This is a genomic window from Streptomyces sp. NPDC059861 (genome assembly GCF_042731435.1).
Taxonomy (GTDB): Bacteria; Actinomycetota; Actinomycetes; order Streptomycetales; family Streptomycetaceae; genus Streptomyces.
Genome location: NZ_JBHWJQ010000004.1, coordinates 1 through 55,727, shown reverse-complemented (window position 1 = coordinate 55,727; position 55,727 = coordinate 1). Strand labels below are relative to the sequence as shown.

Sequence of the window (55,727 nt, the reverse complement as noted above, 5' to 3'; positions counted from 1 at the left end):
CCCGACCCAGCAGCGGGAGCGCGGCGACGCCATCCAGACGTACGGCTGGGTGCCCACCCCGGACGGCACCGTGGTCTGCGCGCAGCCCAACGGCGCCAAGATGATCTTCCCGGTGAACGACCACCCCAGCCTGCGGGCGCCGGTCACCTTCCGCATCACCACCCCGCCGGGCCTCAGCGCGGTGGCGAACGGCCGGCTCGTCCAGCGCGTCCGGCGTCCCGACGGCCGGGTCCGGTGGACGTACGACTCCGAGCATCCGGTCGCGGCCCAGCTGATCCAGCTGGCGATCGGGAAGTTCTCGTTCGTCGACAGCACCGGCCCGCGCGGGTTGCCCGTGCGGGACGTGGTCCCCGAGGGGCTGGTCTCGGACACCGAGGACCATCGCGCGCTCACGTCCGACCATCTGACCTGGCTGGAGGGGCGGCTCGGCCCGTATCCGTTCCGCCGCTACGGCGTACTGGTGGGGGACACCGATCTCCCGGTGGCGCTGGAGACGCAGTCGCTGTCCGTGGTGCCCAAGGGCGAACTGTTGGGTGACCGGGTCGACGCCGAACGTGATCTCGTGCATGAGCTGGCCCATCAGTGGACCGGCAACAGCGTAGCCATCCGGCGATGGTCCGACCTGTGGCTGAGCGAGGGACACGCGCGTTTCTACGAGCGGCTCTACTCCGACACGCACGGCGGCGTCGGCATCGAGGACGCGATGCGGTCGGCGTACGCACAGCACGACCAGTGGCGGCACGACGACGGGGCCCCCGCCGAACCCACGGAGCCGACCCTGTTCAAGGTGATGCGGTACGACGGCTCGGCGCTGGTGCTGTACGCCCTGCGGGAGAAGGTCGGCGAAGAGACGTTCGACGAGATCGAGCGGGCCTGGGTGACGAAGTACCGCGGCCGGGTCGCCGGCACCCGGGACTTCGTCGCGCTCGCCTCCGAGACGGCCGGCGAGGATCTGACGCCGTTTCTGACGTCGTGGCTGTACGGGGAGCGGACCCCGCCCATGCCGGGGCATCCCGACTGGGAGGTGGACCCGGTTCAGGACTGAGCGGGGGTGCGGTGGGCACCGGCCCGTACCGATCGGTAAGGGAGCTGAGGGCTGCCGCCGCCCGGACGGGCGGACTGCCGCTGACCGGGTGGCCTGTGGCGGGCGGCTGGTCCAGCTCGGTGACGCTTGGCGCGACGTGGCGCTTCGGGCACGGAAGCGTACGAGGGGTGACGTGGAGAGCTACTCCGCTGTCGTGGTAGCGCCGAGCATCGCCGGAGGCCCTTGCAATGACAGATCCCGCCACCCCCCGTGTCCCCGACGCAGTACGGCGGCGCCGCCGACGGGTCGTCTGCGTGACCGCGTCGGTGGCGCTCCAGGTTCCGCTGCTGGTCACCCTGCTGAGCCTGCCCCATTCCGACAGTGGCCCGGAGGTCGAGAACAGCGCGACGGAGGACCGGCGTCTGCAGGACGTCTTCACGGCAGCCGCGGCCGAGTACGGCGTGCCGCCCAGCGTACTGATGGGCGTGTCCTACCAGCAGTCGCGGTGGGACTCCCACCGGGGCGCGCCCAGCGTCGCCGGCGGCTACGGCCCGATGCACCTGGTGGACCGGCCGCACGTCCAGGGCGCGCTGCCGGGAGTCGGCGGCCGCGCGCTCGCGGGTCCGCAGTCCGGGCCGGACAAGCAGAACACTCGGGGCAGCCGTGCCGTGCAGCCCGCCGACCTGCAACGCGCCGCCCGTCTCATCGGGGTGCCGGTGGAGCAGCTGCGGACGGACCCGGCCGCCAACGTGCGCGGCGGCGCGGCACTGCTGGCGGCGACGCAGCGCGAGCTGGGCAAGCCGCTCAGCGCCGACCCGTCGGACTGGTGGGAGGCGGTGGCGCGCTTCCCGGGCATGGGCGACTCCGTGTCGGCGAACACGTTCGCGAGCGACGTCTTCACCGTGATCCGGCGCGGCGCGCGCCGCACCACCGACGCGGGGCAGCGGATCACCCTCCCCGCCAGTCCCGGGGTGAAGGCCCCGCCGCACGACCCGAACCGGCCGAAGGACATCGAGTGCCCGACGGAACTCTCCTGCTCCTGGGTCCGGGCGCCGCACGTCGAGGTCGGTGACGGCGAGTACGGCAACTTCGACCCGGCCGACCGGCCCAACGACCAGAAGGTCGAGTACATCGTCATCCACGACACCGAGGGCCCCCTGCCGGCCATGCTCAAGACGGTCCAGGACCCGAACGAGGTGTCGTGGCACTACTCCGTCCGCTCCAGCGACGGCCATGTCGTCCAGCACGTGAAGACCAAGGACGCGGCCCGGCACTCCGGCAGCCAGTACATCAACGCCCGCTCGATCGGCATCGAGCACGAAGGGATCCTCGCCCAGCCGGACACCTGGTACACCGAGCAGATGTACCAGGCCTCGGCCCGCCTGGTGCGCTACCTGGCCAAGAAGTACGACGTCCCGCTCGACCGGCAGCACATCTTCGGCCACGACAACGTGCCGTCCCCGGTGGGCGTGACCATCCCCGACATGCACGACGACCCGGGCCCCTACTGGGACTGGGAGCACTACTTCGACCTGCTCGGCGCCCCGCTGCGCGGCAGGGCCGGACGGGACAGCGACATGGTGGTCATGCTGCCCGACTACGACACGCACAAGCCGCTGTTCACGGGGTGCAAGACCAGCGGTGTGCCGTGCGCGCCGCACGGCTCCAGCGCGGTCCGGCTGCACACAGAACCGCGCGACGGCGCCCCGCTGATCCAGGACCCGGGCCGCCGCCCGGAGGGCGACCCCTCGACGGAGGACGTCAACGACCTGGGGTCGCGGGTCTCCGCGGGCCAGGTCTTCGCGGTCGCCGGACGCAAGGGTGACTGGACGGCGATCTGGTACCAGGGCAACCGGGCCTGGTTCAAGAACCCCAGGACCCGCCCGACGGCCATCGGGACGACCGGCCGGATGGTGACCCCGAAGGACGGACTGAGCGAGATCCCGGTGTACGGGCGCGCCTACCCGGAGCCGGACGCCTATCCCGACGACGTGCCGGTGTCGGACGACTCGCCGCTCCCGTACAGCCTCCTCGCGGGTCAGCGCTATGTGACGCAGGACCGCGTCGCCGGCACCTATGTCGACAAGTCGGGCTCCGGCAGCGCCTTCCGGGTGGTGAAGGGCGACGAGGAGTACTACGAGATCCAGTTCGGTCACCGGCTCGCCTACGTCCGCGCGAGCGACGTGGACGTGGTGAACGGGTCCGCCACGGCGGGAGCGCCGTCGGGGTCACGCAAGTGACCCCTGCCCACCCCGGCGCTCCCCGTCCGTCAGGGCTCTAGGCGTCCGTGTCGAAGGTGTAGTGGGCGGTGTGGTCCAGCAGGTCCGCCGGGGTGACGTCGTTCCACGGCTTCATCGGCTCGTTCAGGTCGACCACGTTCGGTGTCCCGGCCGCCGGGACGTAACCGGAGCCCGGGTGCCGGCGCTGCCACTCGGCCCACAGCTTGTCGACGAAGGCGTGGTGCAGCCAGAACACCGGGTCGTTGGGGGAGGCCCCGGTGCCCATCTGACCACCGACCCAGACGTGCACCCGGTTGTGCAGATTGACCCCGCGCCAGCCCTCCAAGTGGTTGCGGAACCCGTCCGAGGCGCTGTTCCACGGCGCCATGTCGTACGTCGCCATGGCGAGGACCGAGTCCACCTCGGCCCGGGTCGGCAGCTCCCGCACCGCGCTGCCCAGTGACCGGCGCAGGAACGTCCGCCCGTCGACCCGCACGTTGATCGGCCAGTTGCCGCCCGCTTCGGAGAACGGCCCGTCCGACACCCGCCCGTCCCGGGCCCGACCCGTGCCGCCGAGGAAGTCCGGGCCCCACAGCGAGGAGCGCACGGAGCGGTCGGCGGTCCAGTCCCAGTACGGCAGCGCCACCGACGCGTCCACCGACTGCAACGCCCGCTCGAATTCGAGCAGGTATCTGCGATGCCAGGGCAGGAAGGACGGTGAACGGTGGCCGGTGCGCTCGCCGTTGTCGGTGTCACCGAGGATGAAGGCGTTGTGCGTCGTGACGAACTCGTCGTAGCGGCCGCTGCGCTTGAGCTCCACGAGCGCGGCGACGAAGCGCCGCTTCTCGTCGCTGGACAGGCTCGCCTGGTTCTTGCGGACGGTCATGTGCAATGACTCCAGATGTGATGCGGTGAGGGTCAGTTGGCGGGGAACGGGACGAGCCGGGCGCCCTGCAGCTCGTCCACCGCGGCGCGCGCGGCGGCACGCGGGGTGGGCACCGGGTCGTAGTGACTGACCACGCTGATCCAGGTGCCGTCGGCGTTCGGCATCACATGCAGTTCCGCGCCGTCGACGAACACGGCGTAGCCGCCGCCGTGATGCTCGTGACCGCCCCCGGCGGCCGGGTGGCCCTGTATCCGACGGCCCTTGTAGACCTCGTCGAAGGGTGCGGGGGAGTGGTGGCCGTGCTCGTGCCCCGCCGCTTGCGGCGTGCCGGGCGTGCCCTGCGTGTCGGGGGCGGCGGCCGCGTCGGAGGCGACCACGGCGGCGCCGGCGGTCGTGGCGAGGGCCGCCGCGGCGGTGAGCGCACGGCGACGGCTGAGTTCCGGCATGCGGACCTCCAGGATTCGTTGGACGCTGCTTTCGGCAGGTCGTTCGATTGACGACCTCGCATGCCTATCGGTCCGGCCGAGAGCGGCAGAAATCGCCCGTGCACGGTTGGCCCTGATCCGGACAACTGCCCATATCTCGTACAAGGTTGAATCAAGTTGATCTTGCCGACGTGGCTGCCCGGACAGCCCGGAAGAGGGAATTCCTTCCCCTTGCCGCGATCTTTGCGGCGATCCGTCGCCGGCGGCCGCGCCCCGCGTGGCCTGGCTCACTCCGCGAAGATGACGCGATTTCGAGCGGCCGGTCGCGGCGCCTTTCGCCTGCTACCCTGCGTCGCGAAATGATCGCTATGAGTAATTCCTAGGGGTGTGCGTGAAGGTCGCCTGCGTCGGCGCCGGGCCCGCCGGCCTGTATCTGTCGATCCTGCTCAAACGGCAGGACCCGTCCCATGACATCACCGTGTACGAACGTGACCCGGAGGGTTCGACCTACGGCTGGGGCGTCACGTACTGGCGCGGACTGCTCGACACACTCCACGAGCACGACCCCGAGTCGGCCCGCGTCCTCGACGCGCATTCGGTCCGCTGGAACGAGGGCGTCGCACACGTACGGGACCTGACCACCCGGCACCCCGGCGACCAGGGCTTCGGCATCGGCCGCCACCGGTTCCTGGAGATCCTCGCCGCCCGTGCCCGCACCCTGGGCGTCCGCGTGGAGTACGAGCACGAGACCGCCCCCGACCGACTGCCCGACGCCGACCTGGTCGTGGCCGCCGACGGCGTCCGCAGCACCCTGCGCACCCGCCACGCCGGCCATTTCGGCACGGAGGTCACCGCGGGCCGGAACTCCTACATCTGGCTCGGCACCACCAAGGTCTTCGACTCCTTCACCTTCGCCTTCGTCGAGACCGCGCACGGTTGGATCTGGTGCTACGGCTACCCCTTCGACGACCGGCGCAGCACCTGCGTCGTCGAGTGCGCCCCAGAGACCTTCACCGGCCTCGGTCTCGACGGCGCGGGCGAGGCCGACGGGCTCGCCCTGCTGGAGAAGCTCTTCGCCGTCGTCCTCGACGGCCACCGGCTGATCGCACGCTCCGGCGCGCGCGGCAGCGCCCAGTGGCTGAACTTCCGCACCCTCACCAACCGCACCTGGTACCGCGACAACCTCGTCCTCGTCGGCGACGCCGCCCACACCACGCACTACTCCATCGGCGCCGGCACGACGCTGGCCCTTCAGGACGCCATCGCGCTGGCGGCGGCCCTCCGCGAGCACGCCCACCTCCCGCAGGCCCTCGCCCGCTACGAGCGCGAACGCAAGGCGGCCCTGCTGCCCACGCAGAGCGCCGCCCGCTACAGCGCCCAGTGGTACGAGAACCTGCCGCGCTACATCCATCTGCCGCCCGAGCGCATGTTCGCCCTGCTGGGCCAGCGCCACTCGCCCCTGCTGCCGTACGTCCCGCCGCAGCTGTACTACCGGCTCGACCGCGCGGCCGGGCAACTGGAGGCCCTGCGCCGGCTCAAGCGCTGGCTGGGCCCGAAGCTCGCCCGCACGGCCCACGGCCGCACGCTGAGGTAGCCCGGCTCAGCCCAGCAGCCGCCGCAGGAAGGCGTTGCTGAACACGTGGTGCGGGTCGAGCCGGTCCAGCACGCCGGCCGCCCGCCCCCACACGCCCTCCCCGAACGAGGCGGGCACCGTCGTGCCGATGACGTCCTCGTCCCGCCACGCGTCCGAGTCGGTGTACGCCCAGCCCTTGGACCACTCGACCCGGGCGAGCGCGTACCCACCGCCGGTGCGGCCGTCGTAGCGGCCGAGCAGGAACCGCTCCAACTCGCGCAGGAACGCCTCCGCGTGCGGCGTCCCCGGCAGGGTGAGCACGTCCAGCCAGACCGCGCAGTCCCACTCGGGACGGCTCTCGGCCGGTCGCACCGCCGACAGCAACGGGGCGTGGGCGCCCGCCAGTTCGGCGTCGGCGGGATCGTCGAGGCCGGTCACGCGGATCTCCACCGAGCCGTTGACCGGGAAGCGGCCCCGGGCGGCGTGGGCCGCGAGCCGCTCCCGGTAGAAGCCCGTGAACTCGTGGATCACCCGCTGCACCTGCCCCCGCGAGGTGAGCACCGCGTAGCCGTCGGCGTGCACCCGGAGGGTGGTCGGCCGCAGATACAGCAGTGTGTTCTTCGACGGCCCCCAGATGTCCCCGGACAGCGTCGCCGCCAGCCCGAGCGCGGCCACGTCGTACTGCAGATTGCCCAGCACCGGCGCCAGCGACCAGGCGCCCTCCGCCACGATCCGCCCGACCAGATCCGCGACCGGTTCCGGAACGCTGTCGGAGAACGGGTAGTTGTACGGCCCCGAGACCCGCCGCGAGGCCGGCGGCCGCGTCGGGGCCACGCTCCACACCTTCAGCCACGGGAGCTCCGTGAAGGCGAACCAGATCGCCTCCACCCGCCCCGACGCGTCGAGGAAGCTCTCGAAGGTCCGCCCGCCCGACCCGGGCGCCGCGAACAACTCGCCCGCCGGGATGTCGACGCGGCTGACACACCGCAGGTGGGTGTCGGCCCCCACCCGCAGGACCACCTCCGTCACCAGCGCCCGCCCGAGGTGGGTGAGCAACGCCGCGCAGTCGGCCTCGTCCCGACGGAAGGTGCGCAGGACGTAGGCGTCGCTGCCCTCGTCCCACACCACGGCGGTGAGCGACAGCACCAGATTGCTCAGCGAGCCGTACGTGTGCCCCGGCAGCCGCCGCTCGCCCCGCGCCGGTACGGCCGTGCCGTGTCCGTCGACGGCCAGGGCGCCGCCCAGCGTGAGGTCGCCGGGTGCCGGCACGGCGGTGAGGCCGAGTCCGTGCCCTTCCAGATACGTCAGCAGCGCCTCCATCGTCACACCGGTGCCGGCACGCACGGCGGACCTGCCGTCGAGGGCGAGGCCGGTGAGATGCCGGGTGGTGTCGACCAGGAGGACGGAGGCGGCCGGTTGCGTCCCCTCCGGGATCGTCAGCGGGGACCAGCCGTGCGAGGCGCCGCGGGCACGGACCGTCCAGCCCTGGCGCCGGGCCCAGTTCACGACCGCGACCATCTGCTGCGGCCCGTCCGGGGCACAGGCCCACAGGCCGGTGGCCGTGATCTCGCCGGTCCAGTTCCGGTACGCCGTCCGGTACAGGCCGACGTCGGCGGGGAAGCCGGGCAGCTCCCGCGCGGCGGACGCCGGATCCGGCACCAGCACGGCCGGTACGGCGGACAGGGCGGCGGCGGTGCGCAGGAAACCGCGGCGCGTGCAGAAAGGGGGCTCTTCGGTCAAACCATCGGTCACGCGTTCACGCTAGGGCGGTTCGGGCGCGATCCGTCCGCCTGCCGCGTTCCCTCACTCGTGTGAGTGAGGAATGCACAGGTGGCGGGCCATGGCGACCGCCTCCGTGCACGCCGGTGGCGGATGACAGACTGACGCCCATGGAAGAACGTGAATTCGGCAGGTCGGGTCAGCATGCGTCGGTCGTCGGTCTCGGCACCTGGCAACTGGGCGCCGACTGGGGGGACGTCGACGACAAGGAAGCCCTCACGGTGCTGGAGGCGGCGGCCGAGTCGGGGGTGACGTTCTTCGACACCGCCGACGTCTACGGCGACGGGCGCAGCGAGCAGACCATCGCCACGTTCCTGAGCAGCCGGCCGGACCTGCACGTGCTGGTCGCGACCAAGATGGGCCGCCGGGTCGAGCAGATCCCCGAGAACTACGTCCTGGACAACTTCCGCGCCTGGAACGACCGGTCCCGCCGCAACCTCGGCGTCGACCGTGTCGACCTGGTGCAGCTGCACTGCCCGCCCACGCCCGTCTACTCCTCCGACGAGGTCTTCGACGCCCTCGACACCCTGGTCGAGGAGGAGCGCATCGCCGCGTACGGGGTGAGCGTGGAGACCTGTGCCGAGGCCCTCACCGCGATCACCCGGCCGAACGTGGCGAGCGTGCAGATCATCCTCAACCCGTTCCGGATGAAGCCCCTGCGTGAGGTGCTGCCCGCCGCCCGGGAGGCCGGCGTCGGCATCATCGCCCGGGTGCCGCTCGCCTCGGGCCTGCTGTCCGGCAAGTACACGAAGGACACCGTCTTCCCGGAGAACGACCACCGCACGTACAACCGGCACGGCGAGTCCTTCGACCAGGGCGAGACCTTCTCCGGCGTCGACTACGCCACCGGCGTCGAGGCCGCGGCCGAGTTCGCCGCCCTCGCCCCCGAGGGCTGCACCCCGGCCCAGCTCGCTCTGCGCTGGATCGTCCAGCAGCCCGGCGTCACCACGGTGATCCCCGGCGCCCGTTCCGCCGAACAGGCCCGCGCCAACGCGGCCGCCGCCCACCTGCCGGCCCTGCCCGACGCCACGCTCGGCGCGGTCCAGGACCTGTACACCACGCGGATCAAGGACCAGGTCGAAGCTCGCTGGTAGCAGCGCTGTTCACGGGGAACCCGGTGGGGAAGAGTTTTCGGACTTTCTCAACCGGGAGGAACCGTGACGACCGCGGAAGGCAGTACGCACCGGCCCAGAGGGCGCGACGAGACCGAGGAGGAGCGGGCCGACCGCATGTGGGGTGACCTCATCCAGGAGGTCCGGGTCGCGCAGATGGGCGTCCAGATCCTGTTCGGCTTCCTGCTGACCGTGGTCTTCACCCCGACCTTCGCGGACCTCTCGGACACGGACCGCAGGATCTACATCGTGACGGTGGTGGTCGGCGCCGCTGCGACCGGCGCGCTGATCGGGCCGGTGTCGCTGCACCGCCTGGTCTCCGGGCGCCGGGTGAAGCCGCAGGCGGTCACCTGGGCCTCTCGGCTGACCTTCGTCGGCCTGATCCTGCTGCTCCTCACCATGGCCTGCGCACTGCTGCTGATACTGCGGGTGGCGACCCACGACCCCTTCGTGCCGTGGATCGTGACGGGCGTCGTCGTCTGGTACGTGCTGTGCTGGTTCGCGCTGCCGCTGTGGACCCGGCGCCGCCACACGAGCGGCACCGGTCACTGACGGGTCAGTGCGCTCAGCTGACGGTCATGGAACCGGCTGAGCAGGAGAAGCGAGGCGGTGGCGCCGACCAGGGCGCAGAACATGTCCCACTGCGTGTCCCACACGTCGCCCTGTGTGGCCAGGAACGCGTCCGCCGCCTCGCCTCCGATCACGGCCGCCGCCCACTCGAGCATCTCGAAGACCGCGCTGAAGGCGAGGCACGCGCACACGGCGAGCGGCGCCAGCCAGCGGCTGCCGCGCAACGGTGAGGTACGCACGAGCAACTCCCGTACCAGGACGGCCGGTACGAAGCCCTGCATGAGGTGGCCGAAGCGGTCGTAGGGGTTGCGGTCCAGGCCGAAGGTGTCGCGCACCCAGTCGCCGAGCGGGACCTGCGCGTAGGTGTAGTGGCCGCCCAGCACCAGGACCAGCGCGTGCGCGGCGAGCAGACAGCACAGAAGGCCCGTCATCGGGAACCGCCGCCAGGTCAGGAACAGCAGCGGCAGTCCGACGATCACCCACACCGTCTCCAGGAACCAGGTCGCCCGGTCGTGCGGCTCCCAGGCGGACACCGCCAGCGCCACGACCACCAGCCCGGCGAGCAGCGGGGGCAGGCGCCGGCCGGAGCGGGCGGCGGACAGCGGGGAGACCCGGCGTGGGTCCGGACTGACAGCGGACATGGGCGCACTCCTCTTCGTGGGAGCCCCATCGTGTCGGCGCCGCGCGACGCGGGCATGAGTACGGCTACTCAACTCCCGCCGCGTGAGGTATCCGTACGGCTGCGCAACTCCCGCCGCACGCAATGGAGATGGGCAAGGCTACTCAGCCCTCGGCGATGACCTCGGCCAGGAAGTCGTCCACCTCGATCTGCTCCTGCCCGGGCGCGACGATCTCGTGGGTCCGGCGCAGGAACGACTCGACGGCGGCGGCCCAGGCGAACACCACCGCGTGATGGCGTTCGCCGTCCGACCGGGCGTCGCCGAAGAACTCCATGCGTAGCTCCTCCCACACGCCCGTCGACACCGGGCGGAACCGCACGTCGCCCATGCCGACGGGCCGCCGCAGCCCGTCGAGGACCATCTCGCGGTCCAGCCGCCACCGGGCCAGTACATGGCCGTCATGGCTGAACACCATGGTGACCGCGAACGGGTCGTCGGCGTCGTAGCCGAGATGGGCGAGCACGGGGAAGCGGTCCGTGGCGCCCGCCTGGAGCTGCATGACCAGGGTCTTGTGCACATTGGGGTTCACCAGAGGGCCTCCGGGGAGAACGGTCGTAGAGACCTCTAGTACCCCCGTCGTGCACGTGATGCTCAGTCCTGAGGGTGATTCTCCGGTGCCCGGCGCAACGCCGAGAGGCAGGTGGTGATCGCCTGCTGGAGTTTCTCCAGGCGCTGCACCATGTCGTCCTCGTAGAAGTCACGGGCGTCGTCGAAGGTCAGTTCCTCGAACGCCTTGGTCGCCTTGTGCAGGCTGCTGTAGAACTTCGTCCGCCGTTCCTGCACGCGCAGTTCGGGATCGGCCTCGACGGCCTCGGCGACCCGGGACCGCATGGTGCCGTAGGCCTCGGTGGCCCACTCGCCGGCGTCCTCGCCCTCGTCCAGTTCGTCGAGGAGCGACAGATGCCGCTCAGCCTCCTGCCGCAGGTCGGCGGGCGCGTCGACGGTCTGCCCGGCGGGCGTGCGGATCTGGCCCGACTCGGCGATCTGGCGGACGTAGCCGATCCGGTCGGCCGAGCGGTTCTCGCTGGCCACGGCTTTCTTGAGGTCCTCGGTACGGACGACATCCCGGGCCAGCTCGGTCTGGAGCTCCGGGTCCTCGCGGACGCGGTCGAGGAGGGCACGGCGGGCCGCCTGGGCGGTGGCGGTGTCGGCGAGGATCGCGGCACGCAGCGCGGTGGGGTTCTCCGCGACCTCCAGGGCCTTGGTCGGCCGGATGCCCTCCGCCGCGGCGGACTCGGCGATGGCGGTGCCGCGCTCGGAGGTGGCACCGGAGCGGGCGACGTAGTACGTCAGCCACACGTCGGCGTCCGGCAGCTCCACCTCCTGACCGGGCGTCAGCGTCTCGAAGTGCGGGACCACGCCGTCGTCCGCGGCACGGTCCCAGGCCTTGTAGTAGCGCATGACCCGCTCCGGCGAGCACCCCGCCAGCCCGGCGAACTCCTTCGCGGACACCTTCGGCGTCTCGTCCGCGCCCTGGCCGCCCGGACGCACACTGCGCGCCACCATCAGGGCGAAGGCCCAGCCGCCGGTGCGCGCGTAGGTGCCGAACTCGCGCGCGTCCCGTGCCACCAGGTCGGACAGGGGGGCGGGGGACGACTCGGGCGGGACGAACGCTAGGGTCACGGGTGACTCTCCTGGAGGCTGTGCGGACGGCGCCCGCGAGGCGACGCGCGCGCAGACGCAGCCTATATGCACCCCTTGGCGATGCTTTGCGGCGCGGTCGCCGGGAGGTGGGAGGCCCGCTCAGTCGAGGGCGTCGTGCAGCGCCGGCAGCAGGGTCTTCGCCGACCAGTCCAGGTACTCCGGCTGCGAGTCGCCGCCGATCTGCACCAGCGCGATCTCCGTGAACCCGGCCTCGGCGTAAGGGCGGACCGCCGCCACGAAGTCCTCCGGGTCGTCGCCGCACGGGATCGACGCGGCGACGTCGTCCTGGGTGACGAACTGGGTGGCCGACTCGAAGGAGTCCGGGTGCGGCAGCTCGGAGTTGACCTTCCAGCCGCTGCCGAACCAGCGGAACTGCGCGTGCGCCCGCTTCACCGCCGTGTCGCGGTCGGTGTCGTAGCAGACCGGCAGCTGGCCCACCCGCGGCTTGCCGGTGCCGCCGTGCCGGTCGAAGGCCTCCAGCAGGCCCTGTTCCGGTTCGGTGGCGATGACGAGGTCGGCGAGCCGCCCCGCCAGCGCGCAGGACTGCTCGCCGGAGACGGCGATGCCGATCTGCGGCGGGTCCTCGGGCAGGTCCCACAGTCGGGCCGACTCCACGTCGAAGTGCGTGCCGTGATGGTTCACATGACCGCCCGCGAACAGCGCCCGGATGATCTCGACCGCTTCCTCCAGCATCTCGTGCCGTACGTCGGCGGACGGCCAGCCGCCGCCCACGACGTGCTCGTTGAGGTTCTCGCCCGACCCGAGCCCCAGCCGGAAGCGGCCCTGCGACAGCAACTGCATGGTCGCCGCCTTCTGCGCCACCACCGCCGGGTGGTAGCGGACGGTCGGGCACGTCACGTAGGTCATGAGCGGGATGCGCTCCGTCGCCTGCGCGGCCGCGCCGAGCACACTCCACGCGTACGGTGAGTGACCCTGCGAGCGCAGCCACGGAAAGTAGTGGTCCGAGGTCACGGAGAAGTCGAACCCCGCTTCCTCGGCCCGCACCACGTGGTCCACGAGATCGCGGGGGCCGGCCTGTTCGGTCATCATCGTGTATCCGATTTGCACCATAGGGGCCGAGTTTCCGCGCGAGACGAGAGGAAACGGCGCAGTGGCGCACGGATCAGGGGCGGTCCCGCTCAGGCCCCGGCCGGCCGGAACGTGCGGAAGAAGGCCTCCAGGGCCTGGCGGTTGCCCGCGTCGTCCCACACCTCGGCCGGGGTCGTCCAGCGCAGTGAGTAACCGCGCCCGCCGCCGATGAGAAAGCCGCGGCCCAGCGTGCGCACCCGGCTGCCGTCGACGTCGGCGAGCCACTCCATGTCGGCGGCCGCCTGCCCCTGGTAGGTCGTCGCGCGGATGCCCCCGAGCCGCCGGTAGTCCTCGGCGGTCTGCCTCAGCCCCGGCTCGACGTCGTCGCGCCAGACCGCGACCGGCTCCGGACCGACGCGCGCGCTGTACGTCACCGCCAGCGTGCGCGCGTCACCGGGTGCGCCGAGCACCACGCGGTAGGCGAGATCGGACGCGCGCGTCGTGCTCAGCGGCTTCCAGCCCTGGGGTAGGGCTACGGAGAAGCCCTCGGGGGAGCGGTAGGTGCGGAAGCCCGGCGGCAGGGTGGGTACCGAGGGCGACGGGGAGACGCCGGGGGGCGGCTCGGCCGGGGTGCTCGGGGCCGGTGCGGTGGGCGTCGGCGCGGGGGTGGACGGGCGGTTCGGGTCCGGTGCGCCGGCGGAGGAGGGCGGGCGGCGTTCACCGCCGGACGCGGAGGTGTCCGTGCCTGGCAGGTCACGGGTCACCGCGAGTACCGCGACCGTCACCGTGACGACGGCCAGCGCCGTCCCGGCGATCATGGTCCGTCTGCTCCACCCCGGGTCGGTGACGTGCAGGGCGGTGGCGTACGCGCGGCGCAGCCGGGGGACCGGCGCGGGGGGCAGGGTCGCGTCGGCGTCCTCGTTCACGACCCGGGTGAGCGCCTGACGCACCACGGGCCGGGTGAGCCGTTCCCGGCCGTTCTTGCGCAGCAGGCCCTGCACGACCTGGGTGAGCGGTCCGGCGCGCAGCGGCGTGCGCAGCGGAAGCCGGTCCACGCTCTTCAGCGTGGCCTCGGGCCGGTCCCGCTCCCGGAACGGCGGGCGCCCCTCGACCATCGTGTAGAGGATCGCGCCCAGCGCCCACAGGTCGGCCGCGGGGCCGATCCGCTCGTCGCGGGCCTGCTCCGGAGAGGCGTACGACAGAGCCGTCAGCCGGGGGGCCAGCGTCGCGCCCGCCAGCCCGAAGCCCGCGACGACGACCGGGCCCTCCTCGCGGACGAGGATCTGGCCGGGGCTCAGCTCGCCGTGCGTGATGCCCTCGCCGTGCGCGGCCTCCAGCAGGTCGAGCAGCTCCAGCCCGATGCGGGCCGCCCGCACGTAGTTCAACGAGCCGTGCTCGGCGAGGAGTTCCCCGAGCGGCGTACCGCCGAGCCACTCGGTGACCGTCCACAGCGCGCCCTCCTCCGCGACCGCGTCGACCACGGTCGCGACCCGGCCGGGGCACAGCCGTCCCATCGTCTCCGACGTGCGCATGATGCGGCCGACGGTCCGGCGCGCGGCGTCCCCGTCGGGTTCGCCCGGCAACCCCACCTGGGTCAGCAGGCAGGGGCGCCCGGCCTCGACGTCCTCCCCGTACCAGCAGACGCGGTTCGACTCGCGATGGACGGTCTCCAGGAGCCGGTACCTCCCGGCGACCAACTGGTGTGCGGAGACGTACGCCTTGCTCATGGTCATCCCTCTGAACGCCTGGCTCTCACCTTTCCCAGAGGTACGCGGGGCGCCACGGAGTGTGTTCAACGACCGGGAGGCGTATTAGGGCGAGGTCACAATTTTGACGTTCGGTCAGTGTGCCGTGGCGCCGATCGCCCGGCTCGTCGAGCACTGCGCGGCGGCCGTCACAGCTTCCGGCGCACCAGGAAACCCGCCACCGACCGCAGCTCGGCGGCCGCCCCCGCGTCGAGCGAGGCGTCCGTGAGCGCGGCCTCTCCGGCGTCGATGTGCCGGCGCGCCTCGGCCAGGGCCGCCGTCCGCCCTCCCGCCGCCGCGATCAGCTCCGCGGCCTCGGCCGGGTCCCCCGCGGACTCCATGAGCGCGGCGAGGCGCCGGGCCGCCGGGTCGGGGGAGTCCAGCGCGCACAGGACCGGGAGCGTCTTCTTCCGCTCCCGCAGGTCGGCGAGCACGGGCTTGCCGGTGACGGCGGGCTCGCCCCAGATCCCGAGGACGTCGTCGACGACCTGGAAGGCGACTCCGAGATGGCGTCCGGCGCGGTCGAGGGCGCTGACGGTGGCCGGGGGCGCGCCGCCGAGCAGGGCTCCCAGGGCGAGCGCGGCGCCCAGCAGCGAGCCCGTCTTGTGCTCGGCCATCGCCCGGTACTCCGCGGGCCGCACACGCTCGGGGCCGCTCCAGGGCCGGGCCGCGAACAGCAGGTCGTCGGCCTGCCCGCGCACCAGGTCGCCCAGCGCCACGGACAGCAGTCGTACGGCGTCCGGTCCGGCCCCGGCGAGGGTGGTGACGGCCAGCGCGAACAGCGCGTCGCCCGCGAGGACCGCCGGACCCGTGCCGTAGGCCTTCCACACGGCGGGGCGGCGGCGCCGGGTCGTGTCCCCGTCCATGATGTCGTCGTGCAGGAGGGAGAAGGCGTGCACCAGCTCCACCGCGACCGCCGCCGGCACGCCGCTCTCCCCGGGCGCCCCGGCCGACTCCGCGCCGAGCACGGCCAGCGCCTGCCGGAGCCCCTTGCCGCCCGGCGCGACGGCAGGCACGCCGCCGACCTCGCACCAGCCGAAGGAGTACGCCGCCATCTCACCGGTCCACGGGTGCATCCGTTCGACCGCCTCCCGCAGCGCCGGCCCCACCAACTCCCGGCAGCGGTCCAGGACTTCGGTGGCCGATGCCGGGTCCCGGACGGCAGAGTCGAGCGCCGTCACCGTACGACCTCCAGGGCCCGCTCCGCGTCGAGGCCGAATTCCCACTGTGCCCGCGCCACCATCTCCCGTGCGTGCCGCAGCCCGATGCGGTCCAGCTCCGCTGCCAGGGACGCCAGTTCCGTGGCCGTCTCGTCCCGGTCGCGGCCCAGCTGCGCGAGCGCTTTGGCCAGGCCGAGCCGGGCGAGCGCCTCGCCGCGCGGCTCGCTCATGTCGCGGAACTCCGCCAGCGCCTGCTCGTAGAGGTCGCGTGCCTCGGCGTACCGCCCCGCGCGGTAGAGGACGTTGCCGCGCATCTTGTGGTTGTAGGCCAGCGCGCTCGTCAGGTTCATCGCCCGGCACGTGGTCTCCGCTTCGCTCAGCAGGGCGAGTGCCCGTTCGGTGTCGCCGTCCCGCACGGAGACGACGTCGGCGAGGCCGCGCAGCGCCCAGGCGTGCCCGCGCCGGTCGTCGGCGCGCGCGGCGATCTGGGCCGCCTCCTCGAACAGGACGTGGGCCCGGTCGTAGGACCCGGTGTTGCGGTGCATCTGCGCGATGCCTTCCAGCGCCCACACCGTGTGCCGTGCCTCGCCGCGCCGGCGGGCCTCGGCCAGCAGCTGCTCGTGCAGCCTACCGACGGCCTCGTAGTCGCCCTGGATGCGGCCGGTCTCGGCCAGGCCCGCCAGCGAGTAGCCGCGGACCACGATGTCGCCGCCGCGCTCGCCGAGCTCGGCCGCGAGCCCCAGCAGTCGCCGGGCCAGGGCGAACGCGCCGCGCTGCCGGGCCAGCGTGCCGCCGCTCCACAGGGCCCACGCCCTCGCGGCCGTGTCCCCGGCGTCCCGGGCGGCGCGGTAGCTCGCCTTCCAGGCCTGCTCCGCCTCCCGTACCTGCCCGAGCCGCCGGTGCGCCTCGGCGACGGCGAGCCCGCAGCGGGCCATCTCGCCGGGCCGGCCGGCACGCTCGGCGGCCCTCAACTGCTCGGTTCCGGTGGCCAGTACCTCGACCAGCGAGGAGTTCACGGACAGCGTGGTGAGGGCGCCCTGGTACTCCGGGGCGACTGCCTTGCGATACATGTATGCCCTTCATGTATACATGGTGCGTATACATGGTGTGTATAGCACCCGGAAAAACCGCCCTGGCCTCAGAGAGGCCAGGGCGTCACTGTTGTCGATCAAGACGTCAGTACGGTCAGGAGGGTTGCTCGCGAGGCAGGATCACTTCGGGCCCGTCAGGGGTTTCGGTCCGCTCAGTGCTGCTGGGGCTTGTGGGGCGATGCCTCGCTGGGCCGCACGACGACGTACCCCTCGCCCTGCAGCATGAGCTGGACGGCCTCACCCGAACCGCCGCGCAGCATCGAGCCGATGGACTGCGAGCGGTGCAGGGAGGTCTGCAGGCCGGCGGTCCAGCCGACCACCGCGTCCGTGTCGACGTAGACCGGGTACTGCCCCGAGACGGGGATCACCAGGGGGCTGCCGTCACACACCAGACCGAGTCTGCCCTGACCGCTGAAGACACTGTTGAACAGGCCGCCGCCGGTGATGCCCGCGCCCTTCACGGTGGCGATCCGGTACGACAACGTCGCGTCGAAACACAGGACGTTACGGCCGTTGACCGTGAACTCGTCGCCCGGCTCGACGTCGACGACGAAGCAGTTCTGCGCCTCGTTCGCGAACCATGCCTCGCCCTGGCCGCGCACCGCCATGAGGGGCAGCCCCTCACCGGTGACCGCGCGCTTGAGCATGCCGCCCACGCCCTGGCCCTTGCGCTCGAAGGCGAGGTTGCCGCGGTAGGCGATCATCGCGCCCTGCCGGGCCAGCATCTCACCGTTGACGGCGTACCTGATGCACTTGGTGTTCTCGACGGTCATACCCGGCGCCTGCGCGGGCTGGACCATGTGCTCACTGGAAAAGAGGTCACCCTTCATGCGGGCATCCTGTCCGGTGTATGCCGTTCTGCCAACATCGGCCGCGGAACTGCGGGTGCGGGGCGGGCCGGTCGGCCAGACCCGCCGACCACCGGGGGAGGCCCGTCGCATCCCGGGGGCCTGCCTGTCCTCGTCGTCAGCCGCCGAACAGTTGGGTCCAGTACGTGCCCGACCGGCCGCCGCCCGCGAAACCGATGCCGATGTGTGTGAAGTCCGGCTTGAGGATGTTGGCGCGGTGGCCGGGGCTGTTCATCCAGCCGGTCACCACCTCGGTGGGGGAGCGCTGGCCGCAGGCGATGTTCTCGCCGATCGAGCGGCGGGTGGAGCCCGCGGCGGCGGCCCGGTCCCAGGGGCGGCTGCCGTCCGGCGCGGTGTGGGAGTAGAAGTCGCGGGCCACCATGTCGTCGCTGTGCGCCTGGGCGGCCCTGGTCAGCGCCGGGCCCTGGGCCAGCGACGGCAGACCGGCCCGGGTGCGCGCGTGGTTGGTGAGATCGATGACGTCGGCCGTCGCGCGGGCGAGGCCGGCCGGGGTGAGGGGCGTGGCCCACAGCGCGGTCCAGAAGGTGTCCCCGGACCGGCCGCCGTCGGCATGAGCGAGTCCGGCGTGGGTGAAGGCCGGGTCGTGGAGGGTGCGGCGGAGGCCGTGGGTGCGCAGGCAGTGGTCGACGAACTCGGCGGGCGTGCGCGGGCCGGAGACCAGGTGCTCGCCGATGGTGAGGTATGCGAATCCGGCGGCGGTCACCCGCTGGTGGACCGCGACACCGTCCCCGCCCTCGACGCCGAGCCGGCCGGCGGCCGCCATGGCGCGGGCGTGCTGCCGGGCGGCGTCGGTGAGGCGCGCGTCGAGGGCCACGGGCGGCGAACCGGCCCGGGCACGCGCTAAGTTGACGAGGGGAAGGAAGCCGAGCGGATCCGGGGCCGACGGTGGGCCGGGCGGGGCGGCGGGACGCGCGGCGTTCGGCGGCCCGGTCGGGACGGGGGGCGAAGGGGCGGACGGTGTGCCGTCGTCCAGGACGTCCACGCCGAAGTCGCGCGCCAGGCCCGCCAGTCCGTCGGCGTACCCCTGCCCGAGAGCGCGCACCTTCCAGCCCGCGCCGCGCCGGTACAGCTCGGCGAGCAGCAGGACCGTCTCCTGCCCGGGGCGCGGAGGAGTGAACCGGGCGAGGTGGCGGCCGTGCGCATCGGTGACGAACAGCGTGGGGACGGGGAGGCGGCCCAGCGGCACCGTGGGGTCGGTGGGGCTGACGACGACCGTCACGCGGGTGGCCCCCGCGCGCAGCCGCGGCGGGTCGACCGTGAGGGTGTGGCCCCGCAGGACGGCCCCCGGGGCGGCGGGCTGGTTGTAGAACACGAAGTCGCCGTCGCCACGCACCCTGCCGCCGTCGTCGGTGACGAGCGCGGCCAGGTCGAAGGGGCCGGGCACCCGCACGGTCAGGGCGCCGTCCGGGAGCGGCACGTTGCCTCCGGGGACCAACTCGCTCATGCTGCCGCCCTGCTGGTGTCCGTCGTGGTCAGAGGTCCGGGGGTGTCGTTGCGGACAACGCACGCCGAGGGTCGGCGGTTCCCGGCGGCGTCGCCGCCGCCGCGGGGAGGCAACGCCCTTCGAGGGGCGGTGGATCCGGGGACACCGACCGGGCCGCCTTCGATCAGTGCACAACAGTCCATATGTATCTTGCAATTGAAAGCCTGACGGCGGCTCAACTCAACCTTGTGTTGATTCCTGCTTCTTTCATTGACAGCGGAAAATAAGCCGCCTAGGTTCCCGCCATGCCCTCGACCTCCCCTGTCGAGGTGTTCCCGGTCCCTACGCCGGCCGCCTCGCAGATCTTCACCACCGTCCTGTCCCACGGCCCGCTCACCCGCTCCGAGATGGCCGAGCGGACCGGGCTGTCCGCCGCCGCGGTGACCAAGGCGGTCCGGCCCCTGATCGAGGCCGGCTATCTGGTGGAGGACGCGGACGAGGAGGCCCGCCGCGCGCTGGGCAGGCCGGCGAACCCGGTGCGCGTCGACGGCGGCCGGGCGCTGTTCATCGGGGTCAAGGTGACCGGCGACGAACTCATCGGCGTCCTCACCGACCTGTGCTGCCGCATCCGCGTCGCGCGCCACGTGCCGCTGCCCGACCGCGACCCCAAGCCGGTCCTGGCGCAGATCACGGAACTGGTACGCGAGTTGCTCACCGAGGCGGACGGCTTCGGCGTCCGGGTGCGGGGCATCGGACTCGCGGTCTCCGGCGACGTCGACCGCGCGGCGGGAGCCGTTCGCTACTCGCCGTTCCTGGAGTGGCGCGACGTACCGCTCGCCGAACTCGCCGCCATGGCGACCGGATTGCCGGTCACCGTCGACAACGACGTACGCGCCCTGACGGTCGCCGAGCAGTGGTTCGGCGCCGGGGTGGGCCTGTCCGACTTCGCCGTGGTCACCGTCGGCGCGGGCATCGGCTGCGGCCTCGTCGTGCACGGGCGGGTCGTCGCCGGGGCGCACGGTGTGGCCGGCGAGATCGGCCACGTGGCGATCGACCCGGCCGGCCCGCCGTGCCACTGCGGCAACCGGGGCTGCGTCGAGGCCATCGCCGGCGAAGAGGCGATTCTCGCCCGGGTCAGGGAGGTGACGGGCGTCCAGGTCGCCGACGCCGCCGCGGCCCTGGCCCTCGCGCACGGGGGCGACGCCGGGGCCCGCGCGGTGTACGCGCGCGCGGGTGAGGCGATCGGCCGGGGCATCGCCACGGTGGCCAACCTCTTCGGGCCCGAACTGGTGACCATCTCCGGCGAGGGACTGGCCGCCTACGACCTGTTCGCCGAGCAGATCCGCGACGCCTTCGCGGCGGCCGCCTTCGGCTCGGCCGCCCAGTGTGCCGTACGGACCCGACCGCTGCCCTTCGAGGAATGGGCACGCGGCGCCGCCGCGACCGCGATCCAGAGCTTCATCACCACGGACCAGAACTAGCCCGACCCACCCTTAGCTGTACCGAGCCCAGGAGGTACGACCCATGCGGTCACCCTCGTACTCCGTCCTGCCCGCACGCGGCCTGAGGGCCGTCGTCGTCCTCGCCCTCACGGCGGGCCTCGCCACCGCCGTCCCGGCGGCCCAGGCCCAGGCCCCGGCCGGCACCGCCGCCCCCGACCGGCCCGCGTCCGGCACCGCCGCCCCGGCGCTCGCCGCCAAGCCCTACATGGGCTGGTCGAGCTGGAGCATGCAGTCGTCGAAGTACCCCGGCCTCAACCCGGACGGCGACTACAGCTATCTCACCGAGGCGAACGTCCTGAAGCAGACCGACGCCATGGCCGCGAAGCTGAAGCGGTACGGCTACGAGTACGTCAACATCGACGCCGGCTGGTGGCGTGACAAGGCGTGGAAGCCCTGGTTCGACGACCACGGCCGGCAGAAGGCCGACCCGGACCGCTTCCCCCGGGGCATGAAGGCCGTCGCCGACCACATCCACGCCAAGGGACTCAAGGCGGGGATCTACCTGCCCGTCGGCCTGGAGAAGGAGGCGTACGGCGAGGGCAAGGTGCCGATCTGGAACGCCGAGGGCTGCACCACCGCCGACATCGTCCACGACGACCTGCGCACCACCAACGGCTGGGACAGCGCCTACAAGATCGACTTCGCGGACCCCTGCGCGCAGAAGTACATCGACTCCCAGGCCCGGCTCTTCGCCGACTGGGGCTACGACTTCCTCAAGCTCGACGGCGTGGGCCCCGGCTCCTTCAAGAGCGGCGACAACTACGACAACGTCGCCGACGTGGCCGCCTGGCAGAAGGCCATCGCCACCGCAGGTCGGCCGATCCACCTCGAACTGTCCTGGTCCCTGGACATCGGGCACGCCGAGGACTGGAAGAAGTACTCCAACGGCTGGCGCATCGACACCGATGTCGAGTGCTACTGCAACACCCTCGCCACCTGGGAGAACAGCGTCGTCGACCGCTGGGACGACACCCCCGCCTGGACCCGGCACGCGGGCCCGGGCGGCTGGAACGACCTCGACGCGCTCCTCGTCGGCAACGGCGAGATGGACGGCCTGACGAAGGCCGAACGGCAGAGCCACGCCACCCTGTGGGCCATCGCCAAGTCCCCGCTGTTCAGCGGCGACGACCTGACCCGGCTCGACTCCTACGGTCTCTCCCTGCTGACCAACCGTGAGGTCATCGCCGTCAACCAGGCCGCCGCGCCGCCCGCGAAGCCGGTCACGCCGTCCGACCCGCAGCAGGTGTGGGCGGCGAAGAACCCCGACGGCACCTACACCGTGGCCCTGTTCAACCTCGGTGACGCGCCGGCCGCCGTCACCGCCGACTGGGGCATGCTCGGCTTCACCGGCAAGGCGGACGTGCGCGACCTGTGGAACCGCGAGAACCTGGGCTCCCACCGAGGCGGCATCACCCAGGCCCTGCCCGCCCACGGCTCCCGTCTCTTCACCGTCACCCCGCGCGGCACCGCCGTCACCACGACCGGCTACGAGGCCGAGTCCCCGGCCAACACCCTCGGCGGCCAGGCCTCCGTCGCCGACTGCTCCGCCTGCTCCGGCGAGCGCAAGGTCGGCAACCTCTACCTCGGCGGCAAGGTCACCTTCAACGACGTGGTCGTCGCCAAGGCCGGCACCTACCAGGTCAAGGTCGCCTACGTCAGCGGTGACCCGCGCACGCTCGACGTCTCGGCCAACGGAGGCGGCGCGGTGCGCCACAAGTTCGCCTCCACCGGCGACTGGGGGACCGCCGCCACCGTCAGCGTGCCCGTGAAGCTGAAGGCGGGCGCCAACACGATCACGCTCGACAGCGGTTCCGGCTACGCGCCGGACGTCGACCGGATCGACGTACCGAAGTCGCTCTGAACCCCGAGGGACCCGGCGCCGGCCGGGTCCCGCTCCTCCTCGTACCGGGAGCCGCCCGTATGTCCGAACCCAGCAGAAGAACCCTGCTCTCCGCCGCCACGACGGCCGGCCTCGCCACCGCCCTCGCGGGTCTGCCCGCCTTCACCGCCTCCGCCGCACCCCGGCGCCCCGCCGCCGACGCCCCGCTCCCCACCGGCACCGCACGCGACACCCTGTGGTGGCGGGCCCCGGGCGACGCCCACTCGATGATCGAACAGGGCCTGCCCGTCGGCAACGGCCGCCTCGGCGCCCTCGCGAGCAACGACCCCGGCCGCGAACTGCTGCTGCTCACCGACGCCACGATGTGGACCGGCGGCCTCAACGACACCCTCGACGCCGACGGTCAGTTCCCTTACGGCCGCGCGGATTTCGGCTCCTTCACGCTGCTGGCCCGGCTCACCGTCGACATCCCCGACCACGACCTGTCGGCCGTCACCGGCTACCGCCGCACCCTCGACCTGGTCCAGGGCGTCGTGGCCTCCTCCTACGTCCGTTCCGAGGTCACCTACCGGCGGCAGGTCTTCGCCAGCCGGCCCGACGACGTGATCGTCCTGCACTTCACCCAGAGCGGCGGCGGCCGATACACCGGCACCATCACCCTGGACGGCACCCACGGCGAGAAGGCGGGCGCGGAGTCCTTCGGGGCCGCCCTGCCGAACGGGCTGCGCTACGGCGCCGCCGTGACGGCCCGCGGCAGCGGCGGGGGCGTCGCGGTGAGCGGCTCCCGGATCGACTTCACCGGGTGCAAGGAGCTCACGGTGGTGGTCAGCGGCGGCACCGACTACGCGCCCGACGCCGCCACCCACTACCGCGATCCTTCCCTCGACCCGGAGCGGCTGGCCCGTACGAAGGTGCGCGCCGCCGCCGCCCACCCGGCCGGCACCCTGCTGCGCACCCATGTCGCCGACTACCGCGACCTGTACGGCCGACTGGACCTCTCCCTCGGCGAGTCGACCGCCGAGCAGCGCGCGCTGGACACCTGGGAGCGGCTGAAGGCACGCGCCCGGGACGAGGTCCCCGACCCCGAACTGGAGGCGGCGTACCTCCAGTACGGCCGCTACCTGATGATCTCCGGCTCCCGCGGCAGCCTGCCCCTGAACCTCCAGGGGCTGTGGCTCGACGGCAACGATCCGGACTGGATGGGCGATTACCACACCGACATCAACATCCAGATGAACTACTGGATGGCCGACCGCACCGGTCTGTCCCCGTGCTTCGACGCGCTGACCGACTACTGCCTCGCCCAGCTCCCGTCCTGGACCGAGCTCACGCACAAGCTCTTCAACGACCCGCGCAACCGCTACCGCAACTCCAGCGGCAGGATCGCCGGCTGGACGGTGGCCATCTCCACCAACCCGCACGGCGGCAACGGCTGGTGGTGGCACCCCGCGGGCAACGCCTGGCTCTGCAACAGCCTGTTCGAGCACTACGAGTACACCCAGTCCCGCGACCACCTGGCGAAGATCTACCCGCTGCTGAAGGGCGCCTGCGAGTTCTGGGAGGCGCGGCTGCTGACCACGACCCTCCCCGGCACCTCCCGTGAGGTGCTGATCGCGGACAGCGACTGGTCGCCCGAGCACGGCCCGCTCGACGCCAAGGGCATCACCTACGCCCAGGAACTGGTGTGGGCGCTCTTCGGCAACTTCTGCGCCGCGTCCGCCCGGCTGAACAAGGACGCAGGCTACGCGGGCACGATCGCGGGACTGCGCAGGAAGCTGTACCTGCCCGAGGTGAGCCCGAAGACGGGCTGGCTCCAGGAGTGGATGTCGCCGGACAACCTGGGCGAGACGACGCACCGGCACCTGTCCGGGCTGGTCGGGCTGTTCCCGGGCGACCGCATCCGCCCCGACGACTCCACCCCGAAGGACGTCGTCGACGGCGCCACCGCGCAGCTCACCGCGCGCGGTATGAACAGCTTCGGCTGGGCGAACGCCTGGCGCGCGCTGTGCTGGGCCCGTTTGAAGAACGCCGAGAAGGCCTACCAGCTCATTGTGAACAATCTGCGTCCGTCCACCGGCGGCGCCAACGGCACCGCCTTCAACCTGTTCGACATCTACGAGGTCGAGCAGGGCCGTGGCATCTTCCAGATCGACGCGAACTTCGGCACGCCGGCCGCCCTGAGCGAGATGCTCCTGTACTCCCGCCCCGGCCACCTGGAACTCCTCCCGGCCCTCCCCGACGCCTGGGCCGCCTCCGGCCACGTCAAGGGCGTCGCCGCGCGTGGCGGCTTCGTCGTGGACCTCCACTGGCGGGACGGGAAGCCGATCTCGGTCCGGCTCCGCAGCGTCGGCGGCCGGACCACGGCCGTGGCGTACGGGGGCGCCTCCCGGACGGTCACACTCAAGCCGGGTCAGTCCGTCACGCTGAAGGACCTCGGCCGGTGAGCGGCCGTCGCGTACGGCTCGGGCGGATGATCGGCGTCCTGCTGGTGGCCGCGGTGTCGCAGGTCCCGCTGGCGGCGCAGGCGGCGCCGGCCAAGCACGACGTCATCACCTGGGGCGCCAGTGCCGACCGCGTGGGTGAGGCGGTCGCCGACCGCAGCTACCGGCTGGTCGTGCGCACCAGCGTCGGGGGCGACGATCTGCGGATCCGGCTCTCCAACGCCTTCGGGGACCGGCCGGTGACCTTCGACAGCGTCCACGCCGGCATCCAGCGGGCGGGCGCCGCGCTGGTCCCCGGCAGCAACCGCCGGCTCACCTTCGCCGGCGGGCGGTCCGTCACCGTCCCCGCGGGCGCCACCGTCCTCAGCGACCCGCTGCCCGGCAAGGCCGCCGCCGGCCTGAACCTGGTGATCAGCCTGCACAGCCCCGACGCGGCCGGTCCCGCGACCGGCCACGGCATGGCCATGCAGACCTCGTACGCGGCGCAGGGCGACCACGCGGCCGAGGAGGGCGCCGGCCACTTCACCGACACCGTCGGCTCCTGGTTCTACCTCGACGCCGTCACCGTCCGGACGAGCGCCACGACAGGCGCCGTGGCCGCCCTCGGCGATTCCATCACCGACGGCTGGGAGTCCAGCACCGACCTGAACCGCCGCTGGCCCGACTACCTCGCCCGCAGGCTCGCGGCGGCGCCCGGGGCGACCGTGCGGGGCGTGGCCAACGAGGGGATCTCGGGCAACAAGGTCCTGGCCGACGGGGCCGGGCGCAGCGCCCTGAACCGGTTGGAGCGCGACGTGCTGTCCCACCCGGGCGTCCGCACGGTCCTCGTGTTCGAGGGCGTCAACGACATCAAGGCCCACACCGGCGTCACGGCCGGGGACCTCGTCGCCGGCTACCGGGAGATCGCCGCGCGGGCGCACGCGGCGGGCAAGTGCGTCGTCGGCGCCACCGTGGGGCCCTTCAAGGGCTGGTCGGAGTGGGATCCGGCCGCCGAGGCCGTACGGCAGGAGGTCAACGCGTTCATCCGGGACAGCGGCACGTTCGACGCCGTGGCCGACTTCGACCGCATCCTGCGCAGCCCCTACGACCCCGAGCGGATCATGCCGTTCTTCGACAACGGCGACCACCTGCACCCCAACGACAAGGGGATGCAGGCGCTCGCCGATTCCGTCGACCTCACGAGCCTCGAGTGCGCCGCCGGGCCCCGGGCGGGCGCGCCGACGGCCACCGACTGACCGGGCGGACGGGCTCTCACTGCCGCAACGTGCGGGCCCAGTCGGCGGGCACCCGCCCGGCGGGGCCCGGCGTCGGCTGGTCCGCGGGATGGCATACCGGAGGCGCCAGCTCGGGCCCGGCGTCGTACGCCTCCTTCGTCGCGAAGTTCCAGAACCACCCCTCGCCCGGTTCGAAGCTGCGCATCACCGGATGCCCGGTCGCCTCGTAGTGCGCCGTGGCGTGCTGGGCGGGCGAGGAGTCGCAGCAGCCGATGTGCCCGCACTGGGCGCAGCGCCGCAGGTGGAACCACCACCCCCCGGCCTCGTCGCACTCCGTGCATCCCGTCCCGCTGGGCGGGACGCTCGGGTCGATGCCGCTGGTGTCACTGGTCATGCCGACTCCTCGGGGGCCGTCTCGTCCTCTGTCGCGGTGAGCGGAAGCAGTACCTGGAACCGGGTGTCGCCCGGTGCGGACTCCACCTGGAGAGTGCCGTGGTGCTTGTTGACCACGATCCGCCAGGAGATGTCCAGGCCGAGCCCGGTGCCCTCGCCCACGGGCTTGGTGGTGAAGAAGGGGTCGAAGATACGGTCCCGGATCTCGGGCGGCACCCCGGGGCCGGTGTCGCGGAACTCCACCAGCAGGCACTCGCGGTCCCGCGCCGTCCGTACCGTCAACGCCCCCTCGCCGCCGTCGCTGTTGATCGCGGAGACCGCGTTGTCGATCAGGTTGGTCCACACCTGGTTGAGCTCCGCCGGATAGGCGGGGACCTTCGGGAGCGTACGGTCGTAGTCCTTGACGACCTTGATCTGCGGGCCGATCTTGCCCGACAGCATCAGGAGGGTGCTGTCGAGGAGTTCGTGCACGTCGGCCATCCGGTAGGGGGCGCGGTCGAGCTGCGAGTACTGCTTCGCCGCGTCCACCAGGTGCGAGATCCGGGTCGTGGAGTCCAGGATCTCGTCCATCAGCAGCTCGGTCTCGACCGTGTAGTTGAGCCACCCGATCGCGCCCGGCAGGATCTCCTCGTCCACGGCCGCCGCGATCTGGTCCAGCCAGTCCAGGTCCAGGCCGGCCTGCACGAAGGTGGGCGCGATCCGCCAGCCGTCGGGGATGCCGTGGTCGTCGAGCCAGTCGCCGACCGCGTCCTCACGGTCCGAGGCCTCCAGCGGGCTCAGCGTGGGCGCCTTGGCGACGCGTTCCGCCGTGCGGTCCTGGATCTCGATGAGGTTCGCCAGTGCCTCGCGCGGATACGGTCCCGCCGAGATGACGCTCAGTTTGTGGCGCATCTTCGCCACCCGTTCCCGCAGCGAGGACGTCGCCCGGACGGCCGCCGCGGCGGGGTTGTTCAGCTCGTGCGTGAGCCCGGCCGACAACGAGCCGAGCGCCAGCAGCCGTTCCCGCTGCCCGATCATCCGCTGGGTGGTCTTCGAGCCGAAGAACAGGCCCTCCAGGAGGTGGACCGCCATCGGGAACCACTCCCGCATGATGCTCGCGAAGGTGTCCGCGGGCACCACGAAGAACCGCGTCGGCTCGGTCACGCGCATCGAGTTGTTGTAGACCTGCCGCACCCGGTCGCCGAGGTAGGCCTGCATGGCACCCGCGTACACCCCGGTCTGCGAGGTCCGGGTGACCTCGACGTCGTCCGCGCCGACCCTCCGGGACAGCACGACCGTGCCCTCGATCATCACGTAGAAGCAGGTGGCGGGGTCACCCTCGGTGTAGACGGGCCCGGCCTCGAACTGCTCCACCCGGCCCTCGGTGCACAGCCGTTCGAGCTGCTCGGGCGAGAGCCTCTCGAACAGGAACAGGGCGCCGATCTCCTGCGGGTTGCACGGCATCCGGTGACCGCTCATGACTGCTCCAGATAACGGTGGACGAGCATGACGGCCATGGCTCCCTCCCCGACGGCGGACGCGACCCGCTTGGCGGACTCGGCGCGCGCGTCCCCCGCCACGAACACACCCGGGACATTGGTCTCCAGGTGGTACGGCGGCCGGTCCAGCTCCCAGCCCGACGGCGGCCGCCCGTCCGCCGTGAGGTCGGGTCCGGCCAGGATGAACCCGCGCCGGTCGCGCAGCACCGTGGCGCCCAGCCAGTCGGTCAGCGGCGCCGCGCCGATGAAGACGAACAGCCACTGCGCGTCGACGAGTTCGGTGTGCCCCGTCGCCGTGTCGCGCAGCGTCAGCTGCTCCAGGTGGTCGGAGCCGTGCGCCGACTCGACGACCGTGCCGCAGCGCACCGAGATGTTCGGCTCCTGCTCGATCTGCTGGATCAGGTAGTACGACATCGACGCCGCCAGCGACTGCCCGCGCACCAGCAGCGTCACCGACTTGGCGCCCCGGGCGAGGTACATCGCCGCCTGCCCCGCGGAGTTGGCGCCACCCACGATGTAGACGTCCTGGCCCTGGCACGAGGCCGCCTCGGTCAGCGAGGAGCCGTAGTACACCCCGCAGCCGTTCAGCTCGTCGCAGCCCTGGGCGGCCAGCTGGCGGTACTGCACACCGGTCGCCAGGATCACGCTGTGCGCGGCGATCTCCGAGCCGTCCGAGAACCGCACGACCCGCGCGGCCCCGTTGACCTCCAGCGCCGTCACCTCACGCGCGGTGAGGATCTCCGCGCCGAACCTCGACGCCTGCCGGCGGGCCCGGTCGGTGAGCTGCGCGCCGGACACGCCGTCCGGGAAGCCCAGGTAGTTCTCGATGCGTGAGCTCTGCCCGGCCTGCCCGCCCGTCGCCGACCGCTCCACGAGCACCGTCCGCAGCCCCTCCGACGCCCCGTACACCGCCGCGCCGAGACCGGCCGGGCCGCCGCCGATGACGACCAGGTCGTAGAAGTCGGCGTTCGGGGTCGTGGCCAGCCCCACGTGTGCGGCGAGTTCGGGAGTCTCCGGCTCGACCAGGGGCGTGCCGTCCGGGGTGATCACCAGCGGCAGCCGCTGCCCGTCCGCCCCGGCGGCGTCCAGCAGCCGCCGGCCCTCGGGCTCCTCGGCCGAGTACCAGCGGTACGGCACCTGGTTGCGGGCCAGGAACTCGCGGACGTCCGTGGAACGCGCCGACCAGCGGTGCCCGACGACCTTGGTGCTGGGCACGGGCCGGTAGTCGCTGCGCCGCCAGGCGTCCAGCAGGTCGTCGAGGACGGGGTAGAGCTTCTCCTCGGGCGGGTCCCACGGCTTGAGGAGGTAGTGGTCGAGGTCGACGACGTTGATCGCGTCGATCGCCGCGTTGGTGTCGGCGTACGCGGTCAGCAGCACCCGGCGCGCACCCGGGTACACGTCCAGGGCCTGCTCCAGGAACTCGATGCCGTTCATCTGCGGCATGCGGTAATCCGCCAGGATGACGGCCACCAGGTCGCCGCGCAGCTTCAGCTCGCGCAGCGCCTGCAGCGCGGACTCGCCGGACTCCGCGCGCACGATCCGGTACGACTCGCCGTAGCGCCGCCTGAGGTCCCGTGCCACGGCACGGGAGACTCCCGGATCGTCGTCCACGGTCAAGATGACGGTCCGCGCTGCGTCGGCGGCCTGTGCCATTCGTCTCCCACCCCGAGCGGTCGGTATCAGGACGCGGCGTCCTCCTCGTCACCGCACCCGGCTTCGGCCATCGTATGTTCGATCGCGCCGCTTCGCTCAGGCATGCCGCCCCCGGCCGGCCGGCGGCTCGCCCTCCCCCGAGCGGCTCGTGCCGGCGGCGTGGGGAAGACTGAGCGTGACGTACGGGAAAGCCACACGAGGAGGCAGCCGGGATGACGCGCCCGATCACCGCAGGGTTCGACGGCACGGAGGAGAGCCTCGCCGCACTGGCCTGGGCGGCCCGCGAGGCCGTCCGGCGCGGGCGGGCGCTGCGAGTGGTGCACGCGTGGCGGTACGAGCCGCACGAGGCCGTCCAGGGCGACCGTGAGACGCAGGCGCGATGGGTGCGGGACGCGGTGGACGCGGGCGTGCGCACCGTCGGCGGGCGGTACGCCGGCCTGGAGGTGAGCACCGACGTCGTCGAGGGCGACGCCGCCGACGCGCTGGCCGCCGCGGGGGACCGGTCGGAGATGCTGGTGCTGGGGTCGCGCGGGCACGGCCGGGTCGTCGGCTTCCTGCTCGGCTCCGTCGGGCAGCAGGTGATCGCCGGGACGTCGCGCCCGGTCGTGCTGGTGCGGTCCGGCGACCGCGCCACGAGCGAGGTGGACGGCCGCGAGATCGTCGTCGGGCAGGAGGGCGACGCGCAGGACAGCGCAGCCGCCCTCGGGTTCGCGTTCGAGACGGCCGCCGCGCGCGGGGCGACGGTGCGGGCGGTGCGGGCCTGGACGCTGCCGCCGGTGTTCGCCTACAGCCCCGGGTCGCTGAAGCTTCTGGACGAGGCGGGCGGCCCGGAGCCGTACGAGACGAAGGCACTGGCCGAGGCGGTGCAGCCGTGGCGGCAGCGGTTCCCGGACGTGCATGTGGTGGAGCACGTGGAGATGGGCAGTGCGGGGCAGGTACTGCTGTCGGTCGCCGGGCGTGCCCAGCTGATGGTTGTCGGCCGCCGCGCGCGCCGGACGGCGGTGGGGGCGCGGATCGGGTCGGTGGCGCACGGCGTCCTGCACCACGCGGAGTGCCCCGTGGCGGTCGTACCGCCCGCGTGAGTCACTCGGACGCGGGTGCCTCCAGTGGCTCCCGGGCCCGCGGCAGGATGTTCTCGACGTAGTCCTTCACGGCGGTGCCGAGACCTATGTCGTGCTGGGCCCGCTCCGAGAGGTACCAGCGGTGCTCGAGGAGCTGGTGGTAGAGCTCGGCCGGGTCCATCCCGCCGCGCAGGTCCAGCGGCACGGCGCGCACCGTCGGCCGGAACACCTCCCGCACCCAGCGGTGGGCGAGCACCTCGGGGCGGGCCGCGAGGGGGTCGCCCGGCGCGTAGTCGTCCTGGGTCGCCATCCAGCTCTCCAGGTCGTTGAGCAGCCGCCGGGCCTGGTTCTCCTCGGTGTCCAGCCCGGTGAGCCGCAGCAGCTGCCGCTGGTGGTGTCCCGCGTCGACGACCTTGGGCACGAACGTGACCGTGTCGCCGTTGGAGGAGTGCTCGATCTGCATCTCCGCGACGTCGAAACCGAGGTCGTTCAGGCGGCGTATCCGGCGCTCTATGTAGTGGTACTCGCCCGCCGGGTAGACCGAGGTGCGGGTCAGCTCCCGCCACAGACCGTGGTAGCGGGCGCAGATCTCCGTGCCGAACTCGATGGCGTCGACCGACGGGTGCAGCGCGCCGGACGCCTCCAGGTCGAGCAGCTCGCCGCTGATGTTGACGCGGGCGAGGTCGAGGTCGTAGTCGCGCTGGCCGTCGCTGAGCCGGGGGTGCAGCTCGCCCGTCTCGGCGTCGACGAGGTACGCGGCGTACGCGCCGGCGTCCCGGCGGAAGAGGGTGTTGGACAGCGAGCAGTCCCCCCACGCGAATCCGGCCAGATGCAACCGCACCAGCAGCACCGCCAGCGCGTCCATCAGCCGGTGCATGGTCGCCGGGCGCATGGTCGTCTCGAACATCGACCGGTACGGCAACGAGCCGCCGAGGTGCCGGGTGATCAGCACCGACTCCAGCGGGCCGCCGTCCTCGTCGGCGCGGCCGGTGACCACGCCGAGGGCGTCCACGGCGGGGATGCCGAGCCGGTCCAGGTCACGCAGCAGCTCGTACTCCCGGAGGGCGGGCCGCTGCGCCAGCTCCTTGACGGCGACGACCTCGCTGCCCGCGCGGGCGTAGCGCACCACGTGCCGGGAGATGCCGCGCGGCAGCGGCACGAGGTGCTCCTGCGGCCACTCCTCCAGCGGCAGGTGCCACGGCAGCTCCAGCAGGAGTGCCGGGTGCTCCGGGTTGGTGGCGCTGATCTGCAAAGCCATGGGGTGAGCCTAGAGGGCCCGGTCCCGTGCCCGGTGGGCGGCGTCGCGCACGGACCCCCTGTGGACCGGACCGTGCCCGGGCAGCAGGACGTCGGCCGCCAGCCCCTCGATCAGCTCCAGCGAGGCCAGTGCCCGGGCACGCTCGCGGTGGAACATGTCGGGCAGCAGCTGCGGGCCCTCGATCCGTGCGGTCGCGTGACCGCTGACCAGCGCGTCCCCGGAGATCACGATTCCGGCGTCCGGCAGATGGAAGACGGCGTGCCCGTCGGTGTGGCCCGGTGTGTGCACCGGCACCGGACGCCCGGGCAGATCCAGCGGACCCGTCGCCGGGAACGGCTCGGGCGAGGCGACCGGGATGTGGGCGGTGCCGCCCGACCGCAGCGCGTGCACGGCCCACGGCAGCACGCCCGGACGCCAGCCGTTGCGCAGCACCCGGCCGACGGAGACCTGGTGCAGGAACTCCCGGCGCGCGTGCGGCACTTCCGCCTCGTGCAGGTACACCGGCGTGCCGTATGTCGTGCGCAGGTACTCCGCCGATCCGAGGTGGTCGTTGTGGGCGTGGGTGATCAGCACCGCCGCGACCGCCTCCGGCGTGCTCCCCACCGCCGCGAGGGAGTCGAGCAGCCGTTGGCGGTCCCCGAGGTAGCCGGTGTCGACCAGGGTGACGGCGTCCCCGTCCTTGACGATCACCCAGTTGGTGTCGCTGCCGTGCACGAGGTGGATACCCTCGGCGACTTCCCGCACATCTGCCCGCATGATCGTCCTGCCTGGTGAGGTCCGCGCCCGACGGAGACAGCAAACCAGATCAGGGGAACCGCCTGGTCAGAGGGTCCGCGTGCCGCCCGTGGACCAGGACGGTCACCGCGAGGCCGCGCGGGGACGGCACGGTCGCGCGGGGTCAGTTCACTCCCCGGGGGCGGAACTGGATGCTTATCCGCGGCCCGCCAGCGCGCGTCGACTTCGGTACGCAGTGCTCCCACGTCCGCTGGCAGGAGCCGCCCATCACGATCAGATCGCCGTGCCCCAGCGGACGCCGCACGGTCCCGCCCCCGCCGTGCATCGGGCGCAACAGCAGATCACGGGGTGCGCCGACGGACAGGATCGCGACCATCGTGTCCTCCCGGGCGCCGCGCCCGATCCGGTCGCCGTGCCAGGCCACGCTGTCCCGGCCGTCGCGGTACTGGCACAGGCCCGCAGTGGCGAACGGCTCGCCGAGCTCGTCGGCGTAGTGCCTGGTCAGCGCCTCACGCGCCTCGGCCAGCACCGCGTGCGGCAGCGGGTCGCCCGCGCCGTAGTACGCCAGTAGCCGCGGTACGTCGACGACGTGGTCGTACATCGTGCGGCGCTCGGCCCGCCACGGCACCTCGGCCGCCAGCTGTTCGAACAGCGTGTCCGACCCGTTCAGCCACCCCGGCAGCACGTCGATCCAGGCGCCCGAGCCGAGCGCGGTACGGCGCAGCCCGTCGAGGGGGCCGAGCCGGACCTCGTCGGCCTGGTCGAAGAGCGAGCCCTGGAGGTGCCTGGTCATGCCACCAGCGTAACCCCGATTCGAATACGTGTTCCAAAAGCGCGCCCTCTGCCGTCACGGCCCGGAAATCCCGGGCGTCACGCACCTTTGGATACATTCATGTATCGGATACATTCGCGTATCGAACGGAGGCCGGACATGGAGCGAACAGCCGGGCGCGTGACCAGGCGCCGCGTCCGCACCCGCGCCAACCTCCTGGACGCCGCGTTCGAGGTCTTCGCGGCCAAGGGCTTCGGGCGGGTGTCGATCGAGGAGGTGTGCGAGGCCGCCGGCTACAGCCGGGGTGCCTTCTACTCGAACTTCGCCAGCCTGGACGAGCTGTTCTTCGCCCTCTACCGGCAGCGCGCCGACCTGATCGCCGAGCAGGTCTCCGGGGCGCTCGCCCAGGACGGACCCGACCTCGACGTGCCCGCCGCCGTCGACAGGGTCACCGAGGTGCTGCTCCTCGACCTGGACTGGCTGCTGGTCAAGACGGACTTCCTGGTGCACGCCGCGCGCGACGCGGCCGTGGCGCAGACCCTGCTGGAGCACCGGGCCCGGCTGCGCGGCGCGATCGCCGAACGCCTCGCCCGGGCCGTCCCCGGCCACACCGAACTGCCCGCCGTGCTGGGCGGCATCGACGCCGCCGCACACGCGGTGGTCGCCGCGTACGACGGAGTAACCACCCAACTGCTGCTGGACAAGGACGTCGAGCACGCGCGCGTGTGGCTCAAACAACTGCTCACCGCGCTGCTGACCGACGCCGGCGGCACCCCCCGATGAATCAGGAAGGGACGATCGCCATGGACGCCGACGTCATCGTCGTAGGAGCGGGCCTCGCGGGCCTGGTCGCCGCGCATGAACTCACCAGCCGGGGCCGCCGGGTCGCGCTGGTCGACCAGGAGAACGCCGCCAACCTCGGCGGCCAGGCGTTCTGGTCGTTCGGCGGGCTGTTCCTCGTCGACACGCCGGAACAGCGGAGGCTCGGCGTGAAGGACTCCTTCGACCTCGCCTGGAGCGACTGGCAGGGCAGCGCGGGGTTCGACCGGACCGACGACGAGGACTCCTGGGCGGTGCGCTGGGCGCGGGCCTACGTCGAGTTCGCGGCGGGGGAGAAGCGGTCCTGGCTGGAGGGGCACGGCATCAAGTTCCTGCCCACGGTCGGCTGGGCCGAGCGCGGGAACCTGCGCGCGGACGGGCACGGCAACTCCGTGCCCCGCTTCCACATCGCCTGGGGCACGGGCACCGGGGTCGTCGAGCCCTTCGTGCGGTACGCCAGGCAGGCCGCCCGCGACGGGCTGCTCACCTTCCACCACCGGCACCGGGTCGACCATCTCGTCGTCGAGGACGGCGCCGCCAGCGGTGTTCGCGGCACGGTGCTGGCCGAGGACGACTCCCCGCGCGGCGTCGCTTCCAACCGTGACCCGGCCGGCGACTTCGAACTCACCGCCCAGGCCGTGATCGTCACCACCGGAGGCATCGGCGCCGACCACGACATCGTCCGCCGCCACTGGCCCGAACGGCTCGGCACCCCGCCCGCCGAGATGGTCACCGGCGTCCCCGCCTACGTCGACGGCCGCATGCTCGACATCAGCGCCGAGGCGGGCGTACGGCTGGTCAACCGCGACCGCATGTGGCACTACACCGAGGGCCTGCAGAACTGGGACCCGATCTGGCCCGGCCACGGCATCCGCATCCTGCCCGGGCCGTCCCCCATGTGGTTCGACGCCCTCGGCCGCCGGCTGCCCGAGCCCTGCCTGCCCGGCTACGACACCCTCGGCACGCTCAAGTACCTGCGTACCACCGAGGACATCGCCGCGTACGACCACTCCTGGTTCATTCTCACCCAGCGCATCATCGAGAAGGAGTTCGCGCTGTCGGGCTCCGAGCAGAACCCCGACATCACGGCCAAGGACCGCAAGGCGTTCCTGCGGGAACGCGTCCTCGGCAAGGGCGCGCCCGGCCCGGTGGCGGCCTTCCTGCGCAACGGCGCCGACTTCGTGACCGCCCCCGGCCTCGAACAACTCGTCGAGAAGATGAACGGCCTCACCGACAAGCCGCTCCTCGACGCCGAGGCGATACGCCGTCAGATCGAGGCCCGCGACGCGCAGTTGGCCAACTCCTATGGCAAGGACGCCCAGGTGCAGGGCATCCGCAACGCCCGCCGCTACATCGGTGACCGCCTCGGCCGCGTCGCCACCCCGCACCGCATCCTCGACCCGGCGGCCGGGCCCCTGATCGGCGTCAAGCTGCGCGTGCTGACCCGCAAGACGCTCGGCGGCATCCAGACCGACCTCGACTCGCGCGCCCTGCGCGCCGACGGGCAGCCGATCGACGGGCTGTACGCGGCGGGCGAGGTCGCCGGCTTCGGCGGGGGCGGCGTGCACGGCTACAACGCGCTGGAGGGCACCTTCCTCGGCGGCTGCCTGTTCTCGGGCCGTGCGGCGGGGCGGACGGCCGCCCGGCAGACCGGCTGAGACATGCGTGGGGCCCGTCTTCTCAGGACTCCAGAAGGCGGGCCAGCACCGCGACGTGGCCCTGCTCCAGGTTCTTCGAGCCGGTCACCAGCGTCACGGTGCTCCGGGCCGCCAACTTCCGCACTCCGTCCAGGAGCTGCGCCGCCTCGGGCTCGGCCAGCTCCGCCTCGTACCGGCGCGCGAACTCCTCGTAGGACCCCTCGCCCGCGTGGTACCACTGGCGCAGTTCGGTGGACGGGGTGAGCCCCTTGGGCCACTCGTCCACCCGGGCCACGTCCTTGGCCAGACCGCGCGGCCACAGCCGGTCGACCAGGACGCGTACCCCGTCCTCGGGCTCCGGCGGTTCGTAGACTCGTCGGATTCGGACACTCATGCGGGAGGCCTTTCGAACGGGGAGAGGTGTGACGGGAGCGTACGCCGGGCGGGTGGATGCAGCCGTGGAACCCGAGGGGATCCCCACCCGTGTCGGTCAAGGTCGACACATGATCAGACGCACCTGCCGGTTCCTGCTGCCCGCCACCCTGCTGCTCACCGCATGCGGCGCCGAGCGCACGGACACGGACCCGGCGCCCGGGCACCCGCCTGTCGCCGCCGAGGCCAAGGCGCCCGGTCCCGCCCCGGAACCCTCCCTCGCGACCGGCCCCCGGCAGCTTCCGGGGCTCGGCCCGCTGACCCGGGCCCAGGTACCCGCCGACGCACGCCAGGCGGTCGTGGTGACCGGCCGCGGCAGGAACTCCCCGAGATCCGAGGCCGTCCTGTACGAGCGGACGGTGGCCGGCTGGCAGGAGCGCGGGAGCTGGCCCGCGCACAACGCGCTGTACGGCTGGACCGACGACCACCGGCTCGGTGATCTGCGCTCACCGGTCGGCGTCTACAGCCTCACCGACGCCGGCGGGCTGCTCCCCGACCCCGGGACCCGGATGCCGTACGACCAGTCGGCCGCGTTCACGGCGACCGGTTCCGGTTTCGAGGGCGAGCCACTGTCCGGTTCCTTCGACTACGTGGTCGCCATCGACTACAACCGCCGGCCCGGCACCTCGCCCCTCGACGGGACCCGGCCGCTCGGCTCCGGGCGGGGCGGCGGCATCTGGCTCCACGTCGACCACGGCGGGCCCACGCAGGCCTGCGTCACCCTCCGGCGGCCCCACATGAAGGAGCTGCTGCGCCGCCTGGACCCGGAACGGCACCCGGTGGCCGTCCTGGGCGACACCGCCGCACTGGCCCGCTGAACAGCCTGGCACCGCGTGGCACACGGTGAGCCAGGGTCACCGCGGACGCAGAGCTTCCGCGGCCACCGCCGTCACCGCCTGCGCCACCGCCGCCAGCGCGGGGGAGTCCAGCTTCCACTGCTGCCAGTACAGCGGCACGTCCACCGCCCGTTCGGGCGCCAGTGGGGCCAGGCGGCCCGAGGCCAGCAGCGGCTCGGCCTGGACCTCCGGGACCAGCCCCCAGCCGAGACCCGCCGCGACGGCCTCTACGAAGCCGTCCGACGTGGGCACGAAGTGCCGTTCCGCGCTCGCGCCGCCGCCCCGCCGCAGCCGGCGGACGAACGCGTCCTGGAGGTCGTCCCGCCGGTCGAAGACCACGACCGGCGCGTCCGGGAGGGTCTCGCGAAGCGGCCCGCCCAGATGCCGTTCGGCGAAGTCGGGGCGGGCCGCCGCGACGTACCGCATGACACCGAGCGCGCGCACCGAACAGCCCGTCACAGGCACCGACGACGACGTCACCGCGGCCATCACCAGGCCCTCGCGCAACAGCGCCGCCGTGTGGTCCTGGTCCTCGCGGCGCAGCTCGAAGCAGAGCCGCAGCTCCCGCGGGACGCGGCTGAGCGCCGGGAGGAACCAGGTCGCCAGCGAGTCGGAGTTCACCGCGACGGACACCCGGGTCGCCTCCCCGGTGCCGCTCATGCCCAGCTCGGCACGCGCGTCCAGCTCCAGCCGGCCCAGCTGACGCGCCAGCCGGACCACGACCTCACCGGACTCCGTCGGCCGCACCGGCTTGGTGCGCATCAGCAGAATCCGCCCCGTGCGCTGCTCCAGGGCCTTCACCCGTTGACTGACCGCCGAGGGCGTCACATGCAGCGCGGCGGCCGCCGCCTCGAAGGTGCCCTCGTCCACGACGGCCAGCAGGGTCCGCACCTGGTCGAGAGGAAGCTCCGTCATCAGCGCGCCCGTCCTGGAGATTGTCGACATCAATTGCGCTAAGGATACGTAAGAATCTTTAGCTGTACCTACAGTGATCGTCTCCGTAGCGTCGGAAGCATGTCCCCAGCTCTCTCCGCCGCGGCCGCCGGATTCGGCACCGGCCTCTCGCTCATCGTCGCCATCGGTGCCCAGAACGCCTTCGTCCTGCGTCAGGGGGTCCGCCGCGAGGCCGTCCTCGCCGTGGTCGGCATCTGCGCGCTCTCCGACGCCGCCCTGATCGCCCTCGGTGTCGGCGGGGTCGGCGCGGTGGTGGTTGCCTGGCCGGGCGCGCTGACCCTGGTGGGGTGGATCGGCGGCGCCTTCCTGCTCTGCTACGGCGCCCTGGCCGCCCGCCGGGTCGTCAGACCCCAGGGGGCGCTGCGCACGGAGGGGGACACGGCGGGCTCGCGCGGGAGGGCGGTGCTCATGTGTCTGGCGATGACCTGGCTCAACCCGCACGTCTACCTCGACACCGTCTTCCTGCTGGGCTCGCTCGCCGCCGACCGGGGGCCGTTGCGCTGGACGTTCGGGATCGGCGCCGTGGCGGCCAGCCTGTGCTGGTTCGCCGCCCTCGGCTTCGGCGCGCGGCTGCTCGGCCGCTGGCTCGTCAGACCGACGGCCTGGCGGGTGCTGGACGGACTGGTCGCCGCCACCATGATCGTCCTCGGCGTGACGCTCATCGCCGGGAGTTGATCGCGCCGCCGGGACAGGGTCTCGTCGTGGCGAACCGAACGAGAGCGCACACACCGCAACGAGAGCGCTCACACGGGCCTGTCATAGTGATCCCCGGATTCGAAAGATGTAACGAGCACCGGGAAGCGCGTGGACACCAGCGAGAGCAGCACAGAGCACCCCGCGGACGATCCCGCCCCCGCCGAACCGCCCCGCAGTGGCTGGCGGCGCTGGGCGATGGACACCCGCCCCCTGCGCCGCCCGGCCTACCGCCGGCTGTGGTCCTCGACCGTCGTCACGGCCGTCGGCAGCCAGCTGACCGCGGTCGCCGTGCCCAAGCAGATCTACGACATCACCGGCTCCTCCGCCTGGGTCGGCTACGCGAGCCTCGCGGGGCTGCTGCCGCTGGTGGTGTTCGCCCTGTGGGGCGGCGCGGTCGCCGACAGCATGGACCGCCGCAAGCTGCTGCTGATCACCAACAGCGGCATCGCCGTCACCTCCGTGCTGTTCTGGCTCCAAGCGGTCACCGGCCTCGGCTCGGTCGCCGTGCTGATGGTCCTTCTCGCCCTCCAGCAGGCCTTCTTCGGCCTGAACGCCCCGGCCCGCAGTGCCTCCATCGCCCGCCTGGTCCCCGAGCACGAGCTGGCCGCCGCGAGCGCCCTCGGCTCGACCGTCATGCAGACCGGCCTGGTCGCCGGGCCGCTGCTCGCCGGCGTCCTGATCCCCGTCATCGGCCTGCCCGAGCTGTATCTCATCGACGCACTCGCCCTGTGCGTCGCCGTCTGGGCGGTGCTGCGGCTGCCCGCGCTGCCGCCCCTCTCGACCACGGTGGCGCGGCGTGCCGGGGTGCGGGAGGTCGTGGCGGGCTTCCGCTACATCGCCCTGCACAAGGTGCTGCTGCTGTCCTTCCTCGCCGACATCGTCGCCATGGTCCTCGGTATGCCCCGCGCCCTGTTCCCGCAGCTCGCCGCCGAGACGTACGCCCCCTGGGGCGAGGGTCTCGCCCTCGGTCTGCTGTTCGCGGCGATCCCGATCGGCGCGGTCGCGGGCGGCCTGTTCTCCGGCACCTTCTCGCGGGTCCGGTGGCACGGCTGGATGGTGATCGGCGCGGTCGTCGCCTGGGGCCTGGCCATCACCGGGTTCGGGCTGAGCACGAGTCTGTGGGTCGCGGTGGCGTTCCTGGTCGCCGCCGGTGTCGCCGACATGGTCTCGATGGTGTTCCGCGGCGCGATCCTGCTGTCCGCCGCGACCGACGAGATGCGCGGCCGGATGCAGGGCGTCTTCACGGTCGTCGTCGCGGGCGGCCCCCGTCTCGCCGACGTCCTGCACGGCACGGCCGGTTCGGCCTTCGGTGCCCGAACGGCCGTCGCGGGCGGCGGCGTGCTGGTCGTCGCCGTGATGCTGACACTGGCCGCGGCGACACCGGACCTGCGGCGCTATCGCGTCTGAGGCCCCGGGCGGTCCCGCGCGCGGGGCTACATGCCCCCGCGCCGGCGCAGGGTGTACTGCTCCATGAGCTGGCCGCGGGTCGTCTCCAGTCGGTGCGCGAGGATCTCGGCCACGATCCGGACCAGGGACATGCCGAGCTGCGGGTCCTGCTCGCACAGCTCCAGCACCGGCTCCGCCTCGAACTCGTAGGCGCGCACCTGGCTGAAGGCCTCCGCGCCGAAGTCCCACCGGTGCGGCGGGAACAGCCAGGACCAGCCCAGCAGGTCGCCCGCGCCGAGGCTGGCGACGGTGACCCGCTTCGCCGAGGTCACCTGCTGGTCGAGGGAGACGGCGCCCGAGCGGATCACCCAGAAGCGATCGGCCGTTCCGCCGGCCTCGAAGATGCGGGCGTCCTCCGGGAAGGACACCTCCCTCGCGAGCGTCATCAGTCGCTGTCGCTGCGGCGGGGGCAGGGCGGTCAGCAATTTCGTCGCTTTGGTCATGGCGCGAAGCTCCTCGCCGACGGAAAGGACCGGTGCTCTGTCTATGCCCATTTCAGCCGCTGCGGGCGCACGGAGCACCTCGGGGCATGGAAAAGCCCTGGCTGGACGGGGGAAGCCAGCCAGGGCTGTACGGGGTGATGTCCGGAGGAGGAGGAGTCCCTCGACCCCGTCACCACGTATGTATGAACGATAAACCATCTCGGGCCGTGCTACCCACTCGTAAGCCGGTCACGTGACCTGTTTCACGCGGGGACGCCGCTCCGCCGTCCCCGGAACGGCCACCCGGGGGAGTGGTCAGCCCACCTCGGCGTGGCGGCCGGGCGTCAGGATCTCGTCCAGGACCCGGAGTACCGCCTCGTAGGTCAGCCGCCGTACCGCCGCCTCCCGGGCTCCGGCCGGATCGGTCGGTTCCAGGGCCTCACTGCGCGCCCGCCACGCGCGTTCCTCCTGCTCCGCGCAGGCCCTGCCGCGCTGGATGCGCCGCACCAGCTCATCTGAGTCCACCACATCGGTCATGTACTCCGCCTACCCCCCTGTTCGGGATCGATGGCCGGAAGGCGGGTTTGGTGTGCCGCAAGGGGGTGAGCCGACTTATGAGGGCAGCGCCGGACAGACCCGTTCTTTCGACTCAGTGGTTGCTCCACCAGCCGATCAGTCAGGGAGCTGAGAAGTGAGCGCGCAGCAGTGGACCGAGCCCGCGGGCGAACCCGCCGACCAGGTGTGGCCCCGCCGAAGCGGAACGTGCCTACCGGCCGACGTGCGCCGGGCGATACGGCACGCGGTGGCGGGGCGGTGCCGGGACACCGGCACCCCGTGCGACGAGGGCGGCCTCTCGGACGCTCTCCTCGTCGCCTCGGAACTGACGACCAACGCCATCCTGCACGGCGGTGGTGTGACCGGCGTCGACGTCGATGTCGTCGGGCACGAGGTGCGGGTCTCCGTCAGCGACCGCAGCGACCGGCTGCCGGTGACCGTGACGCCGGTGGACGAGCAGGGGCGACGGCGGGCCGGCGGACACGGCTGGCCGATCGTCTGCCGGCTCGCGTGCGACGTCCGGGTGGCCGATCTGCCCGCGGGCGGCAAGCGCATCACCGCGGCGGTACCTGTCTTCTGAAAGACCTTCGGATGCCCGGAGTTTGTTCCTCCGGCGCCCGGGCAGACGCATTTTCGTGCTTCGGACCGGAGGCGCGCCAGCGGGGAGCGGTACGCGCTCCGGGGCCTCCGGGTGATCGGGGCCGGCACCCTTCCCGCGGACAGTCCCTGAAGTCCCTGAAAAGACCGTTCAGGAGCGATTCCGCATGCTCATCGAGATGTCGACAAGCCGTCCCGGCACGCCCGACTCCTCCACCACACCCGCCCCTGCCCGGCGGCGCCACGACGACGCGCCCGCGACCGCCGACCTCTTCGCCCGCCTCCACACGCTGGAGGACGGGCCCGAGCGAGACGCCGTCCGGGACGAACTCGCCACCGCGTGGCTGCCCATGGCCCATCGCATCGCCGGCCGGTTCCGTGACCGGGGCGAGTCCCTGGAGGACCTCAAGCAGGTGGCGGCGCTGGGGTTGGTCAAGGCCATCGACCGGTACGACCCCTCCCGCGGAGCCTTCGAGAGTTACGCGGTGCCCACCATCACCGGAGAGGTCAAGCGGCATTTCCGGGACCGGATGTGGGCGCTGCGTGTACCGCGGCGTGTGCAGGAACTGCGCAACAAGGTCCGGCTCGCCCGCCGGGAGCTGACCCAGAACCCGGGCGCGCCGGAGCCCACCGTGGCGGACATCGCCGCGCACACCGGGCTGACGGAGGACGAGGTCGCCACGGGAGTGGAGGCGCTGGAAAGCTTCAGCACGCTCTCCCTCGACGCCGAACTCACCTCCGACGACGAGGGTTACAGCCTCGCGGACACCCTCGGCGCGCCGGACGGCTCGTACGACGTGGTGGTCGACCGGGAGTCCGCCAAGCAGAGCCTGCGCAATCTGCCGGAGCGTGAGCGGGCCATCCTCTACATGCGCTTCTTCGAGGACATGACGCAGAGCCGCATCGCCGACCAGCTCGGCATCTCCCAGATGCACGTCTCCCGTCTCATCAGCCGCAGCTGCGCCCGAGTCCGGGACGAGGCCCTCGGCCACCGCCCGACCCCGCCCGGCTCCACCGCGCACTGACCCGACCGACGCATGCACCGGGCCTCGCGGCGACGCGGGGCCCGGTCGCGCCGGGGGAGGAGGTGCGCCGGGACCGGCGCCACAGCGACGACGTCACGCGGCGGGCCCGCACCCACATGCCGTGAGGCATCCAGGTGCGGGCCCGCCCGCTACGTCAGCCCTGTGCCGGCCTCGTCCCCTCCACCTGCGCCTGGATCTGCTCCGGCGTCAGATAGGAGTTCGTGTACTCGAAGTCCTTCAGTTTCGCCGCGCGGCGGGCCTGGAAGCCGGTACGGACGAAGTCGTCGCCGGCGACCGCGTTGAGCAGCCAGTTGGTCATGACACGGGTCTTGGCGACGTTGGTGCGCAGCGCCGACCAGTGGTAGCCGCGGGCGACGGCCTGGGCGGGCATGCCGCGCAGCTCGATGCCGAGGGGCTTGGAGACCGCGTCGCGGCCGCCGAGGTCGACGACCAGACCGAGGTCCTTGTGGACGTACGGCTCCATCGGCTGGTTCCGCAGCGTCGCGATGACGTTGTCGGCGACCTTCCTGCCCTGCCGCATCGCGTGCTGCGCCGTGGGCGGGCAGACCGCCCCCTCCTCGCGCTTGGCCTCGTCGGGCACCGCCGCGGCGTCGCCGAGCGCGAACACCCCGTCGTGACCCGGCAGATTCATCGCGGTGGTGACCGCGAGCCGCCCTCGTACCGTCTCCGCGCCCAGCGTCGCGATGAGCGGGCTTGCGACGACGCCCGCGGTCCAGATCAGCGTGCGCGTGGGCACCACCCGGCCGTCCGTGAAGGTGACCTCGTGCGGGCCCGCCTTCTCGATCGACACCCCGAGCGACACCTCGACGCCGCGCCGCCGCAGCACCTCCTGCGCGCTGCGGCCCAGCTTCTCGCCCAGCTCGGGCATCAGCCTGGGTGCGATGTCGATCAGATGCCACCTGATCAGCCGTGGGTCCAGCCGGGGGTAGCGCTTGACCGCGTTGCACGTCAGAAGCTGCAGGCAGGCCGCCGTCTCCGTGCCCGCGTAACCGGCGCCCACCACGACGAACTGCAGCCGCGAGGCCCGCTCGGCGGGATCATGACTGGCGTCGGCGAGGTCCAGCTGCGAGATGACGTGGTCGCGGATGTAGGCGGCCTCCGCCAGCGTCTTCATCCCGAAGGCGTTGTCGACGAGTCCGGGGATGTGGAACGTGCGCGTGACGCTGCCCGGAGCCAGCACGATGTAGTCGTACGGCTCGTTGATGATCTCGTCGGTGATCGTGCGGATGACGCAGACCTTGGACTTGAGGTCCACGCCGATCGCGCCGCCCGGGATGATGCGCGTGCGGTACTTGCTGCTGCGGCGCAGGGACACGGCGATCGACTGGGGCGTGAGCACGCCGGAGGCGACCTGGGGGAGCAGCGGCAGATAGAGCTGATAGGCGAACGGCGTCACCAGAGTGACCGCGGCCTCGTCGGGGGAGAGGCGGCGCTCCAGGCGCCGTACGCACTCCACTCCCGCGAAGCCCGCGCCCACCACCAGGATCCTGGGTCGTGTCACGATGTCCATCCCTTCCGCGGTTCCGGGCGGTCTGCCTCGACGCCATGCGCGTGCCCCTGGATCGTGGCTTCGCACCTCATCGATCCCACCGTGCCCGGAACCACTGCGCCAGTCGGGCGCGACAGGCAGACGAACGGGTGCACCACCGCCATGTTCCCCAGGGGCTCAGGCCTCCGCCTCCGGCCGCTGCTGTCCGTCGATCAGAGCCAGCGCCTCCTCGAAGCTCCCGGACACCGGCACCGTGATGCTGACCCCGGTGAGGTCCAGGACCCGCTGCACGGGAGGTGTGGGGGAGAGGATGTGCACGCTGCCGCCGGTGCGGCGGGTCTCCTGGTAGATGCGCAGGATGATGTTCATGCCGGAAGAGTCCATGAACGGCACCTCGGACACGTCCAGGACGAAGTGGCTCCGGCCATGATGCAACTGGTTCGCCAGGTGATGCTGGAACTCGGTCGCGGTGTCGACGTCCAGATAACCCTCGACCCGGACCAGGGCGACATCCTCCCGCGGCAGCGTGACCTCGACGGACAGCGGGTTCTGGGCAATTGTCACGAGTACCTCCAACAAGGCTGACGGCCAGGGCTGGTTACCCAGCTCGGCGCACTCGATGCACGCCCCTGAGTGGGTCGACCGCGTCGTTCATCACGTCGTTCATCACGTCGGCCGACGCCAGGCGCGCGTACCCCCGTATGGGCTTCTCATGCAGTCCTCGGCCCGCCGAATGGCGTCAGGGACCGGGGGTAGTGGGAGCAGTGGAGCACAGGCGCGAAGGAGGAGGAGTCATCGGCGTGACCATCGACAGAATCTGGTCGTACGCACCGGGCACCGGCCAGGTCGCGGAGCGGGACCTCACGGGGTTCACCGTCGACGCCACGGACGGCACGCTCGGACACGTGGACCGGCTGGCGGACCCGCACGGCATGCGGCATCTGGTGGTCGACACGGGCGTCTGGGTGTTCGGCAGGAGTGTCCTGGTTCCGGTGGGCCTGGTGACGGGCATCGACACCGAGCACCGTCTGGTCTCGCTGGCCTGCACCCGGGCGGAGGTCAAGGAAGCACCGCGCTTTCGCACCGACAGCGAGACCCTCGACCCGCACTACCTGACGACGGTGGGTGACTACTACAGCAACCTGCCGCCGCGCGAGCCGACCACCACCTGACCGACAGCCCCCAGCAGCGGGCGTAGAGCCGAGGAAAGACCAGACCGCATGGACAATACCGACGTCGCAGCCCTCGCCGGCGCCGGCCACCGTACGCCCGGCGGCGCACTTCCCGCGGCTCCGGTGCACAGCGCGGCCGAGGCGCGGGCGCGCGCCCTGTCGGTGGTCCTCGACGAGTGGAACTCAGCCTCCCGCACAGCACACGAGCGGGACCTGATCGATCTGCAACTGGTCGTCTCGGAGCTGGTCAGCAACGCCATCCGGCACGGTGGCGGGCTGGCCGGCTTCGAGGCGGTGCCCACCGCGCAGGGCGTGCGTCTCGCGGTCCACGACCACAGCGCGGCCGTCCCCGCCGCGGCCTTCGGCTCCGGGGACCTGCCGAGCGGCCACCACGGCAGCGGCTACGGCTGGCCCCTGATCATCCGCCTGGCCCGCGGCATCGCCGTCGAGCCCCGTCCGGCGGGCGGCAAGACCATCAGCGTGCTGGTGCCCCTGCGGGCGGTGTAGGCCCCCTGGGCGGGGAGCCCCGGTTCACCAGGGCAGGAACACCCGTTCACCAGGGCAGGAACACGTGGATGTCCTTGCCGTGATCGTCTCCGACCACGCTGACCTGGTGGCACAACGTCTGGATCAGATGCCAGCCGATGCCGCCGCCGCCGGTGTTCGGATGGAACGGGCGGGGGGCCGGGGTCGTGCTGCTGGTGTCGTGCAGGGTGATGTGCACCCCGTCGTAGGTCCGCCTTATCCGCAGGTGGAAGGGTCCGGGAGCGTACTGGACCGCGTTCGCGGCCAGCTCCGTGACGACCAGCAGGATGTCATGCCAGGACTCCGGGGTGGCTGGTGGCGAGGTGCGGGCCAGGTCACGGAGGAAACTCTCCGCGGCCAGGCGCGCCCCGGTCACGTCCTGCGGCTCACCCGGGAAGCCGGCTGCCCGGCTCGGGATTCCTTGGCCGGCCAGTGTTCCGTCCCAACGCGGCTCGGTTGCCATGTCGCCTTTCCAGCCTCTCGGTCGCAAGGCTGCGCTCGTGTCTCTCGCATCGCACTCTGCGGGTTCCCGTACCCGTGGGGGCTACGCGTCTCACCACCCGGGAGCACCCGATTCGCCGGGTGCGGGCCCTTGCCGGCGCGAACGCCGGACCGTCTCCCGGAGCAGGAAGCTATCGGGTGGACGCAAAGGAATTGTTCGCGCCCCAGAAAGTTCCTGCGAAGAACGCTTTCCCGTAGACGGCCGACGCCCGAGCGAATTGCCCAACTGATCCGAATGCAAGGCGAATTGACGGGCACTCGGGGGTCACCGAAGGGCGAGAACACCACGAGAACACCACATCGACACCCACCTCGGAGGGAAAGTATGACCGGTTACGGCAGTACCCCCGCCGCGTCTCCCGGGTCGCGCACCAACGGCCTGGCCATCGCGAGCCTCACCTGCGGAATCATCGGCATATTCCTCTTCAACGTCATTCTGGGGCCGATAGCCATCGTGCTCGGTGCCGTCGGAATGCGGCAGGCCCCCGCGAAGGGCGGCGCCGGAATGGCGAAGGCCGGAATCATCCTCGGCGTCCTGGACCTGGTGATCTTCGGCGTGCTGCTGGCCCTCGCCGCTTCCGAGGGCGGATTCAGCTGGTACGTCGGCGGCTGACGGGACGGCTCACCGGAACACGCTGTCCGAGTCGTCCCACCCCGTCGGCTCCTCCGGCGTGGCGAGTCGGGGCGGGCGCGAACGCGCCTGGTACATGGCGTCGATCTCTCCGGCGTAGTGCCGCACGATCGCGTCCCGCCTCAGCTTCATCGACGGCGTCAGCAACCCGTTCGCCACGTCGAACGGCTCCGGCAGCACCCGGAACACCCTGATCGACTCCGGGCGCGACACCGCGCTGTTGGCCGCGGCGACCGCCCGCCCGACCTCCTCGCGCAGCGCGTTCTCCTCGCGCGCCTCCCGGACCGGTGCGTCGCCCTGCACCGCCAGCGACGCCCGCCAGTGCACCAGGAAGTCGGGGTCCAGGGTGATCAGCGCACCCACGCAGGGCCGGTCGTCGCCCACGACGACCGCCTGGTGGATCAGTGGATGCATCCGCAGCCGCTGCTCCAGCGCGGCCGGGGCGACGCTCTTGCCGCTGCTGGTGACGATGACGTCCTTCTTGCGGCCGGTGATCGTCAGATAGCCCTCGGAGTCCAGCCGCCCCAGATCCCCGGTGGCCAGCCAGCCGGCCCACAGCGCGGCCCGCGTCGATGCCTCGTCGTTGAGGTAGCCCTGGAACACCGAGGGCCCGCGCACCAGGATCTCCCCGTCCTCGGCGAGGTGGATCTCCACACCCGGCAGCGCCTGCCCGACCGTCCCCGACTTCTCCCGGCCCAGCGGCTGCATGGTCACGCCACCGCTGGTCTCGGTGAGGCCGTAGCCGTCGTGGACGTAGATGCCGATGCCCTCGAAGAACAGCGACAGTTCGCGGTGGAGCGACGAGCCGCCCGAGGTCCCCCGGCAGACCCGGCCGCCCAGCGTGGCCCGCAGCCTGCGGTACACCGTCCGCTCGTACAGCGCGTGCTGCATCCGCAGCTCGAAACCGGGCCCCGCCCCCCGGCCGAGCCGCTGCCGCTCGGTGGCCGCGGCGAAGGCCCGCGCGGTCTCCGCCGCGCGCTCGAACAGGGCACCGCGGCCCGCCGCCTGGGAGGCGCGCAGGAAGTTCTTGTAGATCTTCTCGAAGACCGACGGCACGGCGTAGAAGTACGTCGGGCGGAAGGACTGCAGCGCCGCCGCCAGCGACTCCGCGCCGGGGTCCGGCTCGTGCGCCATCAGCAGCCCGCCGCGGATGCACAGGCCCTGGATCATCAGGCCGTACACATGGGAGAAGGGCAGGAAGGCGAGGATCCGGGCCTGCTCACCGGGCGGTGCCGCCGTGTGGCCCCAGCCCGCCAGCAGGGTGTCGCACGGGCTCGCGAGGCCCCGGTGGCTCAGCGCGCAGCCCAGGGGCCGTCCCGAGGTGCCCGAGGTGTAGGCGATCACGGCGGTGGAGTCCGGCAGCACGATGCGGCGCAGCGAGTCGACCGTCAGCGCGGGCAGGACCTCGCCGCGAGCCGCCAGATCCGCCAGCGCGCCGGCGTCCAGCTGCCAGACGTGACGCAGGCCGGGCAGCCGCGCGCACACCGGGCCGATGGTCATCACGCCCTGCTCGTCCTCGACGACCACGGCCACGCAGTTCGCGTCCCGCAGGATCCACTCGACCTGTTCGCGCGACGACGTCGGATAGATGGGCACGACCTCGGCGCCCACCGCCCAGAGCGCGTGGCTGAGGACGGTCCACTCGTACCGGGTGCGAGCCATGATCGCCACGCGGTGGCCCGGCGAGATGCCGGACGCGACCAGCCCCTTGGCCAGGTCGACCACCTCGTCCCGCAGCTCGATCGCCGTGACCTCCTCCCACTCGGCCGAGGGGCCGCGGCGGCGGGCGATCAACGGCAGGGTCGGGTTGGCCGCCGCCGTCTCGAAGAGGCTGTCGGCGAGCCCTCCGGTCAGGGACGAGACGGTGCGGGGAGCGAGGGCGAAGTCGCGCATGCGCTGCTCCTGACGTGTACGGGCTGTGACCTCGCCGACGAGAACCGTTATCGACGGTGGTCGAATCTAGCCCAGGTCAGACCGTTTCGTGCCGGGAACCAGGAACTGGCCTCGCGTTTGATGATCTCGGCGGGTTCGGGGGACTCGGACGGCATGAGTCACACCAATCCCGACCCCGAACCCGAGCGCTCCACAGGTCTGGAACCGGGCGGCGGTGTACCGCCGGGGGAGACCCCGCCCGCGGAGAGCAGCATGCCGGGAGCCCTGCCCCGGGACACGCACAATCCGACCAAGGGCTGGGCCAAGGCACCGCTGACGCTGATCCTCGTCCTGGTGGTGCTGGTCGCCGCCTTCTTCCTGGTCTACGCCCTGGTGCTGATCCTCTGACGGCACCCGATCCCGTGACGCCGGATCGATCTCCGGCGTCACTCCAGGCGCGCGACGTCACCCCTGGGTGTGCCGCGCGCACTCCAGGACGACCTCCCGCAGGCTGCCCGTGTGCTCCAGCAGCTCGCGCTGCACCCGCGCCCCGTTGCCCCGCCGCAGCAGTTCCGCGCAGGACTCCTTCGCCCGGTCCAGGTCGCCGTTGTCCGCGAGCGCGTCGCTCACGTGCTCCAGCAGGGCCCGTACCACCGTCTCGGCGGGCGCGGGCCGCATCGACGCCGGGTGCAGCAGCTCCCCGGTGAGACCCGAGCGGGCGGCACGCCAGGCGGCGAGACGCAGCACGCTCACGCTGTGCTCGGCCGGGCCCCGGCCCGCCTGCCACTCGCGCGCGGCCGTCTCGACCAGCCCGCGGGCGAGGGTCGCGACCAGGACGGCGGTGTCCGCGTGCAGGCAGACGTCCGCGACCCGGATCTCGACGGTGGGGTAGTTCCGGGACAGGCGGGCGTCGAAATAGAGCATGCCCTCGTCCAGCAGGGTCTCGGTGGCCATCATGTGCGCCACCCGGCGGCGATAGCTCTCGGCCGAGCCGAACAGCTCCGTCGGTCCGGCCGAAGGCCAGCGCTGCCACACCCTGCTGCGGTAACTGCTGTAACTGGTGTCCTTCCCCTGCCAGAAGGGCGAGTTGGCACTCAGCGCCGCCAGCACCGACAGCCACGGCCGCACCCGGTCGACGACCGCGACGCCCTCCTCGTCGGACTCGACGGCCACATGGACATGGCAGCCCAGGACGAGCTGCTCCTGCGTGGCGATCCCGTACTGCTCCGCCATCCACTGGTAGCGGTGGTGCGCGCCGACCGCGGGCTTGACCGGCAGCGGCGACGTGGCCAGCGCCGCCACCGAGCAGCCGATGTCCCCGGCGTTGCGCGCCGCCTCCCGGCGACAGCGGACGATCTCCGCACCCAGCTCCGCCATGTGCGTCTGCGGGTGCGTGTTGAACTCCAGCATCTGCTCGTGGAGTTCCTTCTCGAAGACGAAGCCCTCGACATGGTCGTGCGCGGCACGCGCCAGCACGGCTGCGGACCGCGCACGCGGTTCCCCGCTCTCCGGGTCCACCAGGAGGAGCTCCTCCTCCACTCCGACGGTGCGCACATGCGGCCTTTCGACGACCTTCCGAGACGGCGGACACCCGCCGTACGTCTCCGAATGCCCCCGGAAGGCCACTCGGACACCTGAAGGCCGTGGGGCCGCCGTCAGGCCGGGCGCAGCCAGACCGTGGCCAGGGGCGGCAGGGTCAGCCGGATACTCGCGGGACGGCCGTGCGACTCCTGCGCCTCGGACTTGACGGGTTCGGGGTGGGTGACGTCGCTGCCGCCGTAGCGCGCCGCGTCGGTGTTGAGGACCTCCTGCCAGGCGGGGATGTCGCCGGGGACGCCGAGCCGGTAGTCGTGACGGACGGCAGGGGAGAAGTGGGAGATCGCCAGCAGCGGGACGCCCTGCTCGTCGTAGCGCAGGAAGGCGAAGACGTTGTCGTCGGCCGCGTCGCACTCCACCCACTGGAAGCCGCCGGGGTCGGTGTCGCGCTGCCAGAGCGCCGGCGTCCCCAGGTATCCGGCGTTGAGATCGCGGACCAGGTCCTGCACCCCGCGGTGATCGCCCGCGGCGCAGTGCCCGGGGTCGAGCAGCCACCACTCCGGGCCGTGCTCCTGGGACCACTCGCCTCCCTGGGCGAACTCCTGGCCCATGAACAGGAGCTGCTTGCCCGGGTGGGCCCACATGAAGCCGAGGTACGCGCGGTGGTTGGCGCGGCGCTGCCACCAGTCGCCGGGCATCTTGCTCACCAGGGCCTGCTTGCCGTGGACGACCTCGTCGTGCGAGATGGGCAGCACGTAGTTCTCGCTGTACGCGTAGATCATCGAGAAGGTCATCTCGTGGTGGTGGTACTTGCGGTGGATCGGCTCCTTGCTCATGTACTCGAGCGAGTCGTGCATCCAGCCCATGTTCCATTTCAGCCCGAAGCCCAGGCCGCCGCTGTCGGTCGGCCGGGTCACCCCGCCCCACGCCGTGGACTCCTCGGCGATCGTCACCACACCGGGGTTGCGCCGGTAGACGGTGGCGTTCATCTCCTGCAGGAACGCCACCGCGTCCAGGTCCTCCCGGCCGCCGTGGACGTTCGGCGTCCACTGGCCGGAGTCCCGCGAGTAGTCGAGGTAGAGCATGGAGGCGACGGCGTCCACGCGCAGCCCGTCGATGTGGAACTCCTCGCACCAGTACGTCGCGTTGGCGACGAGGAAGTTGCGCACCTCGGTCCGCCCGAAGTCGAACTCGTACGTCCCCCAGTCCGGGTGCTCCGCCCGCTGCGCGTTTCCAGGCTCGTACAGCGCGTCCCCGTCGAACCGGGCCAGCGCCCAGTCGTCCTTCGGGAAGTGCGCCGGGACCCAGTCCATGATCACGCCGAGGCCGGCCCGGTGGCAGGCGTCCACGAAGTACTTGAAGTCGTCCGGGGTGCCGAGGCGGGAGGTGGGCGCGTAGAAGCCGGTGACCTGGTAGCCCCAGGAGCCGCCGAAGGGGTGCTCGGCGACCGGCATCAGCTCGACGTGCGTGAAACCGAGGTCCTTGACGTACCGCGGCAGCTCCTCGGCGAGCCGGCGGTAGTCCAGTCCCGGCCGCCAGGACGCGAGATGGACCTCGTACACCGAGAGCGGCGCCTGGTGCACCGGTGTGTCCCCGCGGTGCGCCATCCAGTCCTGGTCCCCCCACTCGTAGTGCGAGGCGGTGACGATCGACGCCGTGTCCGGCGGCACCTCGGTGCGGCGGGCCATCGGGTCGGCCTTCAGGAACCGGTGGCCGTACTGGGACGTGATCTCGAACTTGTACCTGGCGCCCTCGCCGATGCCCGGCAGGAACAGCTCCCACACGCCGCTGGCGCCCAGCGAGCGCATCGGGAACGCCGTCCCGTCCCAGTGGCAGAAGTCCCCGGCGACCCGCACCCCGCGCGCGTTCGGCGCCCACACCGTGAACCGGGTGCCGGTCACGCCCTGATGTGTCATCGGCTCGGCGCCCAGCGCCCGCCACAGCTGCTCGTGCCGGCCCTCTCTGATCAGATGCAGGTCGAGCTCGCCGAGCGCGGGCAGGAAGCGGTACGGGTCATGGACCTCGTGCTCCCCCTCCTCGTACGCCACCAGCAGGGTGTACTCCGGGACCGTCCGCCACGGCAGTACGGCCGAGAACAGGCCGTCGCCCTCCGAGGTGAGCGCGACGCGCTCCCCGCCGGCCAGCACGTTCACCGCGCGGGCGAACGGCCGCAGCGCCCGCACGGCGATGCCGCCGGGGACGGGATGCGCGCCGAGCAGCGCGTGCGGGTCGTGATGGGCGCCCGCCAGCAGGCGCCCCCGGTCGGCCGGATCCAGCTCGGGAGCGCAGCCGCCGGGCGTTCCAACCGACGGGATCGGGCCGGAGTCCTTCGGGGATGAGATGTCGCGCAGCGCCACGGCTTTCAGTCTCCTCTCACGGCGAGTCGTTCGATCGCCGCCATGGGTACGGGGAGCCAGTCCGGGCGGTGCCTGGCCTCGTACAGCACCTCGTACACCGCCCGATCCGTCTCGTAAGCACGCAGCAGACCGTGCTTCTTACGGGGATCCCAGCCGGCCCGGGCCGCATATCCGGCACAGTAGGCCTCCCGGCAGCGGCGCGCCCACTGAGGACGCCAGGGCCGGCGCTGCCGGGCCGCGTAGTCGAAGGAGCGCAGCATGCCGGCGATGTCCCGGACGGGGGACTGGGCACTGCGCCGTTCGGCGAGCGGACGGGACGGCTCGCCCTCGAAGTCGATCACGAACCACTCGCGGCCGGCCCGCAGCACCTGCCCCAGATGCAGATCGCCGTGGATGCGCTGAGCGGGTGGCCCGGTGTCGCACGTCAGCAGCGCGCTGAACGCCGACCGCAGCCCGGGCACGAACGACCGGAGCGCCGGAACGCTGTCCGCCGCGGCGTCGAGGCGTTCTGTCATCGCCGCCGCCGTACGCCCGTTCGCGGACCGCCCGCCGGCGGCGAACGCGGCGGCCAGCGCCAGATGCACCTCGGCCGTGGCCTGCCCAAGTTCGTATGCCTCGACCGTGAAGTCACTGCCGGTGGCGAGCGCGTGCAGGGCCTGGGTCCAGCCGTCGGTGGCGTTGCGCAGGAAGGGCTGGAGCACCCCGAGCGTGGCCTCCTGCGGCTGGGCCGTGCAGAACCAGGCCACCGGCGCGGGCACCCGCTCGCAGCCCTGCCCGGCCAGCGCGCCCGGCACCTCCAGGTCGGGGTTGACACCGGGCTGGATGCGCCGGAAGACCTTCAGGATGAACTCGTCGCCGTACACCAGTGAGGAGTTGGACTGCTCGGCGTCCAGCACGCGCGGCACCAGCCCGGCCGGGATCGGCTTGGCCGGGTCGGCCTCGAAACGCAGTGGGCCGGCGGTGCCCGGCTGCCGCAGACGTTCCAGGAGCAGTTGCGCCGAACGGAGGTCCTGGAGGGCGTCGTAGACCGTCCTCCCTGCCAGCGGCCCTTCCTGCGCCTGACCGATCAGGGCCCGGCCCAGGCGCGGCGACGGGGTCTGCCGGACGCCGAGGAACAGCTGGTAGCAGTCCCCGGGAGCGGGCGTGCCGCCAGGGGAGGGCACCCCGGCGAGACTGCTGTGGCCGCCCGCGTGACCGGCGTGCACCAGCAGATGCAGACAGCCCGGGAACAGTTCCGTCATCGACAGCAGGCGCAGGTCCGTGACGGGCCGGTCCTTGCCGGCGAACCAGCGCTGCCGGGGCAGCCACTCGCGCAGCAGTCCGTCGAGCGAGGCCATGGACGCGGCGAGCCCACTGTCGCTCGGCAGGAGGGATGCGGTCTTCGTCATGGTGACGCCTCCTTTCGTCGGCGCACGCTCACAGTCGTCGGCCGATACGAGATGCGACTCGGACGAGCCGGAACCAGTAGAAGCCGTGACCTCCCAGGGTCAGCAGGTACGGCAGTTCACCGATGGCGGGGAAACGCACCCCGCCGAACAGCTCGACGGGATACCGGCCGGCGAACTCACGCAGGTCCAGCTCGGTCGGCTGGGCGAACCGGGCGAAGTTGCTGACGCACAGCACCAGGTCGTCCTCGTACTCGCGCAGGAAGGCGAGCACCGCGGGGTTCGACGACTGGAGTTCGGTGTAGGAGCCGAGTCCGAAGGCGGGGTTCTGCTTGCGGATCTCGATCATCCGGCGGGTCCAGTGCAGCAGCGAGGAGGGCGACGCCATGGAGGCCTCGACGTTGGTGACCTGGTAGCCGTAGACGGGGTCCATGATCGTGGGGAGGCTGAGCCGCCCGGGGTCGCAGGTGGAGAAGCCGGCGTTGCGGTCCGGCGTCCACTGCATGGGGGTGCGCACCGCGTCCCGGTCGCCGAGCCAGATGTTGTCGCCCATGCCGATCTCGTCGCCGTAGTACAGGATCGGACTGCCCGGGAGGGACAGCAGCAGGGCGGTGAACAGCTCGATCGTATGGCGGTCGTTGTCGAGCAGGGGGGCGAGCCGGCGGCGGATGCCGATGTTGGCGCGCATCCGCGGGTCCTTGGCGTACTCCGCGTACATGTAGTCGCGCTCGTCGTCGGTGACCATTTCGAGCGTCAGCTCGTCGTGGTTGCGCAGGAAGATGCCCCACTGACAGCCGGTCGGAATGGCGGGGGTCTTGGCGAGGATCTCCGAGACCGGGTAGCGCGATTCGCGCCGTACGGCCATGAAGATGCGCGGCATGACCGGGAAGTGGAACGCCATGTGGCATTCGTCGCCGCCGGAGGAGTAGTCGCCGAAGTAGTCGACGACGTCCTCGGGCCACTGGTTGGCCTCGGCCAGCAGCACCGTGTCCGGGTACAGCGCGTCGATCTCGCGGCGGACGCGCCGGAGAAAGTGGTGCGTGGCCGGAAGGTTCTCGCAGTTGGTGCCCTCTTCGGCGTAGAGGTAGGGCACGGCGTCCAGCCGGTACCCGTCGATCCCGAGGTCCAGCCAGAAGCGGAGGGCGGCCAGGATCTCCTCCTGGACGGCCGGGTTCTCGTAGTTGAGGTCCGGCTGGTGGGAGAAGAAGCGGTGGAAGAAGTACTGCTTGCGGACCGGGTCGAA

Annotated in this window: 51 protein-coding genes (1 of these 51 running past the window's edge); 21 read left to right on the top strand and 30 right to left on the bottom strand. The window is 72.0% G+C overall.

Annotated features, from left to right (window positions below):
- Both ACFV6X_RS04805 and ACFV6X_RS04800 read left to right on the top strand, forming a co-directional pair.
- Positions 1–1,045: the 3' portion of a M1 family metallopeptidase gene (locus ACFV6X_RS04805; protein ID WP_385377668.1), read on the top strand. 530 nt of this gene lie to the left of the window's left edge; only the last 1,045 of its 1,575 coding nucleotides appear in the window; its start codon lies off the left edge, out of view; the stop codon is at positions 1,043–1,045.
- A 227-nt stretch (positions 1,046–1,272) separates the two neighbouring features.
- The gene (locus tag ACFV6X_RS04800; protein ID WP_385377665.1) at positions 1,273–3,264 is read left to right on the top strand and encodes an N-acetylmuramoyl-L-alanine amidase; all 1,992 of its coding nucleotides are present in this window, start codon (positions 1,273–1,275) and stop codon (positions 3,262–3,264) included.
- A gap of 37 nt (positions 3,265–3,301) precedes the next feature.
- On the opposite strand, the gene ACFV6X_RS04795 is transcribed toward ACFV6X_RS04800, so the two are convergent.
- A complete protein-coding gene (locus ACFV6X_RS04795; RefSeq protein ID WP_385377661.1) occupies positions 3,302–4,129 on the bottom strand; it encodes a tyrosinase family protein in 828 nt (275 codons plus the stop codon).
- Between the two features lie 32 nt (positions 4,130–4,161).
- Positions 4,162–4,575, bottom strand: a complete 414-nt coding sequence (locus ACFV6X_RS04790; RefSeq protein WP_385377659.1) for a tyrosinase cofactor — start codon at positions 4,573–4,575, stop codon at positions 4,162–4,164.
- A 370-nt stretch (positions 4,576–4,945) separates the two neighbouring features.
- Between ACFV6X_RS04790 and ACFV6X_RS04785 the strand changes: the two genes are divergently transcribed.
- The gene (locus ACFV6X_RS04785; RefSeq protein ID WP_385377656.1) at positions 4,946–6,148 is read left to right on the top strand and encodes an FAD-dependent monooxygenase; all 1,203 of its coding nucleotides are present in this window, start codon (positions 4,946–4,948) and stop codon (positions 6,146–6,148) included.
- Positions 6,149–6,154: 6 nt separating this feature from the next.
- Here the strand turns inward: ACFV6X_RS04785 and ACFV6X_RS04780 are convergent, their stop codons facing one another.
- On the bottom strand, positions 6,155–7,879 hold the full coding sequence (locus ACFV6X_RS04780) for a cholesterol oxidase substrate-binding domain-containing protein (RefSeq protein ID WP_385377653.1): 1,725 nt from the start codon (positions 7,877–7,879) through the stop codon (positions 6,155–6,157).
- 137 nt (positions 7,880–8,016) lie between these two features.
- Between ACFV6X_RS04780 and ACFV6X_RS04775 the strand changes: the two genes are divergently transcribed.
- Together ACFV6X_RS04775 and ACFV6X_RS04770 are read left to right on the top strand one after the other, a co-directional pair.
- Positions 8,017–9,000: an aldo/keto reductase gene (locus ACFV6X_RS04775; RefSeq protein WP_385377650.1), complete on the top strand. Its 984-nt coding sequence runs from the start codon at positions 8,017–8,019 to the stop codon at positions 8,998–9,000.
- A 135-nt stretch (positions 9,001–9,135) separates the two neighbouring features.
- On the top strand, positions 9,136–9,570 hold the full coding sequence (locus ACFV6X_RS04770; RefSeq protein ID WP_385378128.1) for a DUF6328 family protein: 435 nt from the start codon (positions 9,136–9,138) through the stop codon (positions 9,568–9,570).
- Here ACFV6X_RS04770 and ACFV6X_RS04765 read toward each other — a convergent pair.
- From ACFV6X_RS04765 to ACFV6X_RS04725, 9 genes are all read right to left on the bottom strand, one after another.
- Positions 9,564–10,229, bottom strand: a complete 666-nt coding sequence (locus ACFV6X_RS04765; protein WP_385377647.1) for a DUF2238 domain-containing protein — start codon at positions 10,227–10,229, stop codon at positions 9,564–9,566. The genes ACFV6X_RS04770 and ACFV6X_RS04765 overlap by 7 nt on opposite strands.
- A 142-nt stretch (positions 10,230–10,371) precedes the next feature.
- Positions 10,372–10,797: an SsgA family sporulation/cell division regulator gene (locus ACFV6X_RS04760; protein ID WP_385377644.1), complete on the bottom strand. Its 426-nt coding sequence runs from the start codon at positions 10,795–10,797 to the stop codon at positions 10,372–10,374.
- A 62-nt stretch (positions 10,798–10,859) separates the two neighbouring features.
- A complete protein-coding gene (locus ACFV6X_RS04755; RefSeq protein ID WP_385377641.1) occupies positions 10,860–11,891 on the bottom strand; it encodes a hypothetical protein in 1,032 nt (343 codons plus the stop codon).
- A gap of 120 nt (positions 11,892–12,011) precedes the next feature.
- A complete protein-coding gene (locus ACFV6X_RS04750; RefSeq protein WP_385377638.1) occupies positions 12,012–12,983 on the bottom strand; it encodes an LLM class F420-dependent oxidoreductase in 972 nt (323 codons plus the stop codon).
- 68 nt (positions 12,984–13,051) lie between these two features.
- Positions 13,052–14,668: a serine/threonine protein kinase gene (locus tag ACFV6X_RS04745; protein ID WP_385377635.1), complete on the bottom strand. Its 1,617-nt coding sequence runs from the start codon at positions 14,666–14,668 to the stop codon at positions 13,052–13,054.
- Positions 14,669–14,835: 167 nt separating this feature from the next.
- Positions 14,836–15,867 carry a polyprenyl synthetase family protein gene (locus ACFV6X_RS04740; protein ID WP_385377632.1) on the bottom strand — a complete coding sequence of 344 codons (1,032 nt, stop codon included), beginning with the start codon at positions 15,865–15,867 and terminating at the stop codon, positions 14,836–14,838.
- Entirely contained in the window at positions 15,864–16,916 is a 1,053-nt protein-coding gene (locus ACFV6X_RS04735) for a tetratricopeptide repeat protein (RefSeq protein ID WP_385377629.1), read from the bottom strand. The genes ACFV6X_RS04740 and ACFV6X_RS04735 overlap by 4 nt, the downstream gene beginning before the upstream one ends.
- 173 nt (positions 16,917–17,089) lie before the next feature.
- Positions 17,090–17,767, bottom strand: a complete 678-nt coding sequence (locus tag ACFV6X_RS04730) for an AIM24 family protein (RefSeq protein ID WP_385377626.1) — start codon at positions 17,765–17,767, stop codon at positions 17,090–17,092.
- A gap of 136 nt (positions 17,768–17,903) precedes the next feature.
- Positions 17,904–19,250, bottom strand: coding sequence for a CAP domain-containing protein (locus ACFV6X_RS04725; protein ID WP_385377623.1), 1,347 nt, complete (start codon positions 19,248–19,250; stop codon positions 17,904–17,906).
- 284 nt (positions 19,251–19,534) lie between these two features.
- Here ACFV6X_RS04725 and ACFV6X_RS04720 point away from each other — a divergent pair, with 284 nt between their 5' ends.
- The 4 genes from ACFV6X_RS04720 to ACFV6X_RS04705 are packed head-to-tail and all read left to right on the top strand — an operon-like array spanning position 19,535 to position 26,247.
- Entirely contained in the window at positions 19,535–20,710 is a 1,176-nt protein-coding gene (locus ACFV6X_RS04720) for an ROK family protein (RefSeq protein ID WP_385377620.1), read from the top strand.
- Positions 20,711–20,753: 43 nt separating this feature from the next.
- Entirely contained in the window at positions 20,754–22,592 is a 1,839-nt protein-coding gene (locus ACFV6X_RS04715; protein ID WP_385377618.1) for an alpha-galactosidase D, read from the top strand.
- A 59-nt stretch (positions 22,593–22,651) separates the two neighbouring features.
- The gene (locus ACFV6X_RS04710) at positions 22,652–25,015 is read left to right on the top strand and encodes a glycoside hydrolase N-terminal domain-containing protein (protein ID WP_385377615.1); all 2,364 of its coding nucleotides are present in this window, start codon (positions 22,652–22,654) and stop codon (positions 25,013–25,015) included.
- Positions 25,012–26,247 carry an SGNH/GDSL hydrolase family protein gene (locus ACFV6X_RS04705; RefSeq protein ID WP_385377612.1) on the top strand — a complete coding sequence of 412 codons (1,236 nt, stop codon included), beginning with the start codon at positions 25,012–25,014 and terminating at the stop codon, positions 26,245–26,247. The genes ACFV6X_RS04710 and ACFV6X_RS04705 overlap by 4 nt, the downstream gene beginning before the upstream one ends.
- 16 nt (positions 26,248–26,263) lie before the next feature.
- On the opposite strand, the gene ACFV6X_RS04700 is transcribed toward ACFV6X_RS04705, so the two are convergent.
- Genes ACFV6X_RS04700 through ACFV6X_RS04690 form a run of 3 tightly spaced genes read right to left on the bottom strand, consistent with a single transcriptional unit; the run spans position 26,264 to position 29,750 of the window.
- A complete protein-coding gene (locus ACFV6X_RS04700) occupies positions 26,264–26,620 on the bottom strand; it encodes a UBP-type zinc finger domain-containing protein (protein ID WP_385377609.1) in 357 nt (118 codons plus the stop codon).
- Complete coding sequence (locus ACFV6X_RS04695) at positions 26,617–28,077, bottom strand: ATP-binding protein (protein WP_385377606.1); 1,461 nt, start codon at positions 28,075–28,077, stop codon at positions 26,617–26,619. The genes ACFV6X_RS04700 and ACFV6X_RS04695 overlap by 4 nt, the downstream gene beginning before the upstream one ends.
- Positions 28,074–29,750 carry an FAD-dependent oxidoreductase gene (locus ACFV6X_RS04690; protein ID WP_385377603.1) on the bottom strand — a complete coding sequence of 559 codons (1,677 nt, stop codon included), beginning with the start codon at positions 29,748–29,750 and terminating at the stop codon, positions 28,074–28,076. The genes ACFV6X_RS04695 and ACFV6X_RS04690 overlap by 4 nt, the downstream gene beginning before the upstream one ends.
- 212 nt (positions 29,751–29,962) lie before the next feature.
- Between ACFV6X_RS04690 and ACFV6X_RS04685 the strand changes: the two genes are divergently transcribed.
- Positions 29,963–30,832 carry a universal stress protein gene (locus ACFV6X_RS04685; protein WP_385377600.1) on the top strand — a complete coding sequence of 290 codons (870 nt, stop codon included), beginning with the start codon at positions 29,963–29,965 and terminating at the stop codon, positions 30,830–30,832.
- 1 nt (position 30,833) lies between these two features.
- Here ACFV6X_RS04685 and ACFV6X_RS04680 read toward each other — a convergent pair whose 3' ends face one another.
- The 3 genes from ACFV6X_RS04680 to ACFV6X_RS04670 form a co-directional block, all read right to left on the bottom strand.
- Positions 30,834–32,069, bottom strand: coding sequence for a DUF4032 domain-containing protein (locus tag ACFV6X_RS04680; protein WP_385377597.1), 1,236 nt, complete (start codon positions 32,067–32,069; stop codon positions 30,834–30,836).
- A 9-nt stretch (positions 32,070–32,078) separates the two neighbouring features.
- On the bottom strand, positions 32,079–32,825 hold the full coding sequence (locus tag ACFV6X_RS04675) for an MBL fold metallo-hydrolase (RefSeq protein WP_385377594.1): 747 nt from the start codon (positions 32,823–32,825) through the stop codon (positions 32,079–32,081).
- A gap of 142 nt (positions 32,826–32,967) precedes the next feature.
- Positions 32,968–33,597, bottom strand: coding sequence for an alpha-ketoglutarate-dependent dioxygenase AlkB (locus ACFV6X_RS04670; protein WP_385377591.1), 630 nt, complete (start codon positions 33,595–33,597; stop codon positions 32,968–32,970).
- Between the two features lie 138 nt (positions 33,598–33,735).
- Between ACFV6X_RS04670 and ACFV6X_RS04665 the strand changes: the two genes are divergently transcribed.
- Complete coding sequence (locus ACFV6X_RS04665; protein WP_385377588.1) at positions 33,736–34,359, top strand: TetR/AcrR family transcriptional regulator; 624 nt, start codon at positions 33,736–33,738, stop codon at positions 34,357–34,359.
- Positions 34,360–34,379: 20 nt separating this feature from the next.
- Entirely contained in the window at positions 34,380–36,053 is a 1,674-nt protein-coding gene (locus ACFV6X_RS04660) for an FAD-binding dehydrogenase (RefSeq protein WP_385377585.1), read from the top strand.
- 22 nt (positions 36,054–36,075) lie between these two features.
- Here the strand turns inward: ACFV6X_RS04660 and ACFV6X_RS04655 are convergent, their stop codons facing one another.
- Positions 36,076–36,426, bottom strand: a complete 351-nt coding sequence (locus ACFV6X_RS04655) for a DUF488 domain-containing protein (protein WP_385377582.1) — start codon at positions 36,424–36,426, stop codon at positions 36,076–36,078.
- A gap of 109 nt (positions 36,427–36,535) precedes the next feature.
- Here ACFV6X_RS04655 and ACFV6X_RS04650 point away from each other — a divergent pair, with 109 nt between their 5' ends.
- Positions 36,536–37,282, top strand: a complete 747-nt coding sequence (locus ACFV6X_RS04650; RefSeq protein WP_385377579.1) for a hypothetical protein — start codon at positions 36,536–36,538, stop codon at positions 37,280–37,282.
- Positions 37,283–37,318: 36 nt separating this feature from the next.
- On the opposite strand, the gene ACFV6X_RS04645 is transcribed toward ACFV6X_RS04650, so the two are convergent.
- Entirely contained in the window at positions 37,319–38,215 is an 897-nt protein-coding gene (locus tag ACFV6X_RS04645) for a LysR family transcriptional regulator ArgP (protein ID WP_385377576.1), read from the bottom strand.
- A gap of 99 nt (positions 38,216–38,314) precedes the next feature.
- Between ACFV6X_RS04645 and ACFV6X_RS04640 the strand changes: the two genes are divergently transcribed.
- Together ACFV6X_RS04640 and ACFV6X_RS04635 are read left to right on the top strand one after the other, a co-directional pair.
- A complete protein-coding gene (locus ACFV6X_RS04640; protein WP_385377573.1) occupies positions 38,315–38,929 on the top strand; it encodes a LysE/ArgO family amino acid transporter in 615 nt (204 codons plus the stop codon).
- 129 nt (positions 38,930–39,058) lie between these two features.
- Positions 39,059–40,357, top strand: a complete 1,299-nt coding sequence (locus tag ACFV6X_RS04635; RefSeq protein ID WP_385377570.1) for an MFS transporter — start codon at positions 39,059–39,061, stop codon at positions 40,355–40,357.
- A 26-nt stretch (positions 40,358–40,383) separates the two neighbouring features.
- On the opposite strand, the gene ACFV6X_RS04630 is transcribed toward ACFV6X_RS04635, so the two are convergent.
- Together ACFV6X_RS04630 and ACFV6X_RS04625 are read right to left on the bottom strand one after the other, a co-directional pair.
- A complete protein-coding gene (locus ACFV6X_RS04630) occupies positions 40,384–40,839 on the bottom strand; it encodes a cyclic nucleotide-binding domain-containing protein (protein ID WP_385377568.1) in 456 nt (151 codons plus the stop codon).
- 294 nt (positions 40,840–41,133) lie between these two features.
- The gene (locus ACFV6X_RS04625; RefSeq protein WP_385377565.1) at positions 41,134–41,355 is read right to left on the bottom strand and encodes a hypothetical protein; all 222 of its coding nucleotides are present in this window, start codon (positions 41,353–41,355) and stop codon (positions 41,134–41,136) included.
- A 154-nt stretch (positions 41,356–41,509) separates the two neighbouring features.
- Here ACFV6X_RS04625 and ACFV6X_RS04620 point away from each other — a divergent pair, with 154 nt between their 5' ends.
- On the top strand, positions 41,510–41,953 hold the full coding sequence (locus ACFV6X_RS04620) for an ATP-binding protein (RefSeq protein ID WP_385377562.1): 444 nt from the start codon (positions 41,510–41,512) through the stop codon (positions 41,951–41,953).
- Between the two features lie 184 nt (positions 41,954–42,137).
- Positions 42,138–42,995 carry a SigB/SigF/SigG family RNA polymerase sigma factor gene (locus ACFV6X_RS04615; RefSeq protein WP_385377560.1) on the top strand — a complete coding sequence of 286 codons (858 nt, stop codon included), beginning with the start codon at positions 42,138–42,140 and terminating at the stop codon, positions 42,993–42,995.
- A gap of 154 nt (positions 42,996–43,149) precedes the next feature.
- Here ACFV6X_RS04615 and ACFV6X_RS04610 read toward each other — a convergent pair whose 3' ends face one another.
- Positions 43,150–44,526 carry an NAD(P)/FAD-dependent oxidoreductase gene (locus ACFV6X_RS04610; RefSeq protein ID WP_385377557.1) on the bottom strand — a complete coding sequence of 459 codons (1,377 nt, stop codon included), beginning with the start codon at positions 44,524–44,526 and terminating at the stop codon, positions 43,150–43,152.
- Between the two features lie 156 nt (positions 44,527–44,682).
- Positions 44,683–45,069, bottom strand: a complete 387-nt coding sequence (locus ACFV6X_RS04605) for an STAS domain-containing protein (protein ID WP_385377554.1) — start codon at positions 45,067–45,069, stop codon at positions 44,683–44,685.
- A gap of 236 nt (positions 45,070–45,305) precedes the next feature.
- Here ACFV6X_RS04605 and ACFV6X_RS04600 point away from each other — a divergent pair, with 236 nt between their 5' ends.
- Positions 45,306–45,677 (top strand): PRC-barrel domain containing protein, encoded by a 372-nt coding sequence (locus ACFV6X_RS04600; protein ID WP_365449313.1) that lies wholly within the window; start codon positions 45,306–45,308, stop codon positions 45,675–45,677.
- A 48-nt stretch (positions 45,678–45,725) separates the two neighbouring features.
- Positions 45,726–46,184: an ATP-binding protein gene (locus tag ACFV6X_RS04595; RefSeq protein ID WP_385377551.1), complete on the top strand. Its 459-nt coding sequence runs from the start codon at positions 45,726–45,728 to the stop codon at positions 46,182–46,184.
- A 46-nt stretch (positions 46,185–46,230) separates the two neighbouring features.
- On the opposite strand, the gene ACFV6X_RS04590 is transcribed toward ACFV6X_RS04595, so the two are convergent.
- Positions 46,231–46,665 carry an ATP-binding protein gene (locus ACFV6X_RS04590; RefSeq protein WP_385377548.1) on the bottom strand — a complete coding sequence of 145 codons (435 nt, stop codon included), beginning with the start codon at positions 46,663–46,665 and terminating at the stop codon, positions 46,231–46,233.
- Positions 46,666–47,028: 363 nt separating this feature from the next.
- On the opposite strand from ACFV6X_RS04590, the gene ACFV6X_RS04585 reads away from it, so the two are divergent.
- The gene (locus ACFV6X_RS04585; RefSeq protein ID WP_385377545.1) at positions 47,029–47,316 is read left to right on the top strand and encodes a DUF4190 domain-containing protein; all 288 of its coding nucleotides are present in this window, start codon (positions 47,029–47,031) and stop codon (positions 47,314–47,316) included.
- Positions 47,317–47,325: 9 nt separating this feature from the next.
- Here the strand turns inward: ACFV6X_RS04585 and ACFV6X_RS04580 are convergent, their stop codons facing one another.
- Positions 47,326–49,227 (bottom strand): AMP-dependent synthetase/ligase, encoded by a 1,902-nt coding sequence (locus ACFV6X_RS04580; RefSeq protein ID WP_385377542.1) that lies wholly within the window; start codon positions 49,225–49,227, stop codon positions 47,326–47,328.
- A gap of 153 nt (positions 49,228–49,380) precedes the next feature.
- Here ACFV6X_RS04580 and ACFV6X_RS04575 point away from each other — a divergent pair, with 153 nt between their 5' ends.
- On the top strand, positions 49,381–49,614 hold the full coding sequence (locus tag ACFV6X_RS04575) for a DUF6480 family protein (protein WP_385377539.1): 234 nt from the start codon (positions 49,381–49,383) through the stop codon (positions 49,612–49,614).
- A 57-nt stretch (positions 49,615–49,671) separates the two neighbouring features.
- Here the strand turns inward: ACFV6X_RS04575 and ACFV6X_RS04570 are convergent, their stop codons facing one another.
- From ACFV6X_RS04570 to treS, 4 genes are all read right to left on the bottom strand, one after another.
- Positions 49,672–50,760: a glutamate--cysteine ligase gene (locus ACFV6X_RS04570; protein ID WP_385377537.1), complete on the bottom strand. Its 1,089-nt coding sequence runs from the start codon at positions 50,758–50,760 to the stop codon at positions 49,672–49,674.
- 101 nt (positions 50,761–50,861) lie between these two features.
- Positions 50,862–53,099, bottom strand: a complete 2,238-nt coding sequence (glgB, locus tag ACFV6X_RS04565; RefSeq protein WP_385377534.1) for a 1,4-alpha-glucan branching enzyme — start codon at positions 53,097–53,099, stop codon at positions 50,862–50,864.
- Positions 53,100–53,104: 5 nt separating this feature from the next.
- A complete protein-coding gene (locus tag ACFV6X_RS04560; protein ID WP_385377531.1) occupies positions 53,105–54,487 on the bottom strand; it encodes a maltokinase in 1,383 nt (460 codons plus the stop codon).
- A 28-nt stretch (positions 54,488–54,515) separates the two neighbouring features.
- On the bottom strand, positions 54,516–55,727 hold a 1,212-nt coding region (treS, locus tag ACFV6X_RS04555; protein WP_385377528.1), incomplete at its 5' end, for a maltose alpha-D-glucosyltransferase.

What these genes read in the sequence shown, in the direction of transcription:
- ACFV6X_RS04595 (WP_385377551.1), top strand. Translation starts at nt 45,726, where the DNA reads ATGGACAATACCGACGTCGCAGCCCTCGCCGGCGCCGGCCACCGTACG.
- ACFV6X_RS04715 (WP_385377618.1), top strand. Translation starts at nt 20,754, where the DNA reads ATGCGGTCACCCTCGTACTCCGTCCTGCCCGCACGCGGCCTGAGGGCC.
- ACFV6X_RS04650 (WP_385377579.1), top strand. Translation starts at nt 36,536, where the DNA reads ATGATCAGACGCACCTGCCGGTTCCTGCTGCCCGCCACCCTGCTGCTC.
- ACFV6X_RS04745 (WP_385377635.1), bottom strand. Translation starts at nt 14,668, where the DNA reads ATGAGCAAGGCGTACGTCTCCGCACACCAGTTGGTCGCCGGGAGGTAC.
- ACFV6X_RS04645 (WP_385377576.1), bottom strand. Translation starts at nt 38,215, where the DNA reads ATGACGGAGCTTCCTCTCGACCAGGTGCGGACCCTGCTGGCCGTCGTG.
- ACFV6X_RS04690 (WP_385377603.1), bottom strand. Translation starts at nt 29,750, where the DNA reads ATGGCACAGGCCGCCGACGCAGCGCGGACCGTCATCTTGACCGTGGAC.
- ACFV6X_RS04580 (WP_385377542.1), bottom strand. Translation starts at nt 49,227, where the DNA reads ATGCGCGACTTCGCCCTCGCTCCCCGCACCGTCTCGTCCCTGACCGGA.
- ACFV6X_RS04790 (WP_385377659.1), bottom strand. Translation starts at nt 4,575, where the DNA reads ATGCCGGAACTCAGCCGTCGCCGTGCGCTCACCGCCGCGGCGGCCCTC.
- ACFV6X_RS04585 (WP_385377545.1), top strand. Translation starts at nt 47,029, where the DNA reads ATGACCGGTTACGGCAGTACCCCCGCCGCGTCTCCCGGGTCGCGCACC.
- ACFV6X_RS04655 (WP_385377582.1), bottom strand. Translation starts at nt 36,426, where the DNA reads ATGAGTGTCCGAATCCGACGAGTCTACGAACCGCCGGAGCCCGAGGAC.
- ACFV6X_RS04575 (WP_385377539.1), top strand. Translation starts at nt 49,381, where the DNA reads ATGAGTCACACCAATCCCGACCCCGAACCCGAGCGCTCCACAGGTCTG.
- ACFV6X_RS04695 (WP_385377606.1), bottom strand. Translation starts at nt 28,077, where the DNA reads ATGAGCGGTCACCGGATGCCGTGCAACCCGCAGGAGATCGGCGCCCTG.
- ACFV6X_RS04750 (WP_385377638.1), bottom strand. Translation starts at nt 12,983, where the DNA reads ATGGTGCAAATCGGATACACGATGATGACCGAACAGGCCGGCCCCCGC.
- ACFV6X_RS04560 (WP_385377531.1), bottom strand. Translation starts at nt 54,487, where the DNA reads ATGACGAAGACCGCATCCCTCCTGCCGAGCGACAGTGGGCTCGCCGCG.
- ACFV6X_RS04770 (WP_385378128.1), top strand. Translation starts at nt 9,136, where the DNA reads ATGTGGGGTGACCTCATCCAGGAGGTCCGGGTCGCGCAGATGGGCGTC.
- ACFV6X_RS04615 (WP_385377560.1), top strand. Translation starts at nt 42,138, where the DNA reads ATGCTCATCGAGATGTCGACAAGCCGTCCCGGCACGCCCGACTCCTCC.
- ACFV6X_RS04730 (WP_385377626.1), bottom strand. Translation starts at nt 17,767, where the DNA reads ATGAAGGGTGACCTCTTTTCCAGTGAGCACATGGTCCAGCCCGCGCAG.
- ACFV6X_RS04680 (WP_385377597.1), bottom strand. Translation starts at nt 32,069, where the DNA reads ATGGCTTTGCAGATCAGCGCCACCAACCCGGAGCACCCGGCACTCCTG.
- ACFV6X_RS04630 (WP_385377568.1), bottom strand. Translation starts at nt 40,839, where the DNA reads ATGACCAAAGCGACGAAATTGCTGACCGCCCTGCCCCCGCCGCAGCGA.
- ACFV6X_RS04720 (WP_385377620.1), top strand. Translation starts at nt 19,535, where the DNA reads ATGCCCTCGACCTCCCCTGTCGAGGTGTTCCCGGTCCCTACGCCGGCC.
- ACFV6X_RS04685 (WP_385377600.1), top strand. Translation starts at nt 29,963, where the DNA reads ATGACGCGCCCGATCACCGCAGGGTTCGACGGCACGGAGGAGAGCCTC.
- ACFV6X_RS04710 (WP_385377615.1), top strand. Translation starts at nt 22,652, where the DNA reads ATGTCCGAACCCAGCAGAAGAACCCTGCTCTCCGCCGCCACGACGGCC.
- ACFV6X_RS04795 (WP_385377661.1), bottom strand. Translation starts at nt 4,129, where the DNA reads ATGACCGTCCGCAAGAACCAGGCGAGCCTGTCCAGCGACGAGAAGCGG.
- ACFV6X_RS04590 (WP_385377548.1), bottom strand. Translation starts at nt 46,665, where the DNA reads ATGGCAACCGAGCCGCGTTGGGACGGAACACTGGCCGGCCAAGGAATC.
- ACFV6X_RS04625 (WP_385377565.1), bottom strand. Translation starts at nt 41,355, where the DNA reads ATGACCGATGTGGTGGACTCAGATGAGCTGGTGCGGCGCATCCAGCGC.
- ACFV6X_RS04765 (WP_385377647.1), bottom strand. Translation starts at nt 10,229, where the DNA reads ATGTCCGCTGTCAGTCCGGACCCACGCCGGGTCTCCCCGCTGTCCGCC.
- ACFV6X_RS04725 (WP_385377623.1), bottom strand. Translation starts at nt 19,250, where the DNA reads ATGAGCGAGTTGGTCCCCGGAGGCAACGTGCCGCTCCCGGACGGCGCC.
- ACFV6X_RS04800 (WP_385377665.1), top strand. Translation starts at nt 1,273, where the DNA reads ATGACAGATCCCGCCACCCCCCGTGTCCCCGACGCAGTACGGCGGCGC.
- ACFV6X_RS04610 (WP_385377557.1), bottom strand. Translation starts at nt 44,526, where the DNA reads ATGGACATCGTGACACGACCCAGGATCCTGGTGGTGGGCGCGGGCTTC.
- ACFV6X_RS04735 (WP_385377629.1), bottom strand. Translation starts at nt 16,916, where the DNA reads ATGTATCGCAAGGCAGTCGCCCCGGAGTACCAGGGCGCCCTCACCACG.
- ACFV6X_RS04665 (WP_385377588.1), top strand. Translation starts at nt 33,736, where the DNA reads ATGGAGCGAACAGCCGGGCGCGTGACCAGGCGCCGCGTCCGCACCCGC.
- ACFV6X_RS04675 (WP_385377594.1), bottom strand. Translation starts at nt 32,825, where the DNA reads ATGCGGGCAGATGTGCGGGAAGTCGCCGAGGGTATCCACCTCGTGCAC.
- ACFV6X_RS04660 (WP_385377585.1), top strand. Translation starts at nt 34,380, where the DNA reads ATGGACGCCGACGTCATCGTCGTAGGAGCGGGCCTCGCGGGCCTGGTC.
- ACFV6X_RS04700 (WP_385377609.1), bottom strand. Translation starts at nt 26,620, where the DNA reads ATGACCAGTGACACCAGCGGCATCGACCCGAGCGTCCCGCCCAGCGGG.
- ACFV6X_RS04775 (WP_385377650.1), top strand. Translation starts at nt 8,017, where the DNA reads ATGGAAGAACGTGAATTCGGCAGGTCGGGTCAGCATGCGTCGGTCGTC.
- ACFV6X_RS04670 (WP_385377591.1), bottom strand. Translation starts at nt 33,597, where the DNA reads ATGACCAGGCACCTCCAGGGCTCGCTCTTCGACCAGGCCGACGAGGTC.
- ACFV6X_RS04640 (WP_385377573.1), top strand. Translation starts at nt 38,315, where the DNA reads ATGTCCCCAGCTCTCTCCGCCGCGGCCGCCGGATTCGGCACCGGCCTC.